At 72.9% G+C, this 55494-nt stretch carries 57 protein-coding genes and 2 pseudogenes (1 of these 59 only partly in view); 27 read left to right on the top strand and 32 right to left on the bottom strand.

Annotated features, from left to right (window positions below):
* Positions 1-234, top strand: partial view of an aminoglycoside phosphotransferase family protein gene (locus tag BN2279_RS01135; RefSeq protein ID WP_059005796.1) — the 3' end only. 897 nt of this gene lie to the left of the window's left edge; the window shows 234 of its 1131 coding nt (coding positions 898-1131); its start codon lies off the left edge, out of view; the stop codon is at positions 232-234.
* Between the two features lie 168 nt (positions 235-402).
* Complete coding sequence (locus BN2279_RS01130; protein WP_059005795.1) at positions 403-819, top strand: ankyrin repeat domain-containing protein; 417 nt, start codon at positions 403-405, stop codon at positions 817-819.
* On the opposite strand, the gene BN2279_RS01125 is transcribed toward BN2279_RS01130, so the two are convergent.
* From BN2279_RS01125 to BN2279_RS01115, 3 genes are all read right to left on the bottom strand, one after another.
* Entirely contained in the window at positions 816-1661 is an 846-nt protein-coding gene (locus tag BN2279_RS01125; RefSeq protein WP_059005794.1) for a MerR family transcriptional regulator, read from the bottom strand. The two genes, BN2279_RS01130 and BN2279_RS01125, sit on opposite strands and share 4 nt — an antisense overlap.
* Before the next feature lie 63 nt (positions 1662-1724).
* Complete coding sequence (locus tag BN2279_RS01120) at positions 1725-2369, bottom strand: response regulator transcription factor (protein ID WP_059005793.1); 645 nt, start codon at positions 2367-2369, stop codon at positions 1725-1727.
* Entirely contained in the window at positions 2360-3502 is a 1143-nt protein-coding gene (locus tag BN2279_RS01115) for an ATP-binding protein (protein ID WP_059005792.1), read from the bottom strand. Before BN2279_RS01115 ends, BN2279_RS01120 begins: the two co-directional genes overlap by 10 nt.
* Before the next feature lie 190 nt (positions 3503-3692).
* On the opposite strand from BN2279_RS01115, the gene BN2279_RS01110 reads away from it, so the two are divergent.
* Positions 3693-4289, top strand: coding sequence for a DedA family protein (locus tag BN2279_RS01110; protein ID WP_234347269.1), 597 nt, complete (start codon positions 3693-3695; stop codon positions 4287-4289).
* A gap of 55 nt (positions 4290-4344) precedes the next feature.
* On the opposite strand, the gene BN2279_RS01105 is transcribed toward BN2279_RS01110, so the two are convergent.
* The gene (locus BN2279_RS01105) at positions 4345-5859 is read right to left on the bottom strand and encodes an MDR family MFS transporter (protein ID WP_079031717.1); all 1515 of its coding nucleotides are present in this window, start codon (positions 5857-5859) and stop codon (positions 4345-4347) included.
* A 248-nt stretch (positions 5860-6107) separates the two neighbouring features.
* On the opposite strand from BN2279_RS01105, the gene BN2279_RS01100 reads away from it, so the two are divergent.
* Together BN2279_RS01100 and BN2279_RS31305 are read left to right on the top strand one after the other, a co-directional pair.
* Positions 6108-6692 (top strand): TetR/AcrR family transcriptional regulator, encoded by a 585-nt coding sequence (locus BN2279_RS01100; protein ID WP_059005791.1) that lies wholly within the window; start codon positions 6108-6110, stop codon positions 6690-6692.
* A gap of 183 nt (positions 6693-6875) precedes the next feature.
* Positions 6876-8708: an FAD-dependent monooxygenase gene (locus BN2279_RS31305; protein ID WP_059005790.1), complete on the top strand. Its 1833-nt coding sequence runs from the start codon at positions 6876-6878 to the stop codon at positions 8706-8708.
* 34 nt (positions 8709-8742) lie between these two features.
* Here the strand turns inward: BN2279_RS31305 and BN2279_RS01090 are convergent, their stop codons facing one another.
* Together BN2279_RS01090 and BN2279_RS29675 are read right to left on the bottom strand one after the other, a co-directional pair.
* Entirely contained in the window at positions 8743-9009 is a 267-nt protein-coding gene (locus BN2279_RS01090; RefSeq protein ID WP_159037015.1) for a DUF4190 domain-containing protein, read from the bottom strand.
* Positions 9006-9161, bottom strand: a complete 156-nt coding sequence (locus tag BN2279_RS29675) for a hypothetical protein (protein WP_199827594.1) — start codon at positions 9159-9161, stop codon at positions 9006-9008. The genes BN2279_RS01090 and BN2279_RS29675 overlap by 4 nt, the downstream gene beginning before the upstream one ends.
* Before the next feature lie 77 nt (positions 9162-9238).
* Here BN2279_RS29675 and BN2279_RS01085 point away from each other — a divergent pair, with 77 nt between their 5' ends.
* Positions 9239-9829, top strand: a complete 591-nt coding sequence (locus tag BN2279_RS01085) for a TetR/AcrR family transcriptional regulator (RefSeq protein ID WP_159037014.1) — start codon at positions 9239-9241, stop codon at positions 9827-9829.
* 63 nt (positions 9830-9892) lie between these two features.
* Here the strand turns inward: BN2279_RS01085 and BN2279_RS26940 are convergent.
* Positions 9893-10213, bottom strand: a pseudogene (locus tag BN2279_RS26940) (vitamin K epoxide reductase family protein); the annotation flags it as partial.
* Here BN2279_RS26940 and BN2279_RS01080 point away from each other — a divergent pair.
* From BN2279_RS01080 to BN2279_RS01050, 8 genes are all read left to right on the top strand, one after another.
* Complete coding sequence (locus tag BN2279_RS01080; RefSeq protein ID WP_059005787.1) at positions 10204-10845, top strand: helix-turn-helix domain-containing protein; 642 nt, start codon at positions 10204-10206, stop codon at positions 10843-10845. The pseudogene BN2279_RS26940 and the gene BN2279_RS01080 overlap by 10 nt on opposite strands.
* Before the next feature lie 17 nt (positions 10846-10862).
* On the top strand, positions 10863-10988 hold the full coding sequence (locus tag BN2279_RS30080) for a DUF6126 family protein (RefSeq protein ID WP_234347257.1): 126 nt from the start codon (positions 10863-10865) through the stop codon (positions 10986-10988).
* Between the two features lie 67 nt (positions 10989-11055).
* Positions 11056-11436 carry a helix-turn-helix domain-containing protein gene (locus BN2279_RS01075; RefSeq protein ID WP_059005786.1) on the top strand — a complete coding sequence of 127 codons (381 nt, stop codon included), beginning with the start codon at positions 11056-11058 and terminating at the stop codon, positions 11434-11436.
* Positions 11437-11438: 2 nt separating this feature from the next.
* Positions 11439-11975 carry a hypothetical protein gene (locus BN2279_RS01070; protein ID WP_059005785.1) on the top strand — a complete coding sequence of 179 codons (537 nt, stop codon included), beginning with the start codon at positions 11439-11441 and terminating at the stop codon, positions 11973-11975.
* Between the two features lie 103 nt (positions 11976-12078).
* On the top strand, positions 12079-12417 hold the full coding sequence (locus BN2279_RS01065; RefSeq protein WP_059005836.1) for a DUF2516 family protein: 339 nt from the start codon (positions 12079-12081) through the stop codon (positions 12415-12417).
* 97 nt (positions 12418-12514) lie between these two features.
* Positions 12515-13135: a DUF47 domain-containing protein gene (locus tag BN2279_RS01060; RefSeq protein WP_059005784.1), complete on the top strand. Its 621-nt coding sequence runs from the start codon at positions 12515-12517 to the stop codon at positions 13133-13135.
* An 8-nt stretch (positions 13136-13143) separates the two neighbouring features.
* Positions 13144-14142 (top strand): inorganic phosphate transporter, encoded by a 999-nt coding sequence (locus BN2279_RS01055; protein ID WP_059005783.1) that lies wholly within the window; start codon positions 13144-13146, stop codon positions 14140-14142.
* 121 nt (positions 14143-14263) lie between these two features.
* On the top strand, positions 14264-17620 hold the full coding sequence (locus BN2279_RS01050) for a S8 family serine peptidase (protein ID WP_234347248.1): 3357 nt from the start codon (positions 14264-14266) through the stop codon (positions 17618-17620).
* Between the two features lie 55 nt (positions 17621-17675).
* On the opposite strand, the gene pstB is transcribed toward BN2279_RS01050, so the two are convergent.
* From pstB to pstS, 4 genes are read right to left on the bottom strand one after another with little or no spacing between them, the layout of a single operon-like run.
* Entirely contained in the window at positions 17676-18455 is a 780-nt protein-coding gene (gene pstB / locus BN2279_RS01045) for a phosphate ABC transporter ATP-binding protein PstB (protein WP_059005781.1), read from the bottom strand.
* Positions 18456-18500: 45 nt separating this feature from the next.
* On the bottom strand, positions 18501-19562 hold the full coding sequence (pstA, locus tag BN2279_RS01040; protein WP_234347265.1) for a phosphate ABC transporter permease PstA: 1062 nt from the start codon (positions 19560-19562) through the stop codon (positions 18501-18503).
* A gap of 11 nt (positions 19563-19573) precedes the next feature.
* The gene (gene pstC, locus BN2279_RS01035; protein ID WP_059005779.1) at positions 19574-20521 is read right to left on the bottom strand and encodes a phosphate ABC transporter permease subunit PstC; all 948 of its coding nucleotides are present in this window, start codon (positions 20519-20521) and stop codon (positions 19574-19576) included.
* A gap of 14 nt (positions 20522-20535) precedes the next feature.
* Entirely contained in the window at positions 20536-21636 is a 1101-nt protein-coding gene (pstS, locus tag BN2279_RS01030) for a phosphate ABC transporter substrate-binding protein PstS (protein ID WP_234347246.1), read from the bottom strand.
* 193 nt (positions 21637-21829) lie between these two features.
* On the opposite strand from pstS, the gene BN2279_RS01025 reads away from it, so the two are divergent.
* The gene (locus BN2279_RS01025) at positions 21830-22174 is read left to right on the top strand and encodes a metal-sensitive transcriptional regulator (RefSeq protein ID WP_059005778.1); all 345 of its coding nucleotides are present in this window, start codon (positions 21830-21832) and stop codon (positions 22172-22174) included.
* 23 nt (positions 22175-22197) lie between these two features.
* On the opposite strand, the gene BN2279_RS01020 is transcribed toward BN2279_RS01025, so the two are convergent.
* Positions 22198-23034 carry an SCO4651 family lipoprotein gene (locus BN2279_RS01020; protein WP_059005777.1) on the bottom strand — a complete coding sequence of 279 codons (837 nt, stop codon included), beginning with the start codon at positions 23032-23034 and terminating at the stop codon, positions 22198-22200.
* Between the two features lie 81 nt (positions 23035-23115).
* Here BN2279_RS01020 and BN2279_RS28995 point away from each other — a divergent pair, with 81 nt between their 5' ends.
* On the top strand, positions 23116-23307 hold the full coding sequence (locus tag BN2279_RS28995; protein ID WP_079031710.1) for a hypothetical protein: 192 nt from the start codon (positions 23116-23118) through the stop codon (positions 23305-23307).
* A gap of 33 nt (positions 23308-23340) precedes the next feature.
* Here the strand turns inward: BN2279_RS28995 and BN2279_RS01015 are convergent, their stop codons facing one another.
* The 3 genes from BN2279_RS01015 to BN2279_RS01005 form a co-directional block, all read right to left on the bottom strand.
* Positions 23341-24021, bottom strand: a complete 681-nt coding sequence (locus BN2279_RS01015) for a phosphatase PAP2 family protein (RefSeq protein WP_059005776.1) — start codon at positions 24019-24021, stop codon at positions 23341-23343.
* Positions 24022-24242: 221 nt separating this feature from the next.
* On the bottom strand, positions 24243-25220 hold the full coding sequence (locus tag BN2279_RS01010; RefSeq protein WP_059005775.1) for a C40 family peptidase: 978 nt from the start codon (positions 25218-25220) through the stop codon (positions 24243-24245).
* A 4-nt stretch (positions 25221-25224) separates the two neighbouring features.
* Positions 25225-26814, bottom strand: a complete 1590-nt coding sequence (locus tag BN2279_RS01005; RefSeq protein WP_059005774.1) for a serine/threonine-protein kinase — start codon at positions 26812-26814, stop codon at positions 25225-25227.
* Between the two features lie 103 nt (positions 26815-26917).
* Between BN2279_RS01005 and BN2279_RS01000 the strand changes: the two genes are divergently transcribed.
* The 4 genes from BN2279_RS01000 (at position 26918) to BN2279_RS00985 (ending at position 30418) form a co-directional block, all read left to right on the top strand.
* Complete coding sequence (locus BN2279_RS01000; protein ID WP_059005773.1) at positions 26918-27208, top strand: type VII secretion target; 291 nt, start codon at positions 26918-26920, stop codon at positions 27206-27208.
* Positions 27205-28845, top strand: coding sequence for an alpha/beta hydrolase (locus tag BN2279_RS00995; RefSeq protein ID WP_059005772.1), 1641 nt, complete (start codon positions 27205-27207; stop codon positions 28843-28845). Before BN2279_RS01000 ends, BN2279_RS00995 begins: the two co-directional genes overlap by 4 nt.
* Before the next feature lie 94 nt (positions 28846-28939).
* On the top strand, positions 28940-29281 hold the full coding sequence (locus BN2279_RS00990; protein WP_059005771.1) for a hypothetical protein: 342 nt from the start codon (positions 28940-28942) through the stop codon (positions 29279-29281).
* Positions 29282-29296: 15 nt separating this feature from the next.
* Complete coding sequence (locus BN2279_RS00985; protein WP_104530888.1) at positions 29297-30418, top strand: PQQ-dependent sugar dehydrogenase; 1122 nt, start codon at positions 29297-29299, stop codon at positions 30416-30418.
* Positions 30419-30451: 33 nt separating this feature from the next.
* Here the strand turns inward: BN2279_RS00985 and mqnP are convergent, their stop codons facing one another.
* Both mqnP and BN2279_RS00975 read right to left on the bottom strand, forming a co-directional pair.
* On the bottom strand, positions 30452-31369 hold the full coding sequence (gene mqnP, locus BN2279_RS00980; protein ID WP_059005769.1) for a menaquinone biosynthesis prenyltransferase MqnP: 918 nt from the start codon (positions 31367-31369) through the stop codon (positions 30452-30454).
* A complete protein-coding gene (locus tag BN2279_RS00975; protein ID WP_059005768.1) occupies positions 31366-32817 on the bottom strand; it encodes a menaquinone biosynthesis decarboxylase in 1452 nt (483 codons plus the stop codon). The genes mqnP and BN2279_RS00975 overlap by 4 nt, the downstream gene beginning before the upstream one ends.
* Positions 32818-32901: 84 nt before the next feature.
* Here BN2279_RS00975 and BN2279_RS00970 point away from each other — a divergent pair, with 84 nt between their 5' ends.
* Positions 32902-33252, top strand: a complete 351-nt coding sequence (locus BN2279_RS00970; RefSeq protein ID WP_059005767.1) for a PLD nuclease N-terminal domain-containing protein — start codon at positions 32902-32904, stop codon at positions 33250-33252.
* A 19-nt stretch (positions 33253-33271) separates the two neighbouring features.
* Here the strand turns inward: BN2279_RS00970 and ccsB are convergent, their stop codons facing one another.
* The 6 genes from ccsB to hemL all read right to left on the bottom strand — a co-directional run bounded on the left by ccsB (position 33272) and on the right by hemL (position 39840).
* Positions 33272-34369, bottom strand: a complete 1098-nt coding sequence (gene ccsB, locus BN2279_RS00965; RefSeq protein ID WP_059005766.1) for a c-type cytochrome biogenesis protein CcsB — start codon at positions 34367-34369, stop codon at positions 33272-33274.
* Between the two features lie 171 nt (positions 34370-34540).
* Positions 34541-36346: a cytochrome c biogenesis protein ResB gene (gene resB / locus BN2279_RS00960; protein ID WP_059005765.1), complete on the bottom strand. Its 1806-nt coding sequence runs from the start codon at positions 36344-36346 to the stop codon at positions 34541-34543.
* Positions 36347-36349: 3 nt separating this feature from the next.
* On the bottom strand, positions 36350-37093 hold the full coding sequence (locus BN2279_RS00955; RefSeq protein WP_059005764.1) for a cytochrome c biogenesis CcdA family protein: 744 nt from the start codon (positions 37091-37093) through the stop codon (positions 36350-36352).
* Positions 37094-37100: 7 nt separating this feature from the next.
* On the bottom strand, positions 37101-37691 hold the full coding sequence (locus tag BN2279_RS00950) for a TlpA family protein disulfide reductase (protein ID WP_059005763.1): 591 nt from the start codon (positions 37689-37691) through the stop codon (positions 37101-37103).
* A gap of 66 nt (positions 37692-37757) precedes the next feature.
* A complete protein-coding gene (locus tag BN2279_RS00945) occupies positions 37758-38444 on the bottom strand; it encodes a histidine phosphatase family protein (protein ID WP_104530889.1) in 687 nt (228 codons plus the stop codon).
* A 73-nt stretch (positions 38445-38517) separates the two neighbouring features.
* Positions 38518-39840 (bottom strand): glutamate-1-semialdehyde 2,1-aminomutase, encoded by a 1323-nt coding sequence (hemL, locus tag BN2279_RS00940; RefSeq protein ID WP_079031709.1) that lies wholly within the window; start codon positions 39838-39840, stop codon positions 38518-38520.
* Between the two features lie 116 nt (positions 39841-39956).
* Between hemL and BN2279_RS00935 the strand changes: the two genes are divergently transcribed.
* From BN2279_RS00935 to BN2279_RS00925, 3 genes are all read left to right on the top strand, one after another.
* Positions 39957-40529, top strand: coding sequence for a hypothetical protein (locus tag BN2279_RS00935; protein WP_079031708.1), 573 nt, complete (start codon positions 39957-39959; stop codon positions 40527-40529).
* A 106-nt stretch (positions 40530-40635) separates the two neighbouring features.
* Positions 40636-41331 carry a hypothetical protein gene (locus BN2279_RS00930; RefSeq protein ID WP_059005760.1) on the top strand — a complete coding sequence of 232 codons (696 nt, stop codon included), beginning with the start codon at positions 40636-40638 and terminating at the stop codon, positions 41329-41331.
* An 81-nt stretch (positions 41332-41412) separates the two neighbouring features.
* Entirely contained in the window at positions 41413-42189 is a 777-nt protein-coding gene (locus BN2279_RS00925) for a hypothetical protein (protein WP_059005759.1), read from the top strand.
* Positions 42190-42202: 13 nt separating this feature from the next.
* On the opposite strand, the gene lysS is transcribed toward BN2279_RS00925, so the two are convergent.
* Positions 42203-43909 (bottom strand): lysine--tRNA ligase, encoded by a 1707-nt coding sequence (gene lysS / locus BN2279_RS00920; protein WP_059005758.1) that lies wholly within the window; start codon positions 43907-43909, stop codon positions 42203-42205.
* Positions 43910-44073: 164 nt separating this feature from the next.
* Here lysS and argS point away from each other — a divergent pair, with 164 nt between their 5' ends.
* Complete coding sequence (gene argS, locus BN2279_RS00915) at positions 44074-45858, top strand: arginine--tRNA ligase (RefSeq protein ID WP_059005757.1); 1785 nt, start codon at positions 44074-44076, stop codon at positions 45856-45858.
* Here the strand turns inward: argS and BN2279_RS00910 are convergent.
* The 8 genes from BN2279_RS00910 to BN2279_RS00875 form a co-directional block, all read right to left on the bottom strand.
* Positions 45855-46880, bottom strand: a complete 1026-nt coding sequence (locus tag BN2279_RS00910) for a serine hydrolase domain-containing protein (RefSeq protein WP_059005756.1) — start codon at positions 46878-46880, stop codon at positions 45855-45857. The two genes, argS and BN2279_RS00910, sit on opposite strands and share 4 nt — an antisense overlap.
* Complete coding sequence (locus BN2279_RS00905; protein ID WP_059005755.1) at positions 46877-47632, bottom strand: SDR family NAD(P)-dependent oxidoreductase; 756 nt, start codon at positions 47630-47632, stop codon at positions 46877-46879. Before BN2279_RS00905 ends, BN2279_RS00910 begins: the two co-directional genes overlap by 4 nt.
* A gap of 82 nt (positions 47633-47714) precedes the next feature.
* Entirely contained in the window at positions 47715-48698 is a 984-nt protein-coding gene (gene hemB, locus BN2279_RS00900) for a porphobilinogen synthase (protein WP_059005754.1), read from the bottom strand.
* A complete protein-coding gene (locus BN2279_RS00895; RefSeq protein ID WP_234347242.1) occupies positions 48695-50455 on the bottom strand; it encodes a bifunctional uroporphyrinogen-III C-methyltransferase/uroporphyrinogen-III synthase in 1761 nt (586 codons plus the stop codon). The genes hemB and BN2279_RS00895 overlap by 4 nt, the downstream gene beginning before the upstream one ends.
* A complete protein-coding gene (hemC, locus tag BN2279_RS00890; protein ID WP_059005753.1) occupies positions 50452-51423 on the bottom strand; it encodes a hydroxymethylbilane synthase in 972 nt (323 codons plus the stop codon). The genes BN2279_RS00895 and hemC overlap by 4 nt, the downstream gene beginning before the upstream one ends.
* Positions 51420-52781, bottom strand: coding sequence for a glutamyl-tRNA reductase (locus tag BN2279_RS00885; protein WP_059005752.1), 1362 nt, complete (start codon positions 52779-52781; stop codon positions 51420-51422). Before BN2279_RS00885 ends, hemC begins: the two co-directional genes overlap by 4 nt.
* Positions 52778-53545 carry a redox-sensing transcriptional repressor Rex gene (locus BN2279_RS00880; protein ID WP_059005751.1) on the bottom strand — a complete coding sequence of 256 codons (768 nt, stop codon included), beginning with the start codon at positions 53543-53545 and terminating at the stop codon, positions 52778-52780. Before BN2279_RS00880 ends, BN2279_RS00885 begins: the two co-directional genes overlap by 4 nt.
* A 229-nt stretch (positions 53546-53774) precedes the next feature.
* Positions 53775-54083, bottom strand: coding sequence for a glutaredoxin family protein (locus tag BN2279_RS00875; RefSeq protein WP_059005750.1), 309 nt, complete (start codon positions 54081-54083; stop codon positions 53775-53777).
* 83 nt (positions 54084-54166) lie between these two features.
* Between BN2279_RS00875 and BN2279_RS00870 the strand changes: the two genes are divergently transcribed.
* Positions 54167-55105, top strand: a complete 939-nt coding sequence (locus BN2279_RS00870; protein WP_059005749.1) for an HAD family hydrolase — start codon at positions 54167-54169, stop codon at positions 55103-55105.
* 247 nt (positions 55106-55352) lie between these two features.
* A pseudogene (locus BN2279_RS30075) lies at positions 55353-55494 on the top strand (ECF subfamily RNA polymerase sigma factor, BldN family); the annotation flags it as partial.

The following is a 55494-nucleotide window of genomic DNA, read 5'->3' as shown; positions in this document are numbered from 1 at the left end:
CCCGCCCAGCTCGCGCGCACCGGCGAGGCGGTGAGCGCCGTGATCAGACGCGCCGCGCGCACACTGGGGCTGGGCCGGGTGCCCGGCCCTCGTGCTGTCGAGGCCGCCTACGCGGCGTTCGGCGCGACGCGGGCGCCCCGGGTGCGGAGCGCCGCTCCGGCGACCCCCTCGCCGGCGGCTCCGGCGGCCACCGGGACCGCCGCGTGGCGGCCGGGCCGGCCGGACGGCGGATGACGGCCGCGCCCCGCCGGACGGCCCTCGCCGGGCCGGCGGCGTCACGCGATCCACCCGGAATGCCCGCCGGTTCGAGGGAACCAGCGGGGCGGGAGTACGTAGGCTGGGGTCCACCCGATTCACCTGTTCCACCCGCTCCGTACTCCCTCTCCCCAGGAGGATGTCCCCATGACCGGCCCGGCCCCGGAGACCAACGAGCCCGCCCACGACCCGGAGGTGCTCCAGCTCGCGGCGAAGATCTTCGATCTGGCGCGGGAGGGGGACGCCGCGACCGTCGCCGCCTACGTGGACGCGGGCGTGCCGCCGAACCTGAGCAACGACAAGGGCGACACGCTGCTGATGCTCGCGGCCTACCACGGCCACGCGGACACCGTCCGCGTCCTGCTCGACCGCGGCGCCGACGCCCGCCAGGGCAACGACAAGGGGCAGACGCCGATCGCCGGCGCCGTGTTCAAGGGCGCTGTCGAGGTGGTCCGCACCCTCCTGGAGGCGGGCGCGGACCCGTCGGCCGGCCATCCGTCGGCCATCGACACGGCCCGCATGTTCGGCAGGACCGAGCTGCTCGACCTCTTCGGCGCGCGCTAGCGGGCGGCGGGGCGGGGGCCGGTCGGCGCGACCGGCTCCTGCAACTCCGTCACCCAGTCGGTCTGGTCCTCGCCCGGGCACTCCAGGTAGACCTCGCGCGCCATCCCCAGCGAGCGGTAGCCGTTCGTCTCGGTCCACCGGGCGATGGCCTGGAGGCTGGACACGATGTGGTCCATGGGTCCGTGGTGGACGACGGTCGCCGCGCTCTCCAGCGCGGGCAGGTCCACCACGGCGAACCCGTACGTCTCGTCCGGCTCCACGGCGACCGGCAGCGCGGCGTGCACGACGACGCCCTCACCGTCCGGCACCGGCTCGTAGTACGCGAGGGCCGGCCCGGTGGGGGCCACCCCCGCCGCCGCCAGGCGGCGTTCCAGCTCGTCGTAGAGCGGCTCGATGACCGGGCCGATGTCCTCGTTGGTGTCCTTGGCGGCGATCCCGGTCAGCTCCGCGACGCGGACGGCCGGGACGTTCTTCAGCACGACTTCCTCGGTGGGCATGCGGCCCTCCCTCTCGATCATCCGGAGCCTCGCCGCGACACCGGCCAGCCGCCGCGTGTCCGCGGCGACCCGGTCGGCCAGCTCGGCGCGCCGCAGCCGCAGCATGCCGTTCAGCTCCTCGGCGCTGACCTGCTCGTCGAGCAGGACGGCCACCTGCTGAAGCGTGAACCCGAGGTCCCTGAGCGCGACGACGCGGTTCAGCCGGGTCAACTGCGCGGCCTCGTACCAGCGGTAACCGGTGCGGGGGTCGGTGCGGGCGGGGCGGAGCAGGCCGATCGCGTCGTAGTGCCGCAGCATGCGGACCGACACGCGGCCGTGCCAGGCGAAATCTCCGATGGTGAACATGACGCGTCCTACTCCACCGCCTCACACGGTGTCAGGGTCAAGGCCGTTCCGCCAGCGGCCGGTTCAGCCGTCGAGGTACCGCAGCACGGCCAGTACCCGGCGGCTCTGGCCGCCGGCCGCCGGCAGGTCCAGCTTGTCGAAGATGGCGTTGATGTGTTTCTCGACCGCGCTGCGCGACACCCACAGCCGGTCCGCGATGGCGGCGTTGGTGTGGCCCTGCGCCATCTCGCGCAGCACCTCCCGCTCGCGCGGCGTGAGCCGCGCCAGCCCTTCGGCGTGCGAGCTGCGCGCGAGGAGCCGCCGCACCACCTCCGGGTCGAACGCGGTACGGCCCGCCGCCACCCGGTGCAGCGCGTCGAGGAACTCCTCGACCTCGGTCACCCGGTCCTTCAGCAGGTAGCCGACGCCCGCCGGGTCGCCGGTCAACAGCTCGGTCGCGTACCGGCGTTCCACGTACTGGGACAGCACGAGGACCCCGGTGCCGGGGTGGCGGCGCCGGATCTCCAGGGCGGCCCGCAGGTTCTCGTCGGTGTGCGTCGGCGGCATCCGGACGTCGACCACCGCCACATCGGGCGGCTCCCGGTCCACCGCGGCGAGCAGCGCGTCTGCGTCACCGACCGCGGCCGGCACCTGATGGCCCTCCTCGGTGAGCAGCCGGACCAACCCCTCGCGCAGCAGCGTGGAGTCGTCCGCCAGGATCACGCGCACGGCAGCCCCGCCACGACCGCGGTCGGCCCGCCCGCCGGGCTCTCCACCCGCAGCGTCCCGTCGAGCGCCGACGCCCGCCGGGCCAGGCCGAGCAGACCGCTGCCCGCCGGATCGGCGCCGCCCACGCCGTCGTCCACCACCCGCACGTCGATGACGCCGGGCCGGGCGGCGGAGTCGGCCAGCCGGATGTCGATCAGCCGGGCTCCGGAGTGCTTGACGGCGTTGGTGACCGCCTCGGAGACCACGAAGTAGGCGACCGTCTCCGCCGCGCGGCCCGGCCGGGCGGTCAGCCGGTAGTCCAGCCGCACCGGCAGCGGCGACCGTTCGGCGACCGCCTCCAGCGCCGCGTGCAGCCCGGCTTCGTCGAGCACGGTCGGGTAGACCCGCCAGGCCACCTCGCGCAGGTCGCTCATCGCCTGCCGGGCCTCCCGGTGGGCCTGCGCCAGCAGCTCCCGCACCTCGGCGTCGTCCCGGCCCGAGCGCCGCGCCCGGCCCAGCAGCATCCCGACGGCCACCAGCCGCTGCTGCACCCCGTCGTGCAGGTCGCGCTCGATCCGCCGCCGCTCCTCGTGCACGGCCTCCACCACCCCGGCCCGGCTGGCCGCCAGCTCCTCGATCCGCCGCTCCAGCGCCTCGGGGCCGCCGGGGCCGAACGTCCGCCGCACGAGCCGCTCCTCCAGGTCCGCGACGGCCGACACCCCGTGCGCGCCGAGGAAGAACAGGAACCACCCGCCGACCGCGGACCCGAAGATCTCCCCGGCGTTCCGCAGATCGTCGGCGAAGGCCCAGCCCCACACCAGCGCCGACCCGTAGGCCGCGCCCACGGCCACCGACAGCAGCACCAGCGCGCCGAGCGCGCCCAGCGCCCAGCGCGCGGTCAGATCCCGCAGCGCCGCGCGGGACGCCTCAGGCCCCGCCGCGCGGGACGCCTCCGGGAGGGGCACGGCCCGGCCGGCCAGGAACCGCGCCACCCGGGCACGTTCCAGGGCGGCCACGCGGACCAGCGCCCCGGACGTCCGGCGGCCCGGCAGGGCGTACGCGACGAGCGCGACGAGGACACCGGGAAACGCCGTGGCCGCGCCCACCGCCAGACCGGCCGCCATCCGCAGCCGGTCGCGCACCACCTTCCGCATGGACTCCACGCTAGCCGAGCCGGACCGCCGCGCGGACTGCGGTTTTCCACAGGTCCGGGACGGGGGCGGGCACCCTCGCCCCCGGGGGACGGAGGTCCGTAGCGTCGCCACCGTGATCTTCTCCCCCACCGAAGGAACGGCCGAACCGGCCGCGGATCCCGGCGGTATCACCGGCTGGGCCACCGACCTGATGGACTCGCTCGGCGCCACCGGCGCGGGCGCGGCCATCGCCCTGGAGAACCTCTTCCCGCCCCTGCCCAGCGAAGTGATCCTGCCCCTGGCCGGGTTCACGGCCAGCCAGGGCGGGATGAGCCTGGGGGCCGCGCTGTTCATGACGACGCTCGGCTCGGTCGTCGGGGCGCTGGCGCTCTACGGGGTGGGCGCCCTGTTCGGCCGCGAACGGCTGCTCGCCGTGGCGGCCAGGATGCCGCTGGTGAAGGTCGCCGACATCGAGCGGACGGAGGCGTGGTTCGCGCGGCACGGCACCAAGGCGGTCTTCTTCGGCCGGATGATCCCTCTCTTCCGCAGCCTGATCTCCGTGCCGGCCGGTGTCGAACGGATGCCGCTGATGACGTTCACCCTGCTCACCACGGTCGGCAGCGCCATCTGGAACACCGTCTTCGTGCTGGCGGGCTACCGCCTCGGCGAGGACTGGGAGCGGGTGACCGATCTGGTGGGCGTCTACTCCAAGGCCGTCCTCGGCGCCGCGGCACTCGCGGTGGCGGTGTTCGTCGCCCTCCGGCTCACCCGCCCCGGCCGCGGAAGGCGCCGGGCCTCCGGGCCGTGACCGGGCCCGCGCGGCCCGGGCCGTGACGGCGAGGGCGCGCGCGGGGCCGGTGCCTTCAGGCCGTGCCGGCGGCGACCGGCCGGTCCTCGGACGCGGACGGCGGACGGGGACCGCCCGGCTTCTGCTCCGCGGGGCCGCCGCGCAGCGGGACCTCGCGGACGAACCAGCTCGCGACGAACGCCAGGATCGCGATGAGGCCGCCGACCAGGAACGCCGCCTGGGTGCCGGAGGCGACCGCCTGCTGGTACATCTCGCGGGCCGCCGTGGGCAGCGCGGCCAGGCTGTCGGCGTCGAGCTGGGCGGATTCGGCGGTGACGGCCGAGCCACCGCGTGCCTCCATCTCGTCCTGGACGCGGCTGGTGAAGAGCGCGCCCATGATGGCGACGCCGAACGAGCTGCCCAGCGTGCGGGAGAGGGTGGCGGTGGAGGAGGCGACGCCCATGTCCTTCAGCTCCACGCTGTTCTGCGCGACCAGCATGGTGATCTGGAGCAGGAAGCCGAGGCCCGCGCCGAGCACCGCCATGTACAGGCCCGAGGTGAGCCGCGAGGTGCCGGTGTCCATCCGGGCGAGCAGCAGCAGGCCGACCGCCATGAGCGCGCTGCCCACGATCGGGTAGATCCGGTAGCGGCCGGTGCGGGTGGTGGCCCGGCCGATGACGAGGGAGACGCCCATCATGGCGAGCAGCATCGGCAGCAGCAACAGACCCGAGTTGGTGGCGGAGGCGCCCTGCACGGCCTGCTGGAACAGCGGCAGGTAGAGGATCGCGCCGAACATGGTGAAGCCGCTGAGGAAGCCGATGGCCGTCACGAGGGTGAAGTTGCGGTTGCGGAAGATGTGCGGCGGCATGACCGGCTCGGCGGCCCGCGTCTCGACGCGCAGGAACGCGGCGAGGGCGACGACGCCCACGACGATCAGGCCGATGATCCGCGCCGAGCCCCAGGCGTACTCGGTGCCGCCCCAGGTGGTGACGAGGACGAACGAGGTGATGCCGAGGGTGAGGAGCACGGCGCCGAGGTAGTCGATACGGGCGGTCGCGCGCCGCTTCGGCAGGTGCAGCACCGCCGTGACCATGGCGAGGGCGACGGCGCCGAGCGGCAGGTTGATGTAGAAGGTCCAGCGCCAGCCGAGGAGGTCGGTGATGACGCCGCCGACGGCCGGGCCGCCGATCATGGCCAGGGCCATCACGCCCGCGATCATGCCCTGGTACTTGCCGCGCTCGCGCGGCGGGATGAGGTCGCCGATGATCGCCATGGTGCCGACCATCAGGCCGCCGGCGCCCAGCCCCTGGATGACGCGGAAGCCGATGAGCTGGCCCATGTCCTGGGCCAGGCCGGAGAGCGCGGAGCCGGCGAGGAAGATCACGATCGCGGTGAGGAAGGCGCCCTTCCTGCCGTACATGTCGCCGATCTTGCCCCAGATGGGGGTGGAGGCGGCGGTGGCGAGGGTGTAGGCGGTGACCACCCAGGAGAGGTGCTCCACCCCGCCGAGTTCACCGACGATGGTGGGCATCGCCGTGCCGATGATCATGTTGTCCAGCATGGCGAGCATGATCGAGATCAGCAGCGCCATCAGGACGACGCGGACGCTGCGCGGAGCGGGCCCGGCGGATTCCGCGGACCCACCGGCCTCGGCGGGCGGGCCGGAAGCCGCCCCGCCTATGGGACCGGTGCTGCTGTCGGCCGGACTCTCGGACACGTTTCTTCCCCGTTCCCCTGACTTCTGGCTTACTTGCCGCCCGGCTAGTAGGCGTACCCTGAAGACGCTAGAACTCTTACTAGCCGGTCGTCAAGCAAGTATGTGGGGAGCCCGGGAGCACGATGAACAGCACGCGGCAGACACGGCGGTCCGACACCCGCCAGCGCATCCAGGACGTCGCTCTGGAGCTGTTCGCCGAGCAGGGGTACGACAAGACGTCCCTCCGCGAGATCGCCGAACGGCTCGATGTGACCAAGGCGGCGCTGTACTACCACTTCCGGACCAAGGAGGACATCCTCAACGGCCTGGTCGAGGACCTGACCCGCCCCATGGACGAGCTGATGGCGTGGGCGCGCGAGCAGCCGCCCACCCTGGAGGTACGGCGCGAGGTGCTGCGCCGGTACAGCGAGGCCCTCAGCGGCGCCGAGCCGCTCTTCCGTTTCCTGCACGAGAACCAGGCGTCGCTGCGGGAGCTGAGCATCGGCGCGGACCTCAAGGAACGCGTGCTGCTCATGAGCGACCTGATGCTGCCGGAGCGCGCGACGCTGACCGACCGGATGCGCTGCATGAGCGCGCTGTTCACGATGCACGTGGGCATGCACGGGCTGCGGCACGTCGACGCCCCGCCGGAGGAGAAGCGGCTGGCCGCGCTGCGGGTCGCGATCGAGCTGGTGGAACGCGCGCACGCGGAGGACGACGCGGGCTGATCGCCGGCCGGAGGGGGGCAAACCTCCGCTGACCCGGATTCATCTGCACAGGTGATTTATGTGCTTGTCTCGCGTTCGGAGTCGGCTTCCCGCCACGCGCTGGGAAGACATGGGACGCCACGGCAACGGCCCCTGCCCTTGTCTCCCCTCGCCTCCTCGACCGAAGACCGTCAAGGGAGTCCCATGCCCGACACCGGCGCCGACGATCTCCACGTGCCCGTCCTCGTCGTCGGCGGCGGCGCGGCCGGGTTGACCGCCTCGATGCTGCTCAGCCGCATGGGCGTCGGGTCGCTGCTGGTCAGCGCCTCCCCCACGACCTCGGACCTGCCCAAGGCCCACGTCCTGAACCAGCGGGCCATGGAGATCATGCGCGATGTCGGGCTCGCCGAGGCGATCTACGCCGCCTCGACACCGGCCCGGCAGATGGCCTACTCCGGCTGGTACGTCGGCCTGGCGGGCGAGGGCGCCGACTACGGGCGCCGGGTCGCCGTCATGGAGGCGTGGGGCGCGGGCGGCCGTTCCCCGGAGTGGGCGGCGGCCAGCGCGGAGCGGCAGGCCAACCTGCCGCAGATGCGTCTGGAGCCCCGGCTGCGGGCGCGCGCGGAGGAGCTGGCGCCGGGCAGGGTCCGTTTCCACCAGGAGCTGACGGCGTTCGCGCAGGACGCGGACGGGGTCACCGCCACCGTCACCGACCTGGGCTCCGGCGCCTCGTACCGGGTCAGGGCGCGGTATCTGCTGGGCTGCGACGGCGGCCGGACGGTCGGGCCCGCGCTCGGGGTCCGCCTGGAGGGGCTGCGCGACGTCACGCGCATGGTCTCGTTCCACCTCTCCGCCGACCTGTCGCGGTGGGCGCGGGACCCGGAGGTGCTGATCCGCTGGCTCGGACTGCCCGACCTCGGCGCGGGCGGCGTGCTGGTGCCGATGGGACCAGACCGGTGGGGTCCCGAGTCGGAGGAGTGGGCGTTCCACCTCCACTACGGCCTGGAGGACGTCCGTGCCCTGGACGACGAGGCCGTGCTCGCCGACCTGCGCACCGCGCTCGGGCTCGGCGCCGCCGATCTGTCGGTCCACCGCATATCGCGCTGGGCGGTGGAGGGCGTCACCGCGGACCGGTTCCGCGTCGGCCGCGTCTTCCTGGCGGGCGACGCCGCGCACCGCCAGCCGCCGACCGGCGGCCTCGGCCTGACGTCGGCGATGCACGACGTGCAGAACCTCGCCTGGAAGCTCGCCGCCGTGCTCGGCGGCCACGCCGGGGAGGAACTGCTCGACACCTACGAGCCGGAGCGACGGCCGACAGCCGCCGCGAACGTCCGGCGTTCGCTGGAGAACGCCTTCAACCAGCTCGCGATCTCCGCCCTGCTCGGCGCGCGGCCGGGCGACCCGCCCGAGGAGAACTGGCGCCGCGTCCGCCGGCTGTGGAGCGACGACCCGGCCGACGCCGAGTTCCGGCGCGCGTTCCGGCGGACCGTCGCCGCGCAGTCCATGGAATTCGACGGGCTGGGCGTCGAGTTCGGCTACACCTACAACGCGAGCGGCGCCGTCGTCCCCGACGGCACGCCCCCGCCGGAGAACCCGGACCCGATCCGCCTCTACCAGCCCGCCGCCCGCCCCGGCCATCCGCTGCCGCACGCGTGGCTGGAGAACCCGGAGACTCCGGAGAACCTGGAGGACGGAGACGGTCGGCGGCTGCCCCTGGCCCAACTCGTCCGGCCCGGCCGTTTCCTGCTCGTCGCCGGGGAGGACGGGCACGCGTGGTGCGAGGCGGCGGCGAAGATCGCCGCGCGGGCGGACCTGCCGCTGGACGCCGTACGGATCGGCCATCTGGACGGGGACTACCGCGACGTCCGCTCCACCTGGACCCGCTGGCGCGGCCACTCCCCGGCCGGGGCGGTGCTGGTGCGCCCGGACCGTTTCGTGGCCTGGCGCTCCCCCGGCGGCACGGACACCCCCGGCGCGACACTGGCACGCGCCCTGGAAACGCTCCTCCACCGGACCCCGGACCACCCGGGCCGATGACCGCGGCAACGCCCTCGGCCGCGCCGGGCGGGTCCTAGAACTGCCAGGTCACGGTGCTGTCCGCCGTCGCGAGGAAGGCCAGGAGGATCAGGTCGGTGGCGCCCAGGGCCATGCCGGCGATGGCGCGTGGGCGTCGGCTCGTGTGGGCGAACAGGGCGCGGGCGCCCAGGATCAGGGCGATCGGGCCCAGCACGATGTTGAACACGAGCAGGCCCACGAGGCCGGTGACGAACGACCAGAGGGCCATCACGTCGGCCGTGCGGGCGGCGCTCCGCCGCGGGCGGGTCTCCGTGTGCGTCACCACCACATCCCCCTCCGCCGCTCGCGGTAGGCGAGAACGGCGAGCCAGCAGGCGATGACTCCTCCCGCCACGAGGGAGACGGCGGGCGGCACATGCGCCGCCGTGCCGGTGAAGAGCCCCAGCAGGGCGAACGCCGCGATGAGGGCGATCATGAGTCGGACCTCCTACTCCCAGTAGGCTACTCCGAGTAGGATACCGCAAGTAGCCTACTGGCGGTAAGTTCACCTCCGTGTCAAGGCAGCGCATGACCCGCGCCGAGCGGGAGCAGCAGATCCTCACCGTCGCCGAGGGCCTGTTCTCCGAGCGTGGGTTCCTCAAGGCGACGATGGACGAACTGGCCGAACGCGTCGGCGTGTCCAAGCCGGTGATCTACGACTACTTCGGCTCCAAACAGGGCCTTCTCGTGGCGATCCTCACCCGCGCCCGCACCGACCTGCACCAGATGTCGGTGGCCGCCGTGAAGGAGACGGACGACGCCCGCGAGGGCCTGCGCGGCGCGCTGGTGGCGTTCTTCCGTTTCATCGAGGACCACCGCCAGGCGTGGTCCGTCCTCAACCGCGAGGCGTCCCTGCTCGCCGGCGGCGCGGGCGAGGAGCTGGAGTCGCTCCGCAACCAGCAGGCGGACTTCATCGCCGGCTTCCTCTCCGGCCACGGCCTGACCCGCGACGCGCGGGCGGCCGACATGTACGCCCAGATCGTCGTCGGCGCGGGCGAGCGCCTCGCGCTGTGGCTGGAGGACAAGCCGGGCGTCACCGCCGAGGAGGCGGCCGACATGATGATGACGGCCCTGTGGACCGGCCTGGGCGACCCGGCCGCCTGAGTTTGCCTCAGAGGCAAGAAATTTGCCCGGAAGGAAACCCTCTGGCTCAATCGGAGCCATGCGCAGCCCCATGCCGATGGCGACGACCATGCCGTAGGTGACGAGCCCGAGCATCGGGTTGGGGAAGCCGAACACCTCGGCCTGGTCGCTCTCCATGATGCTGCCGCAGGAGACGACGGGGTTGAGGCTGCAGGCCGGGCTGAAGTCCGGGTCCTCCAGCAGGTGGAACTTGTCCAGGACGATGACCCACGAGGCCACCACCCCGGCCAGGCCCGTGATGACCAGCATCAGCGCGAACGCCCGCCCCGCGCCGGTGCCCGGCCGCCCGTCCCCGCCGCGCACCGGTCCCTCGGTGCGCTCCACGTCCATCGCCGATGTCACCATCTCGCNCCACACCGTCCGCCCGACCCGGCGCCGCCCCCCTGCCGTTGCCTTTCCCGCTCGGCCCCCCACGGATCCCCTCGCGACCCCCTCCGTCGGCGCCGACGCTGGAGGGCGCCGCCGGACGGGCCGGGCTGTCACCGGCGCACCTGTCGCGGCTGGAGACGGGACAGCGCCAGCCCTCGCTGCCGATGCTGCTCGGCCTCGCCCGGATCTACGGTACGACCGTCTCCGAACTGCTCGGCGAGACGGCCCCCGGACGCGACCCGGTCGTCCGGGCGGGGAGCGCGGTCGCGCGCGAGGCCGGCGGCTGGACGTACTGGCAGGCCGGCGGGCCGAACCGGGGCATGCAGGCCCTGCGCGTCCACGTCCCGCACGGCGGCGACGGCCGGCCCGACCCGGTCCGCGTCCACCCCGGCGAGGAGTGGCTGTACGTCCTGCGCGGCCGGCTGCGGCTGTTCCTCGGCGAGACCGAGCACCTGTTGCACGAGGGGGACAGCGCGCACTTCGACTCGCTCACCCCCCACCGCATCGGCGCCGCCACCCCCGGCGGGACCGAACTGCTCTTCGTCCACACCCTGCTGCGGAGCGCCACCGCCGACCTGTGCCTCGGCGACCGGCCCACCCGGCACTGAACCCCCGGGAGACCGACATGCCCCCGTCCCAGCGCGAACGCATCCCGCGCGGCCTGTGGATCCGCATCCTCGTCTACGGCCTGCTGGGCCACCTCTTCGCGGCGTTCCTGATCTTCCTCTTCGAGATGGGCGGCGGCGCCTGACGGGGTGGTGGGCGCTCCTGCAAGCGTTCGCTTGCAATAGTTAGCGGAGTGCGGCACCCTGGGGCGCATGGCTTCACTCGGCGTCGGGAACCTCGGGGAGTTCCTCCGGGAGCAGCGTCGGCAGGCGCGCTTGTCGTTGCGGCAGCTCGCGGAGGCGGCCGGGGTGTCGAATCCGTATCTCAGCCAGATCGAGCGCGGGCTGCGCAAGCCCAGCGCGGAGATCCTCCAGCAGATCGCCAAGGGTCTGCGGATCTCCGCCGAGACGCTCTACGTGCAGGCCGGGATTCTCGACGAGCGCTCGCAGGAGAGTGCGGGCGACCGGGCGACCGGGGCCGGGGTGCGGGAGGCGGTGCTCGCCGATCCGCACCTCACCGAGGAGCAGAAGCAGGCACTGCTCCAGATCTACAGCTCATTCCGCGACCAGAACAGCCCACCGGGAGGGGACTGACCATGGCCTTCACCGAGGACCTCCGCAAGACACTGACCAACGCGACCCCGCTCTACGTCGCCGCCGGCACCGTCGACCTGGCGGCCGAGAAGCTCCGCGAGCTGCCCGCGACCATCGACCGGCTGCGGGCCGAGGCGCCCGAGCGGCTGCCGAAGCTGCGCGAGCAGGCGCAGAACGTGGCGCTCCAGGGCGTCGGCATGGCCCTGGAGTACGCGGTGAAGGCCCGCGAGGCGTACGACGGGCTCGCCGAGCGCGGCAAGACCATCGTCGAGCGGCGGCGCGGCGACGACGGGGACGCGGCCGGGGCGGCGGAGACCGAGGTCACCGTCGAGCGGGTGCCGTTCACCGAGCCGGAGGCCAAGCCGTTCACCGAGCCCGTCACCGAGCCGGTGGCCGAGCCCGTCACCGAGCCGTTCACGGAGCCGGTCGCCGAGCCGGTCGCGGAAGCCGCCGAGTCCGCCGCCGCGTCGGAGGCCAAGCCGCGCGCCCGCAAGACCACGGGCGCCCGCAAGACCGCGCCGAAGAAGACCGCGCCGTAGGACGTGACGCCCGCCGCCCCGGGGGCCCGGGCATTACGCGCCCGGGCCCCCGGCCGGTAGCGTGGAAGGAGACGGCCGGCGAATCGACATGGTGGTGGAGAGCATGCTGCTGCAAGGCTTCAGCTCCGTTGTGAGCTTCATCTTTCTCGGGCTGCTCCTCCTCAGCCTCTACGCCCTCGTGCACGCGGCTCTCCAGCGCGAGGACGCCTTCCGCGCCGTCGACAAGCAGACGAAGCCGTTCTGGCTGCTCATCCTGGGCATCACGGTGGTCGTCCAGCTCCTGATCCCGTGGCTGCTGCTGGTGCTCGCCGGCACGATCGCCACGATCGTCTACCTGGTGGACGTCCGTCCGGCCGTCCGGTCGGTCTCGGGCGGGGGCCGGGGCGGCGGCGGCTGGAGCAGCAGTGACGGACCGTACGGGCCGTACAACGGCAACAGGTAACGAGCGGGTGTTCCCTCGCGCAGAGGGTTAGCCGTGGCCGGTTTCTGCGCTTAGCATCAACGGGGACACCCGCTGATGAACGCCAGAGGAACTGCCAGTGCGCTTTCGCCTGACGCCACAGGAGACAAGCTTCTACGAACTGTTCGCCACGGCAGCCGACAACGTTCTCAGTGGCTCGAAACTGTTGATGGAGCTCCTCGGGGCCGACCCCGCTACGCGCGTCGAGATCGCCGACCGGATGCGCGCCGCGGAGCACGCCGGGGACGACGCGACGCACGCGATCTTCCACCAGCTCAACTCCACCTTCGTCACCCCCTTCGACCGCGAGGACATCTACCGTCTCGCCTCACGCCTCGACGACATCATGGACGCGATGGAGGAGGCGGTCGATCTCGTCGTGCTGTACGAGATCGACGAGCTGCCCAAGGGTGTCGAGCAGCAGATCGAAGTGCTGGCGCGGGCCGCCGAGTTGACCGCCGAGGCCATGCCGCACCTGCGGACGATGCGCAATCTCGACGAGTACTGGATCGAGGTCAACCGCCTGGAGAACCAGGCGGACCAGATCCACCGCAAGCTCCTGGCGCACCTGTTCAGCGGCAGTTACGAGGCCATCGAGGTCATGAAGCTCAAACAGATCGTGGACGTGCTGGAAGAGGCCGCCGACGCGTTCGAGTCGGTGGCCAACACGGTCGAGACCATCGTGGTCAAGGAGTCCTGAGACCCACAGTGGAAACGTTTTCACTGCTCGTCGTGCTCGGCGCCGCGTTCCTCTTCACCTACACCAACGGCTTCCACGACTCCGCCAACGCCATCGCGACGTCCATCTCCACCCGCGCCCTGACGCCGCGCATCGCGCTGGCCATGGCCGCGTTCATGAACCTGGCCGGGGCCTTCCTCGGCAGCGGCGTCGCCAAGACCGTCAGCGAGGGGCTGATCGAGACCCCCACCGGCAACGAGGGCATGACCATCCTCTTCGCCGCGCTGGTCGGCGCGATCGCGTGGAACCTCGTCGCCTGGTACCTCGGGCTGCCCTCGTCCTCCTCGCACGCGCTCTTCGGCGGTCTGGTCGGCGCCGCCCTCGCCGGCAGCTCCACCGTCCACTGGGACGGGGTCCTGACGAAGATCGTGCTGCCGATGGTGCTCTCCCCGCTCCTCGGCCTGGCCGCCGGCTATCTGCTGATGGTGGCGCTGCTGTGGACGTTCCGCCGGGCCGACCCGCACCACGCCCAGCGCCGCTTCCGCATGGCGCAGACCGTGTCCGCGGCGGGCATGGCCCTGGGGCACGGCCTCCAGGACGCCCAGAAGACGATGGGCGTGGTCGTGATGGCCCTGGTCATCGCCGACGTCCAGGACGACGCGAGCACGATCCCGCTCTGGGTCAAGGTCTCCTGCGCGCTGATGCTCTCGCTGGGCACCTACGCGGGCGGCTGGCGCATCATGCGGACGCTGGGCCGCCGCATCATCGAGCTGGACCCGCCGCGCGGCTTCGCCGCCGAGACGTCGGCGGCGTCCGTGCTCTACGTGGCCTCGTACATCTTCCACGCGCCCGTCTCGACCACCCATGTGATCACCGCCGCGATCATGGGCTCGGGCGCCACCCGCAGCGTGCGCGCGGTGCGCTGGGGCGTGGCGAAGAACATCGTGACGGGCTGGGTGATCACCATGCCGGCCGCCGCGGCCGTGGCGGCCCTGGGCTACGGGGCGGTCCGCCTCGCCTTCGGCTGAGAACTCATACCCTTTTCAACTTCTCCACCCTTCTCACAGCCACCTCATCCGCGGTTCAGACGTCTTCTGTCATGGGGTCGCACACGAGTGCGGCGTTCAACTGAAGGATGAGGGGGAGAAGTTGAGGCGCATACCGAAGAGTTCACGGAGAGGGGCGACGGCCGTCGCGTGCGCGGCCGTGGTCGCGGCGCTGACCGCCGGATTCGTCGCACCGTCCGCCGCGGAGGAACCCGCGGCACCGGGCGGGTCCGGTGCGGCGGCCGAGGGGAGCCGGCTCGTCACGCTCATCACGGGCGACCAGGTGCTGGTGGGCCCGGACGGCGACGTCTCGGGCATCGTCCGGGCCGAGGGGCGCGAGTCGGTCGCGCTGGGGACCATGACGATCGACGGCGCCACCCACGTCTTCCCGCAGGACGTGATGCCGCTGATCGCGGCCGGCACGCTGGACCAGCGGCTGTTCAACGTCACGGAGCTGAGCCGTGACGAGTACGCATCCCGGGACGGGCTGCCGCTCATCGTCACCTACGCCGAGGACCGCGCCGCGCGGGCGGACGACGCCCGGGCCGAGCTGTACGGCGCGGCCGGTGACGAGGACACCACGCCGCTGGAGGCCATCAACGGCGAGGCCCTGACCGTCCAGGGCGACGAGATCACCGCCGTCTGGGAGGCGCTCACCGGCGCGGGCCCCGACGAGCGGACCCTGGCCGCCACGCCGGGCATCGCCACCATCGCGCTGGACGGCATCGCCGCCATGGCGCTGGACGAGAGCGTCGCGCAGATCGGGGCGCCCGAGGCGTGGGAGGCCGGTTACGACGGCGAGGGCACCACCATCGCGGTTCTCGACACCGGCATCGACGCGTCCCACCCGGATCTCGCGGGCGGCAAGGTCGTCGCCGAGCGGAACTTCTCGGGGTCCGCCGACGCCGGGGACCGCAACGGCCACGGCACCCATGTGGCCTCGACGGCGGCCGGTACCGGAGCCCATTCCGACGGGCGGTACACCGGTGTCGCGCCCGGCGCGGACCTCCTCAACGGCAAGGTCCTCGACGACGAGGGGTGGGGCTGGGAGTCGGGCATCATCGAGGGCATGCAGTGGGCCGTCGACCAGGGCGCCGACATCGTCAGCATGAGCCTGGGCGGCACCGCCGGACCCGAGATCGACCCGATGGAGGAGGCCGTCGACGCGCTGTCGGCCGAGTCCGACGCGCTGTTCGTCGTCGCGGCCGGGAACGAGGGCCCCGAGCCCGGCACGATCGGCACCCCCGGCACCGCCGACGCCGCCCTGACCCTGGGCGCCGTCGACAAGTCCGACGGCCTCGCCGGCTTCTCGTCCACCGGCCCCCGGACCCGCGACGGCGCGGTCAAGCCGGATGTGACCGCCCCCGGCGTGGACATCGCGGCGGCGGGCGCGGAGGGCGCCGCGATCTGGGACTACGGCACGCCCGCCGCCGAGGACGGCTACGTGTCGATCTCGGGCACCTCGATGGCGACCCCGCACGCGGCCGGTGCCGCGGCGCTGCTGGCCCAGGCGCACCCGGACTGGACGGGCGAGGAGATCAAGTCCGCGCTGACCGGCTCCGCCGTCACCGGCCAGGGCTACGGCGCGTACCAGCAGGGCGCGGGCCGGATCGACGTGCCCGCCGCCCTCGCGCGGACCGTGATCGCGGAGCAGCCCTCCCTCAGCTTCGGCACCGTGCCGTGGCCGCACGAGGACGCCGACCCCGTCACCAGGGAACTGACCTACCGCAACCTGGGCGACACGGACGTCACCCTCCGGCTCGACACCCGCGCCCTGGACCCGCGCGGCGAGGCGGCCCCCGAGGGCACGTTCACCCTGGGCGCCGACGAGCTGACCGTCCCGGCGGGTGGCACGGCCACCGTCGAGGTCACGGCCGACACCGGCTTCGGCGGCGAGGTCTACGGCGCGTACAGCCTGTACGTGACCGCCACCGGCGACAACGGCCAGACCGTCACCACGGCGGGCGCGGTCCAGCGCGAGGAGCCGACGGCGGAGCTGACCATCGACGTCACCGGGCGCTCCGGCGCTCCGGCCACCGACTGGTGGGCGACGGTGGTCGATCCGGTGACTTTCGACGTGCACCGGATCTCCGGTGAGGAGGGCGCCGGTTCCGGCTCGATCCGCCTGCCGCAGGGCGTGTACCAGGTGGACGTCAACGTCTTCCACACCCCCGAGGGCGCGGAGGAATCGACGGGCCATGACTGGCTGGTGGCACCGAACGTGACGCTCACCGAGGACACCGTCATCGACGCCGACGCCCGCGAGGCGGAGCCCGTCGAGATGACCATGGCCGACACTCGCGCCGAGCGCACCGATCTGACGGTCGGGTACCGGATCGTCAGCGACGACGCGCACTACGCCTTCTCGTGGGGCCCGGGCGACCTGCCCGACGGGTTCCACACCGCCCAGATCGGCGGCGACGACGGTCCGTACGCCGTCTCCGGCTACGCCGGGGCCACCTTCGAGCGCGACAACCGCGAGTACTACGTCGTCGACGAGCGGACGGACTCGTTCTACACGGGTCTGACCGACCACACCGGACTCGCCGAGTTCGCCCGGATCACCACGCGCGAGGGGGCGTCCCTCCCCGGCCGGCAGGGCTACCTGTTCACCCGGTCCTCCGTCTTCGGGTCGGTGCAAGGCTCGCAGTACGCCCTGCCGCGCACCGTCGAGGTGTACGTGGAGGCCGACACCGGGGAGTGGCAGCAGGAGTTCCTCCAGACGGACGACGAGTTCGGGGAAACGGCCGGCGCCGCGACCGGGTACGAGACGTACCGGCCCGGGGCCCGGTACGAGACGACGTTCAACACCGGTGTCTTCGCGCCGGTCGTCGACGCCGAGCACGGCCTGTTCCGCACCGGCGACACCCTCCACGGCCGGCTGGCGCCCTTCAGCGACGGCGACGGCAACATCGGTCGCGGCCTGTACGACAGCGCCTCCACCACCCTCTACCGCGACGGTGAGGTGTACGCCACGGTGGACGACTTCATCGACTACGCGGAGTTCGAGGTGCCGTCCGACGAGGCCGACTACGAGCTGGTGACCACGGTCACCCGCGACCCGGCGCAGCCGTACGCGGCGGCCGGCGTCTCCACGGAGTTCTCGGCGTCGTACAGCTTCACCTCCGCCGGGACCGGCGAGGAGGAGACGGTCGCGCTGCCGGCGACCGCCGTCCGCTTCACCCCGAAGCTGGCGCTGGACAGCACCTCGCCGGCCGGCCGGACCGTCGACATCCCGGTCACCGTCCAGGGCTCGGCCGCCGGCCGGAACCTGGACTCGCTGACCGTGTCGGTGTCCTTCGACGGCGGCGACACCTGGACCGAGGCCCGGGTCAAGCACGGCAAGATCCGGGTCACCAACCCGGCCGCGGGCGGCACGGTCTCCCTGTGCGCCGAGGTCACGGACAAGCGGGGCAACACCGTGACCCAGACCATCGTCGACGCCTACCGCACCGCCTGACGCCGGTCGGGCCCGGCAGTGACGACGTCTCGGGCCGCTTTCTGTGCCGCAGGGCTCAGCCGAAGCGGCCCGAGATGTAGTCCTCGGTCGCCTGCACCGACGGGTTGGAGAAGATCCGGTCCGTCGAATCCACCTCGATCAGCTTGCCCGGCTGGCCGATCGCCGCCAGGTTGAAGAAGGCGGTGCGGTCCGATACCCGGGCCGCCTGCTGCATGTTGTGGGTGACGATGACGATCGTGTACTGCGACTTCAGCTTGTCGATCAGGTCCTCGATGGCGAGGGTCGAGATCGGGTCCAGCGCGGAGCACGGCTCGTCCATCAGCAGCACCTCCGGCTCCACCGCGGTGGCGCGGGCGATGCACAGCCGCTGCTGCTGGCCGCCGGAGAGCCCCGAACCGGGCTTGCCCAGGCGGTCCTTCACCTCGTTCCACAGGTTCGCGGCGCGCAGGTTCTTCTCCACGATGTCGTCCAGCTCGGACTTGCGGTAGGAGACGCCGTTGAGCTTCAGCCCGGCCGCCACGTTGTCGTAGATCGACATGGTCGGGAACGGGTTGGGCCGCTGGAAGACCATCCCGACCGTGCGGCGCACGGAGACGGGATCGACGCCGGGGCCGTAGAGGTCCTCGTCGTCCAGCATCACCTTGCCCTCGACGCGTCCGCCGGGCGTGACCTCGTGCATGCGGTTGAGCGTGCGCAGGAAGGTCGACTTGCCGCAGCCGGACGGGCCGATGAACGCGGTCACGGAGCGGGGCTCCACGTGCAGCGTGATGTCCTCGATCGCCTTGTGCGTGCCGTAGTACGCGGTCAGTCCGCTGACCTCGATGCGCTTGGCCATGGTGGAGGCTTCTCTTTCTCTGTCTCGTCGCTCTCGTGACCCGCGTCAGCGGCCGGTCTTGGGGGCCTTCCAGCGGGCGATGCCGCGGGCGACCAGGTTGAGGATCATGACGAACGCGATGAGCACGAGGGCGGCGGCCCAGGCGCGGTCGTACGCCTGCTCGGTCCCGTACCCCCACTGCTCGTACACGAACAGCGGCAGCGAGGACTGCGCTCCTTCGAACACATTGCCATTGATCATCTGATTACCGAAGACGAGCAGCAGGATCGGGGCGGTCTCGCCCGCGATCCGGGCCAGGGCGAGCATCACCCCGGTGGTGATGCCGCCGATCGAGGTGGGCAGCACCACCTTGAGGATCGTCCGCCACTTCGGCACGCCCAGGGCGAGCGACGACTCGCGCAGCTCGTTGGGGACGAGCTTGAGCATCTCCTCGGTGGACCGCACGACGATCGGCATCATCAGGATCGCCAGCGCCATGGCCCCGGCGAAGCCCGAGTACCCGAAGTCGAGCATCATGATCCACAGGCTGAGGATGAACAGGCCGGCCACGATCGACGGGACGCCGGTCATCACGTCCACGAAGAAGGTGATGGTCTTCGCCAGCTTCCCGCGCCCGTACTCGACCAGGTAGACGGCGGTGAGCAGGCCGATCGGGATGGCGATGACGGAGGCGATGAGCACCTGCTGCACGGTGCCCAGCAGCGCGTGGTAGATCCCGCCGCCGTTCTGCCAGCTCAGCACGCCGTTCATGGAGTGGGTCAGGAAGTACCAGTCCACGCCGGGCACGCCCCGGGCGACCGTCTCCCAGACCAGGGAGGCCAGCGGCAGCACGGCGATGACGAAGCAGGCCCAGACGAGGATGGCGGCCAGCCGGTCCTTGGCGTACCGGCGGCCCTCTATCGCGGCGGACAGGCCGTAGGTGGCGGCGACGAAGACCAGCGCCGCGATCAGGCCCCACTGGACGCGGCTGTCCAGCCGGCCGACGAGCCCCACGGTGGCACCGGCGGCGAGCGAGCCGACGACGAGCGCGGCGGTGGCCCAGCGAGGCAGCTTCGGCGGGCGGAGGGTGGTCCGGCCCGGGTCGATGGGGGTGCGGCGGACGGTCATGTTGGGGTAGGTCATGCGTTGGCCCCCGAGTACTCCCGGCGGCGGGCGATGATCAGCCGCGCCGCGCCGTTGACCAGCAGGGTGAGGACGAACAGGACGAGGCCGGAGGCGATCAGCGCGTCACGGCCGGTGCCGCCGGCCTCCTTGAACTGGCTGGCGATGTTCTGCGCGAAGGTGCCGCCGCCGGACTCCAGCAGGCTGGGGTCGATCAGGAAGCTCGGGGAGAGCACGGTGGCCACGGCCATCGTCTCGCCCAGGGCCCGGCCGAGGCCCAGCATCGAGGCGCTGATCACCCCGGAGCGGCCGAACGGCAGGACCGTCATGCGGATGACCTCCCAGCGGGTGGCGCCGAGCGCGAGGGCGGCCTCCTGGTTGGCCTTCGGGGTCTGGAGGAACACCTCGCGGGTGACGCTGGTGATGATGGGCAGGACCATGATCGCCAGCAGGATGCCGACGGTCATCAGGGAACGGGCGGGCGTGCCGTCGTAGGCGAGGACCTTGGTCCAGCCGAAGAACTGGTCGAGCCAGAGGAACAGGCCCGTCATGTGCGGCACCAGGTAGAGCGCGCCCCACAGGCCGTAGATGATGCTCGGCACGGCGGCCAGCAGGTCCACGACGTAGCCGATGGTGGTGGCCAGGCGGCGCGGCGCGAAGTGGGAGATGAACAGGGCGATCCCGACCGCGACCGGCACGGCGAGCGCCATGGCGATGACCGAGCTGACGACGGTGCCGAAGAGCAGGACGGCGATGCCGAAGACGGGCGGGTCGGCGTTGGCGTCCCACTGGAAGGTGGTGAGGAAGTTCCCCTCGTCCTCGCGGATCGCGACGACGGCGCGGATGGCGAGGAACAGGGCGATCGCGGCCATGATCACCAGGAGCGCGATCCCGGACCCCTTGGACAGCGTGCTGAACACCCGGTCGCCGAGGCGCGTCGTGGTGTTCTTGTTCGTGGCGGGCATACCGGTTCCCGGTCTCAGGCCATCGCGTCGATGCGCTGGCGCACCTGCTGGATGATGTCGTCGGAGATCGGCGCGTAGTCGATCTCGGCCAGGGCTCGCTGTCCTTCCTCGCCGGCGGCGTACGTCAGGAAGGCCCGGGTGAGGTCGCGCGTGGCGGGGGCGTTCCCCCGGTCGCAGACCACCTCGTACGTCACCAGGACGATCGGGTAGACGCTCTCCTCGCGGGAGGCGTAGTCGAGTTCCAGGGCGAGGTCGCCGTCGGTGCCGACTTGCTCGGCCTGGGCGATGGCGTTGGAGGCGTTCTCGACGGTGGCCTCGACGGGCTCGCCGGCGCCGGTGTCGACGCGGACGGTGTCGATGTCGTTCTGGTGGGCGTAGGACAGCTCGAAGTAGGAGATGGCGCCCGCGTTCTGCTGGACCATGCCGACCAGCCCGGAGGAGCCGCTGGCGGACTGGCCGCCGGCGCCCTGCCACGCCTTGTCCGGTGTGTGCGGCCAGGCGTCGGGGGCCGCCGCGTGGAGGTAGGCGGTGAAGTTCTCGGTGGTGCCCGAGCCGTCGGAGCGGTGGAACGGGGTGATCGGTGTGTCCGGCAGGTCGGTGCCGGGGTTCAGCTCGGCGATGGCCGGGTCGTTCCACCGGCGGATCTTGGAGTCGAAGATGCGCGCCAGGGTGGTGGCGTCGAGCGTGAGGTCGTCCACACCGGGGAGGTTGTACGCGACGGCGACGGGCCCGGCGACCATCGGGAGGTGGATGGCGCGGCCACCGTCGCGGCAGACGGAGCGCGACTGGTCCACCTCGCCCTCGGACAGCAGCGAGTCGGTGCCGGCGAAGGCGGTGGTGCCCTGGAGGAACTCCTGCACGCCGGCCCCGGAGCCGGTGGCCTTGTAGTTGATCTGGCTGCCGTCACAATTGGCCTGGTAGGTGTTCACCCAGACCTCCATCGCGTTGGACTGGGCGCTCGATCCCGAGGCGAGCAGCGTGCCGCCGGGGGCGCAGTCGAGGTTCTCGACCGAGAAGTCCACGGCTCCCGGAAGGCCGGAGTTGTCGTCCGTTCCACAGGCAGTGAGGGCGACCAGAGCGGCGGAGACCAGCACCGCGCCGAGGCGTAGCGTCACTGTCGCGCATCCTTCCCGTAGCCCTATCACCCGAAAGTAGGCAGATCAGGTGAAGTGACCCACGGTTGTAGGTGAATAAAAAATGAACAGAGCAGGCAGACGGGACCGCCCGGGGCTGCACGATACTGCCTGCCCCGCCGTCCATTCGTTACGCTATACCCAGCAGGGGTATATGAGTCCCAGGAGGACCGATATGACCACGTTCGACACGGTCGCGGCGGCGGGAGAGACACCGGCGGCCGGAAGTCCGCCCGGCCCTCACGGCTACAGCAAGGAGAAGGACTCCCACCTCAAGCGGCTCCGCCGCATCGAGGGGCAGATCCGCGGGCTCCAGCGCATGGTCGAGGAGGACGTCTACTGCATCGACATCCTGACGCAGGTCTCCGCCTCCACCAAGGCCCTCCAGTCCTTCGCCCTCCAGTTGCTGGAGGAGCACCTGCGGCACTGCGTGGCGCACGCCGCGCGGGAGGGCGGCCCGGGCATCGACGAGAAGGTCCAGGAGGCCACGGCGGCCATCGCCCGCATGCTGAGAACGTGAGGCCCCGGCCCGGGCGGCGGCGCTCAGGCCACGGCCCCGGCGTACACGTCCCCGGCCGCCGGCAGCGCGACCGCCACCGGCGTCCCGAAGTCGAACAGCGTCACCGTCGAGGCGACGTCCACCCCCGAGGCGTCGCCCGCGTAACTGAACTGGTGCCTGACCTTCCGCGGCAGCCCCCGCTCGTCGAGGAAGACGTCGAACGGCACCTCGGTCTCCGTGAACCCCTCCACCGCGGCGGTGAGCTGCTCCCTGGCCTGCTCCGAGGACGCGGCCCGCGCCGCCGCCGCGATGTCGGTGACCCCCCGGAAGTGCCGCAGCGTCTCGCCATGGACCGTGGCCTCCCCGAGGTCCGCGACGGTCAGCACCCCGCGCAGCAGCTCGGCCGCGGTGATCGGATCGGTGGCGCCGCCCGTCACCAGATTCCCGTCGGGCAGTGAGGTGACGTCGACGCGCACCCACTTGTCGGACGGGACGCCCGCGCCCCGGTTCTTCATGTAGAGCAGGCCCGGCACGAAGATCTCGGTGACCGGCTCGCCCTCCGGCAGCGTCACGCGCAGCTCGCCGACGCGTTCCCCGTAGTCGAAGCCGCCCTCGCCGTGCAGGGTCACCCGGGTCCCGCCGGAGGCCATCTCCATCGCCGTGTGCGCCTGCGAGGTGCCGGAGGCGGCCAGCAGGTCGGCGGCCCGGCGGACGACCTCGGCGGCGCGGGCGCCCCGGCCCGCCGCGGCCCGCTCGTCCTCGGCGGCGGCTCCGGTGCCCGAGCAGCCGGCCAGGGCCAGCAGGGCGGCGACCAGTCCGGCGCAGCCCGCGCCGCGCGGGGCGGCCGGGCTCCCTCGCGTGCGACGCCGCCACACCGACATGGGCCGCGACACCCCCAGACAACCGTCGTTCCGGACTTGTCCCCCCTAACGACTTCCCCCGGCGGCCGTTACGGTGGTGGCGTGCATGAGCAGGGTGAAGCCGAGCCGCCTCCGCCCGCCACCACCATGGCGGAGCACCATGTCACTCTCACCGAACGCGGGCCGTTCATCGCGCCCCGATGCATCTGCGGCTGGTACGGGCCGGCCCGCCGTTCCCGGCCGCTGGCGCGGCATGAGGCGGCGGCGCACATGGCCGAGTCCTCAGCGGTGTAGCGGCGGTCCCCGGCCGCCCGGCCGGGCCCGGCTTCAGGCGGCGAGGCCGCGTTCGGGCGCCGTCTGTCCGTGCCGCGCCGCGGGGCGCGCGGGTGTCTCGGGGCGGGCGATCCAGCCCAGGCCCCGGGTCCTGGCGCACAGCGCGACGAGCGGCGTCAGCGCCGCCATGGCGAGCGGCGCGAGCAGCAGGGCGACGGCGGCGCCGAGGGCGAAGCCGCCGATGACGTCGGTCGGGTAGTGGACGCCGAGCATGACGCGGGCGCAGCCCTGGACCAGGGCCAGCGCGAAGACGGCGGCGCCCAGGGCGCGGTGCACGAGGAAGAGCGCCACCGCGACGGCCATCGCGGCCCCCGCGTGGTCGCTGACGAACGAGTACCCGTCGTCGCCGGCCAGCGGACGCAGGTCGGGGTGGGTGTCGGCCGGCCGGGGGCGGGCCACGAAGCCGCGCAGGGGCGCGTTGACGAGGCAGGCGATCCCGGCGGCGAGCCCCGCCCACAGCACACCGGCCACCGCCACCGGGGCGTCCGGCCGGCGGCGCAGGAGGGCCCAGCCGGCGAGCACGACCAGCACCAGCACGGCGGGGATGCCGCGCTGCCCGGCGAAGACCAGGAAGCTCTCGGCCCAGCCGGGGAGCCGCTCGGCGAGACCGTTGAGGTCGTACAGGACGTCGAGTTCGACGTCCGGATTGTCGAGTTGATCGAGAAGACCAGCCATGTGCCGTCGCGGGCCCTTCAGGCGTGGGGCCCCTGCCGGGGTCAGGCAGGGAGGAGGAGACCCTGTTCCGGTACAGGTAACGTCAGGTACTTCCCCGTGTGCGCCTGTGTCCATCGAAAGGCGGCGTGCCTGTTATCGAACAGCAACGCCGCGCGCAGGGAAACGCGAAAGCGTTGACGAAACCTTTACGCACCGCACATAGGGCGCGCGGCGCCCGTCCGTCACGCGGTGGGCCGGGTCGCCCCGAAGTAGTCCGGCGAGTCGATCGGGTCGAACCGGATGACGGCGCCGGTGTAGGGGGCGTTGATCATGTACCCGCCGCCGACGTAGATGCCCACGTGGTGGATGCTGCGCGGATCGGCGAGGTCGTAGGCGAAGAAGACCAGATCCCCGGGCAGCAGCTCGTCCCGGTCGGGGTGCGGTCCGGCGGTCCACTGGTCGTTGGCGACGCGCGGGATCGTGATGCCGACGGAGTCGTAGGCCGCCTTGGTCAGCCCCGAGCAGTCGAACCGCCCGCCCTCCTCGGGCGTGCCGTCACCGCCCCACAGGTACGGCGTGCCGAGCTGGTCCTGCGCGAAGTGCACGGCCCCGGCGGCCTGTTCCAGCGGCGGCAGCGGCTGGTCGGCGGGCGCGGCGGCGAAGCTGACCTCCGCCTCGCGGATGACGCGGACGTAGTTCTGCGTCTCGGTGTAGGGCGGGACGCCGTTGTACTGGATCACCGCGTAGGGGCCGGCGTTGTAGGCCGCGAGCATGTTGTCGACCGGGTCGCCCGGGACGTCCTTGACGTATTCGGCCAGCGAGCAGTCGTAGACGGCGGCGGAGGGTATGGCGTCGGCCGGGTCCCAGACGTCCGCCACGCCGTCGCCGCTGGCGTCGATGCCGTGGGCCGCCCATGTGCTGGGGATGAACTGGGCTATGCCCTGGGCACTGGCCGAGCTGGTCTGGTCCGTCTGGAACCCGCTCTCCTGGTTGAGCTGCGCGGCCAGCAGCGCCGGGGACAGCGTGTCGCAGTAGTTGCCCCACTCCTGCACCAGCAGTACGTACTCCTCCGGCACGGTGTTGGCCGCGAGCTGCCCGTCGCCGCGCCCCGCGCCGCCGAGCAGGCTGACGCCCGCGCTGTAGACGCCGACGACCAGCAGTGCCATGAAACACGCCAGGCCGCCGATGCCGAGACCGGCGACCAGAAGGACCTTCTTCACTCGCTCACGCTCCCCCTGGCACGGTGAACCCGTCGCATCCGATGGCCGCCGCCTCGTCCGGCCCGTAGACGTGGTAGAAGATCACGGTCCAGTCGCCCGGGACGTCCTGGAACGGGACGGCGCCCGGGAAGTCGTCCGGGTACGTGACGTACCGCCACTCCACGGGGTCCTCCTCGAACAAGTCGTAGCTCCGGCTGGTGTGGACGACGTCCCGGCCCGAGGAGCCCGTCTCCCCGGGCGCCTCGGGACCGCGCAGCGCCGCCGCGATGTAGTACGGCCCCTCCACCTGTCCCACGTCCGTCTTCAACCGCCAGCCGATCTCCGCCGTCTCGCCCGTGACCGCTTCCCACGACATGCTCGTCTGGAACTGGTCGACCCCCTCCTCCGGAGCCTGGAGGCAGTATCCCGCGTCCGCGTCCCACCTATTCGTCGTGCTGAAGTCCGCGTTCAGCCGGGGAGGTTCGGTCGGCGCGCTCGGGTCGTCCGCCGCGTCGTCCGCCGGGGGCGCCGGATCGACGCCGAGCAGGTCCGTCGCCTCCGAGCCCTCCCCGGACCCGGCCGTGTCACCGGCGGCGCCGTCGTCCGGGCGCAGGACCACGGTGGCCGTCGTCGCGACCGCCGCCACGACCAGCGCCCCGGCCAGGGCACGGCCCAGGACCCGGCGGCGCGGGGGCGGCAGGGGCGCCGTGCCCTGCTCCGGCGGGACCGGGCCCGCGGCCGTGGCCGCCGCGAGGTCCGGCGGGGCGGGGTCGGCCAGGCCGGTCGGCGCCCGGTACGCCGCGACCTGCGGCAGCGCGCTGGTGACGCCGCAGCGCGCGACCACCTCCCGGGGCGGCGGCCGGCGCGCGGGATCGCGGGCCACGCAGTCGCGGATCAGCGCCGCCAGGCCCGGATGCACGCCGTCCACGTCGATCTCGCCGTGCACCACGCGGTAGCTGACGACGGCCCACTCGCCGCCGCCGTACGGCTGGCGGCCCGTGGCCGCCGCCGCCAGGGTCGCGCCCAGCGCGAACACGTCGGCCGCCGGGCCCGCCGCCGTACCCGTCAGCGCCTCCGGCGCGGTGTAGCCGGGGGTGCCGGGCGTCTGGCCGGTCCTGGTGAGTCGCGTGTCGTCGGCCGCGCGGGCTATGCCGAAGTCGATCAGCCGGGGGCCGGACGGCGCCAGGATCACGTTGTTCGGCTTCACGTCGCGGTGCACGACGCCCTGTTCGTGGATCACGGCCAGCGCCTCCGCCAGCGCGGCGAGGAGCCCGGTGCACAGTTCGGGCGGCAGTGGGCCGTTCCGCGTGGCCTGCGGCAGCGTCGGGCCCGGCACGAACTCGGTGGCCAGCCAGTACGGCGGCGCGTCCAGCCCGGCGCCGACCAGATCCGCCTTGTAAGGGCTGCGCACCGCCCGCACGGTGGCCACCTCGCGGCGGAACCGGGCCAGCACGTCGGGGTCTTCGGCGATGTCCTCCCGGATCACCTTGACCGCCACGAGCGTTCCGCCCGGCGACCGCCCCAGGTACACCCGTCCCATGCCTCCGGCGCCGAGCCGGGCCAACAGCGTGAACTCCCCGATGAGCGCGGGGTCCTGGCTACGCAACGGCTCCACGCGCCCTACTCTGCCGCATCGTCGCCGGATTGTCGGAGTGCGCCCTCCCTCTCCCTTCGGTATCGTGGGCCCCCATCGCAGCCCTGAGTGAAGGGACGACTCCATGGCGTCACCATCCGAGGTCGACACCGACGCGTTGCGCCGCCTCGCCCGCCACGCCGACACGCTCCACGCCCAACTGGACGCCGTACTCCCCCGGTTGCGTGCCGACGAAGGCGACGGCGGCGCGGGGCGGCACGGCACCGCCCAGCTCGCGTCGGCGCGCGCGCTGCGGCGGACGCGGGCCACCTGGGAGGAGCGGCTGACCGAGGTGCGGGCCGAATGCGGGCGCCTGCGGGACGGATTCACGTTCGCCGCCTCGGCCTTCGACCCCGCGGAGGACTGCGTCCGGTGATCACCGTTCCCCAACTGCGCGACATGCTGCCCCAGTCGTTCGCCGCCGAGGCAGCCCGCTGGGGCGCGACCGCCCAGTGGGCGGAGGAGGCGTGGCAGCTCGTGGAGGACCGGATGCTCACCGCCGAACCGCCCCCGGACGGCGGGACGGCCGGCTCCGCCCAGGACAGACTGCGGCTGCTCGCCGACAACTTCCGCTACACCCGCGCCCGGTGCGGCATGATCGAGTCGGCCCTCACCGGCCTCGCCGGGGAACTGGCCGACGCGCGGGCGAGCCTGCGCACGGCGCTGGACGAGGCGGTGGCGCTCGGCTACGAGGTCGCGGACGACGGCCGCCTCAGCCACCCGGCCCCGGCCGCCGCCGTCGCCTCCTCCGGCATCGGGCACCGCGCGACGGCGACGCGCCTGGCGGAACGTATCGCCGCCGCGCTGCGCCGCGCGGAGGAGTCCGACGCCCGGTACGCCCGTACGCTCACCGGGCTGGCGTCCGTTCCCGGCGCCCCCGGCTCCCCCGTCCTCCCGGACGGCCGGTCGGCGCGCGCCAACCGCGCCTGGTGGAACGGGCTTTCCGCGCCCGAACGCGACGCCCTGCCGCTCGTCCGCCCGGCCGGGGCCGGCGCCCTCGACGGCCTCCCGGCGGCGGCGCGGGACACGGCCAACCGCCTGCTGCTGGAGGCCGCCGAGGCGGAGCACGAGGCGGGCGGCGGCCCCTGGTCCGCCGGGATCGCGGCCCTGCGGGCGCGGTGGGCCGGGACCGGCGCGGAGGGGCTGCCCGACGCGTTCCTGCTGGCGTTCGGGACGGACGGGCCCGGCCGGGCGGTCGTGGCCCAGGGCGACCCGGACACGGCGGCCCACACGGCGATCCTCGTGCCGGGCCCGGGAAGCGATCCGGCCCGGCTGGACGAGGAGTTGGCGCGCGGGGCCGACCTCTGGCGGGAGGCGGCCCGGGTGGCGCCGGACGCCGGGGTCTGCGTGATCACCTGGCTCGCGGACGAGGCGCCGGGCGAGGCATTCGTCGACGGCCTGCGCGTGGCCCGCGAGGGCGCGGGCGATGTCACGGTCATCGGCCACGGGGGCGCCGCCCCCGGCCCGTTGCGGGACCAGGCCCGGCTGATGACCGGCCGGACCGGCGAGATCGACGGCGCGGCGCTCACCGTTCCCGGCGTGCCGGGAACGGCGGCGACCGCGCTGTCCGTCGACGAGGCACGCGCGCGGGCCCGCGCGCACTCCAGCGCCGTTCTGGACCTGTTGGCGGTCCGCGCCCGGGTGAGCGGTGGCGGCCCCGGCGTCACCCGCTGCCCGTCCGACCCCGGCGCGGAGCGGCTGTTCGCGGTGCGCCACCCGTGGTCCGTCTCGGGCGTCCCCCGCGAGGAACTGCGGCGGGCCATGGCGCGGCTGCGGCGCGGACTGCCCTCGCGGGGCTGGCGGATCACGGCCGATGGCGTGCGGGACAACCGGAACCGGTCCCCGCGCCTGACGTTCACGACCACGCGGGACAACGCCGGGAACGGAGCGGGCGGATGCGTCCTGGACGTGACCCTCGAAGGCGGGCCGGACGACGAACCGCTGCTCGCCGTGACGCTGCTCGCCGGCCCCTTCCGCTCCCCCCAAGGCCGAAGCCCGCGCGGTCAGTTCTGAGGCCCCGCGCGCACCACCCACACCATCGACCCCACCCGCCCGGAAACCTCCGCGCATGCGTTCACACCCTGTCAGGGTGGCGTGGCACAATCCGATGGGGACCGGTTACGAAGCCAGTGAGGCGGTGAGTTCGGTGGATGAGGAAGAGAACGACATCAACAACATCATCGGTGGCATTGCCCCTGACTGGGGGCCATTTGCCGCCGTAGGGGACCAGGCACGGACGATGATCCAGGTCATCATGGCTACGGCCATCCTGATTTGCCTCGGCCTCGCCATCTGGGGGGCCGCCAAGCAGCGGATCGGGTCGACCGCGATGCGGGACTCGTTCAGCGCCGAGCAGGGCAAGGGCCTGATCGTGGCGGGCCTGACGGGCGTGTTCATCATCGGCTCGCTCGGCACGCTGTTCACCATCATCTACGGCATGTCCATCTAGGGAAGACGGCTGCGCATGCGGGGACGGGGCGTCGCGCGTCGCGTGGCGGCGACAGTGGCGCTGGCCGCCCTCGCCGCCGGCTGCGCGGTCGGGCCCGCCGCCCACCGCGCGGACCAGGAGGCGTCCGAGGCGCCCGTTCCGCCGGCCGGCGGGCCGACGGAGGACCCGGGGCCCGGGCTCGGCCCGGAGCCCGACGGAACGGACGAGCCGACCGACGACCCGGAGCCACCCGCGCCCGGCTCGGATCCGGCTCCCGCCGAGGGCACGGCCGACATCGCCGAAACCGTGGCTGAGGGCCTGCCCGGCGGCCTCTGCTGCGTCGCCGAGCTGCCCGACGGCGATCTCCTCGTCGGCTCCCGGACCACGGGCACCGTCTCCCTGGTCAGCCGGGAGGACGGGACGACGACGGAACTTGGCGCTGTGCAGGGCGAGTTGCTCGCTCTCGCGATCCAGCCCGCTTCCGCCGACGCCACCCTCGTCAACGTGGTCGTCTATATCGCGCAGTCCCCGAGCAGCCGGGTCGGCGTGCACCGTTACTACCCCGACCGTGCGCCGGGTCAGCAGTGGGGCGACACGGCCGCCTGGCTGTTCCGGAACCTGCCGCTCGCCGACGCGCACAACGGCGGCGCGCTCGCGTTCGGCCCGGACGGCATGCTGTACGTCGGGACCGGCGACGCCGGGCAGCCCCAACTCGCCACGGACGGCGAGTCGCTGGCCGGCAAGGTGCTGCGGATGGAGCCCGACGGCGGCATCCCCGACGACAACCCGGCCGCCGGTTCCTACGTGTACTCGTCGGGCCACACCGACGTGCGCGGCCTCGCCTGGGACGGCGACCGCCTGTGGGCCCTCGACGCCGGAACGGTCCAGTCCGTGGTGCCCGGCGGCGAGCCCGTCACCGTCTGGGAGCCGGACGGCGGGACCCCGGCCGGGATCGCCGCGTCGGCCGGCTCGCTGTGGGTGCCGTCCGGCGCGGACGGCCTGTGGCGGCTCCCGCTCGACGGCACGTCCCTCGTCGCGCCCCCGCAGCCGCTGCTCGCGGACGACCTGGCCGGAACGGACGCGATCGCCCCGGCCGCCGACGACGGCACCCTGTGGACGCTCACCTCCGGCGGCCTCCTCCGCCTCGACGTGACCTGATCCCTGCCGCGAAGGAGTCAGCGGCGGGGAAGCCTAGACCCCCAGCCCCCGCGTGATCAGGTCCGCCAGGGCGAAGACGAACAGGCTTATCCCGACGAAGCCGTTCACCGTGAAGAACGCGCGGTTGACGCGGCTGAGGTCGTCCGGGCCGACGATCGCGTGCTCGTACACGAACGCCGCCGCGACCACCGCGAGGCCCGTCCACAGCAGCGGCCCGCCGTCCGTGGCCACCGCGTACCAGACGAGCAGCGCCGTCGTCACCGCGTGGCAGGCCCGCGCCCCGTACAGCGCGCCCGCGACGCCGAAGCGCGCCGGAACGGAACGGACGCCCTGCACACGGTCGGCGGCCACGTCCTGGCAGGCGTAGATGAGGTCGAACCCGCCGATCCACAGCCCGACCGCCGCGCCGAGGATGGCGGCGTCCCACGACCAGGCGCCGGTCACCGCGAGCCAGCCGCCGACCGGGCCCATCGCCTGGGCCAGGCCGAGTATGGCGTGCGGGAAGTCCGTGAACCGCTTGCCGTACGGATAGACCACCATCGGGACCACCGCGACCGGCGCCAGCGCCAGGCAGAGCGGGTTCAGCAGGGCGGTCGCGGTGACGAAGACGACGAGCGCGACCAGCGCGCCGGTCCACGCGGTGCGCACCGACACCGCGCCGGTGACGAGTTCCCGCCCGGCGGTGCGCGGATTGCGGGCGTCGATCTCCCGGTCGATGATCCGGTTGGCCGCCATGGCGAACGTGCGCAGCCCGACCATCGCGACGGTGACCAGCGCGAGTTCGGCCCAGTGCACCGACTCGTCGTCCAGGTGCATCGCGGTCAGCGCGGCGATGTACGCGAACGGCAGGGCGAAGACGGAGTGCTCGATCATCACCAGGCGCAGGAACGCCCGGACGCGTCCGGGACCCGGCGTGTCCTGGTCGCCGTCGGTGACCGCCTGCGCGGTCACAGCCCGTACTCCTTCCAGCGGCGGCTCACTCGTTCGGCCGTCGCCGGGTCGGAGACGATCATCCGCGGCCAGCCGCCGTCGCGCGTGTAGCCCTCCTCGGGCCATTTCGCGGTGGCGTCCACGCCGGCCTTGCCGCCCCAGAACTGCTGGTAGGAGGCGTGGTCCAGATGGTCGACCGGGCCGGAGGTGAGGAGCAGGTCATGGGCGTAGTCCACGTTGCCGAACGCCCGCCAGGCGACTTCGTGCAGGTCGTGGACGTCGCAGTCGGCGTCCACCACGATGATCAGCTTGGTCAGCGACATCATGTGCGCGCCCCAGACGGCCGACATCACCTTCTGCGCGTGCTTCGGGTACTTCTTGTCGATCGAGACGATCGCGCAGTTGTGGAAGCCGCCCGCCTCGGGGAGGTGGTAGTCCACGATGTCCGGGATGATGATCTTCAGCAGCGGCAGGAAGAAACGCTCGGTGGCCCGGCCGAGCGGCCCGTCCTCGGTCGGCGGGCGGCCCACCACGATCGACTGGAACAGCGGCTTCTTCCGCATGGTGACGCAGTCGATCGTCAGCGCGGGGAACGGCTCCCGCGGCGTGTAGAAGCCGGTGTGGTCGCCGAACGGCCCCTCCGGCAGCGTGGTGCCCGGCTCCAGCCAGCCCTCCAGCACCACCTCGGCGTGGGCCGGGACCTGGAGCGGCACGGTCAGGCAGTCCACCAGTTCCACGCGCTTGCCCTGCACGAATCCCGCGAAGAGGTACTCGTCGATCTCGCCGGGCAGCGGAGCCGTCGAGGCATAGGTGACGGCGGGCGGGCAGCCGAACGCGATGGCCACGGGCAGCCGCTCGCCGCGCCGGGCGGCGACCTGGTAGTGGTTCCGGCTGTCCTTGTGGATCTGCCAGTGCATCCCGATCGTGCGCCGGTCGTGGCGCTGGAGCCGGTAGAGGCCGAGGTTGCGGATCCCGGTCTCCGGGTCCTTGGTGTGGGTCAGGCCCAGGTTGAAGAACGAGCCGCCGTCCTCGGGCCAGGTGAAGAGCGCGGGGAGCGCCGTCAGGTCCACCTCGTCGCCCTTGAGGACGATCTCCTGCACGGGCGCGTGCTTCACCTTCTTCGGGGGCACGTGCGATATGGCGCCGAGTTTGCCGAAAGCCTCCCGCATTCCGACGAACCCCTGGGGCAGCTCCGGTTTCAGCAGCCCGGCGATCTTCTCGCCGATCTCCTCGTACGCGCCGAGGCCGAGGGCTTTGAGCATGCGACGGTCGGTGCCGAAGACATTCATGGCCAGGGGCAGGTCCGAGCCCTTGACGTTCTCGAAGAGAAGCGCCGGGCCGCCCGCCTTGTTCACCCGGTCGGTGATCTCCCCCACCTCCAGGTGGGGATCGACCTCGGCCTTGACCCGCTTGAGGTCGCCGTCCCGTTCCAGGGCCTTGAGCAGGGAACGGAGATCGTCGTATGCCATGCCGTTCAGTATTCCGGACGCATTACCCTGGGGCTGGTCAGGGGGCCTCGCTCGGGCCCGGTCCGTCTCTCCCAGGGGGCTACCATGCTGAGGGTGCTGCTGTTTCTGGTCCCGCTGGCGCTGGCCATCTACGCCCTGGTGGACTGCATCAGTTCCCGGGACGAGGAGATCAGGCATCTCCCGAAGCTGATCTGGATCTTCCTCATCGTCCTGGCCTGGGTCGTCGGCCCGCTGGCCTGGATCTTCGTGGGCCGCAAGCGCGCGGTCCCCGGCCGTGGCGCGCTCGGCCACCGGCGCTCCGGCGGCTGGGTCGCCCCGGACGACAACCCCGACTTCCTCCGCTCCCTGAAGGAGACCCGGGAGGAAGAGCGCCGCCGCGAGGAGGAGTCACGCCGCAACGACGGCGACGAGGAGAACCCGCCCGGCACCACGTGACGCCGGGCGGGCGGTCCGCTCAGACGCCGCCGTAGGAGTGCAGGCTGTCGAAGAAGATGTTGACGCCGTAGTAGTTGATGATGAAGCACACGAATCCGGCGATGCCCAGGTAGGCCGCCTTCCGGCCCTTCCAGCCGACCGTGGCGCGGGCGTGCAGGTAGCAGGCGTAGGCGACCCAGGTGATGAACGCCCAGACCTCCTTCGGGTCCCAGCCCCAGTACCGGCCCCAGGCGTACTCGGCCCAGATCGCGCCCGCGATGATCGTGAACGTCCACACCGGGAAGACCGCCGCGTTGATGCGGTAGGCGAACTTGTCGAGGTTCACCGACGACGGCAGGCGTTCCATCACCGAGGCCGTGACGGCGCGCGGCCGGCCCCCGGCGGCGAGCTTCGCCTCGTACCGGTCGCGGAACAGGAACAGCGCGCTGGTCACCGCGCCCAGGTAGAACAGGCCGCCGCAGATGATCGCCAGCGGGACGTGGATCCACATCCAGATCGAGTCGAGGGCCGGCTCCAGCCGCGTGCTCTCCGTGTACAGCACCGTGACGGCCAGGCCGAGGTCGAGCAGCACGGTCGTGACCAGCGGCAGGCCGAGCCAGCGGACGTTCCGCTTGGCGAGGAGGAAGCAGAGGAACGCGCCGACGACGACGGCCGAGAAGGCGGTGGAGAACTCGTACATGTTGCCCCACGGCCCGCGCGAGACCGACAGGGCCCGGCACAGCACGCCGCCGAAGTGCAGCAGGAACGCCAGGGTGGTCAGCGACACGGCGATCCGGCCGTACGGGTCGCCCTGCTCGTCGCCGCCCGCCGCGCCCGGGCCGTCGGGGACCGCGTCGCGGGCGGGGCTGGCGGAGCGGGGGACGACCTCGGGGCGGTCGAGGACGCTGGTCGTGCCGTTCTTCCGGACGGTCACCACCGGCCGCCGCGCCGCCGCGCCCTCGGCCCCGGCCTCCGCCGGCGCGGCCGTCAGCGCGGCGGCGGGGCGGGCGACCTTGCTGCGGCTGCCGAAGATCCACTCGGCGGTGTAGGCGAGGAACGCCAGGGTGTAGACGGCCATCGACGCGTAGATCAGCATGTCGCTGAAGTCGGCGAGGCCCTCGTTGGCGGCGAGGATCATGGACGTGCTCCTTCCGCGGCTGCGGATTCGGCGGGGTCTGCGGGATCGGCGGGGTCTCCGGGGGCGCGGGGGGGTGACGTGTGGGGGGGCCCCTGTGGGTGGGGCGCGGGGGCGGCGGGCCCCACACGGACGCCGGCGGGCGGGCGCGGGGATGTGTATAAGAGACATGGATCAGGGACGTGCTCCTTGCGCGGCTGCGGATTCGGCGGGGTCTGCGGGATCGGCGGGGTCTGCGGGGTCCGGGTCGGGGATCAGCGGGGCGTCCGGCTGGAGACGGGCCGCGAGGTCGGCCAGCTCCTCGGGAATCCTGGCGGATTCGGTGCGGCCGAGCGAGGCCATCTCCACCACGGTGCGGCCGTCGTCGTCCGCGTACGCCCGCACCCACACGCGGCGGCGCTGGAGCAGCAGGGAGAGGGCGAGACCGGCGACCGCGGCGAGCGCGCCGCCCAGCGCCCAGTCATTGCCGGCCTTGGTGGTGATCTGGAACGTCGCCCAGTTCTCGAAGCCCTCGTAGGTGAGGGTGCCCATGCCGTCGGGCAGTTCGAAGGACTCGCCGGGCAGCAGGTTGAAGCGGACGGGCTCGCCCGACGCGTCCCGGAACTGCTCCATGTTGGTGGTGTCGAGCTGGTACACGTTCTGCGGCAGGCCCGAGTTGATGCCGAGGTCACCGTGGTAGGCGTTGAGCGTCAGCACCGGCAGGTCGGGCTCGGGGAACGTGGAGTGCGGGCCGCGCACGTCGTCGAGGGCGAAGCTGGGGTTGAAGAAGCCCTGGAAGCCGAGCTGGTCGGGCTCGCCGTCCGGACCGACGTAGTCGCTGACCTTGATCACACCGGTCGAGCTGAGGGCCTGGTCCTGCGGGAGGAACGGCACCGGCCCGCTGAACGCCGTCTGGCCCTGCCCGTCGGTGACGGTGACGACGGGCGCGTAGCCGTGGCCGAGGAGCCGGATGCGGGCGTCACCGACGTGCACCGGGTGGTTGACCTCGATGGAGGCGTCCTGCTCCTCGCCGCCCGCCGTCCAGTAGGTGATGTCGGCGCGGAACTGGGTCGCGGTGCCCAGATCGACGCTGTCGCGCGAGTAGTCGGCGTGGAACTCGTCGAGCCGGAACCCGAACGGCTCCAGGTCGTCCACGTCGAAGAGGCTGCCGGACTCGAAGTCGTCGTACTGGATGAGGTTGTTGGTGAAGCCCTCCCCGGTCACCATCAGCTTGCCGCCCTCGGCGTAATAGAGCCGGCCGGCGGCGAACGCGACGAGCATCACGATCAGCGCGAGGTGGAAGACCAGATTCCCGGCCTCCCGCAGGTATCCCTTCTCGGCGGCGACATGGGCGCCGCCGGGCCCCTCCGCGCGGTGCGCGCGGAACCGCTTGCGCCGCAGCAGCCCGTGCGCGGCGTCCAGGACCCGCTCCGGCTCGGCGTCGGTGCGCCACGTCGTGTACGCGGGCATCCGCGTCAGGCGGCGCGGGGCGCGCGGCGGGCGGGCGCGGAGCTGGCCGACGAACTGCCAGGTCCGCGGCACGATGCAGCCGATCAGGGAGACGAACAGCAGGGTGTAGATCGCCGAGAACCACACCGAGGAGTAGACGTCGAACAACTGGAGCTTGTCGTAGAGGCCGGACAGGCTCTCGTTGTTGGCGCGGAACTCCTGGGCGAGGGTGGCGTCCACCTCGTCCTGCGGGATCAGCGAGCCGGGGATCGAGGCGAGGGCGAGGAGGAAGAGCAGGATCAGCGCGACGCGCATGGAGGTGAGCTGCCGCCAGGTCCAGCGCGCCCAGCCGGTGGTCTCGCGCAGCAGCCAGCGGGCCCAGCCGCCCGCGCCGGGGCCGCGGACGCCGCCGAACGAGCCGGGCACCGCCGCGCCGGCCTCGTCCGCCGCCTCCTCGTCCTGGGCCGGGGCGGTGGACAGCCCGGCCGCGGCCGTCGCCTCGTCGGCCAGGGGCTCGGTGCGCGTGGTGCCGTCGTCGGCCTTGCTCGCCATCTGTCAGATCCAAACGCCGAAGTCGGATGACCAGACCTGCATCTCGTACACCATGTCGGCCCACAGGCCGCTGACGAGGAGGAGTCCGGTGACGATCAGCATGCCGCCCCCCAGCCGCATGACCCACACATAGTGCCGCTTGATCCAGCCGAACGCGCCCAGGGTCCGGCGGAAGGCGAGCGCCGCCACGATGAACGGCAGGCCCAGGCCCAGGCAGTAGACGAACGTGAGCAGCGCGCCGCGCGCCGCCGTCGCCTCGCTGAACGCCAGGAGCTGCACCGCGCCCAGCGTCGGCCCGATGCACGGGGTCCAGCCGATGCCGAACACGACGCCGAGCATCGGCGCCCCGGCCAGCCCGACGCCCGGCTTGACGTGGAAACGGAACTCCCGGCCGCCGAGCCGGGGCAGCAGCCCGGCGAACATCACCCCGAGCACGATGGTCAGCGCCCCGAAGACCCGGGTCAGGGTCTTCTGGTGCTCCAGCAGCTCGGCGCCGATCCCGCCGAAGAAGGCGCCGGTGGAGACGAAGACGGCGGAGAACCCGAGCACGAACAGCGAGGCGCCCAGGAACATCCGGCCGCGCCTGGCCTCCTTGAGGTCCGCGCCGCCCACGCCGGTCACGTAGGAGAGGTAGCCGGGGACGAGCGGCAGCACGCACGGCGAGAAGAACGACACCAGCCCGCCGAGCAGCGCCACCGGCAGCGCCAGGAGCAGCGCCCCGCTCAGAACCGTCTGGTTGTAGTCCACGGCCGCGTCATCCCTCGGCGATCACGGGTTCGAGGGCGGCGCGCAGCTCCTCCTCGGTGAGGGGCTTGAGCGCGCGCGCCGCGATGCGGCCCTCGCGGTCGATGATCAGCGTCGTGGGGATCGCCTGCGGGTTGAGACTGCCGCGGGGGAACTCCAGCAGCAGCCGCCCGTCGGGGTCGTACAGGCTCGGGTAGGGCACGTTGTGGGTGCGCTCGAAACCGGCCGCGTTCTCGCGGGAGCGGTCGCGGGTGTTGATGCCGACGAACTGCACGTCCTGGTCGGCGGTGTCCTCGGCGACGCGCACGAAGTTGTCGGCCTCGGCGATGCAGGGCGCGCACCAGGAGCCCCAGATGTTGACGACGACGACCTGGCCCCGGTAGTCGGACAGGCTCAGCGAGTCGCCGTCGACCGTCTCGCCGGACAGGTCGGGCGCCGCGTCGCGCTCGTCCGCCGCGACCTGGGTGATCTCACCCGTGCCCTGCACGATGTTGCTGTTTCCACCGGAGGGACCGGCCTGGTCGCCGGAGCACGCGGTGAGCGCGAGCGCCGCGGTCACGGCCCCGGCCAGGGCCACACTGACAGCCCGGAACTGGATCATGTGAAAAGTTTCCCATGCGCTCCGCGGCGATCTCGGGCGCCCCCCTTGTCCCGATTGCCTCCCTGGTCAGGCACCGTATCCCTTGCTCATGCCGGCCCCCTTGACGGGCTTGGCACCGGCCCGCAGATGGACGGGGACGAGGTCGAGCGCGGGCTCGGTGTAGGTGATGGAGACGATGTCGTCACCGGCGAAGGTGAAGCTGGTGAGCGACGCCAGCGTGCACTGGCGGGTGCGCGGGTCGTGCCACAGCCGGCGCCGTTCGACGAAGCTGCGCAGGATCCAGATCGGGAGCTGGTGGCTCACGCACACCGCCTCGTGGCCGCGCGCCGCGTCCCTGGCCGCGTCGAGGGCGCCCTTCATCCGGACGACCTGCTCGACGTACGGCTCGCCCCAGGACGGGCGGAACGGGTTCCGCAGGTGGCGCCAGTTCTCCGGCCTGCGCAGCGCGCCGTCGCCGACGCCGAAGGTCTTGCCCTGGAAGACGTTGCCCGCCTCGATCAGCCGCCGGTCGGTCGCCACGGGCAGCCCGTGCGCCTTGGCGATGGGCTCGGCGGTCTCCCGCGCCCGCTCCAGCGGAGAGGCCACGACGTGAGTGATGTCACGTCCGGAGAGGTGTTCGGCGACCCGCTCGGCCATGCGCCGGCCGAGTCCGGAGAGATGGAATCCCGGCAGCCGGCCGTAGAGCACCCCGGTCGGGTTCTCCACCTCGCCGTGCCGCACCACATGGACGACCGTCCGCTCGTCGCTGCTCATGTCCGCGCTGTCCCCGCTGTCCGTGGCCGGTATGTCTGACTGGCTCATGGCGTCGCTCACTCTCCCGCGTTCCCTACCCGCCTGCCCCGGCCTCGGCCGCGGCACGGGCCGCCGCCGGGAGCGCGGCGGCGATCCGTTCCAGCGCCTGCTCGTCGTGGGCCGTGGACACGAACCACGCCTCGAAGGCGGACGGCGGCAGATACACGCCGCGTTCCAGCATGGCGTGGAAGAAGGCGGTGTAGCGGAACGCCTCCTGCGCCTTCGCGGAGGCGAAGTCCGTGACCGGCCCCTCGGTGAAGAAGACGGAGAACATGTTGCCCGCCGCGCCGACCGTGTGCGCCACGCCCTCCTTCGTCAGCGCCGCCGTGACCAGGCCGCGCAGTTCCGCCGAGACGGCGTCGAGACGGGCGTAGGCCGCGTCGTCCAGCAGCCGGAGCTGGGCCAGCCCGGCCGCCGTGGCCCCCGGGTTCCCCGACAGGGTGCCCGCCTGGTAGCCGGGCCCGGCGGGCGCCAGCCGCTCCATGACGTCGGCGCGCCCGCCGAACGCCGCCGCCGGGAAGCCGCCGCCCATCACCTTGCCGAACGTCATCAGGTCGGGCACCACGCCCTCGACGCCGAACCAGCCCTGGCGGCTGATCCGGAACCCGGTCATGACCTCGTCGGAGATCAGCAGCGCGCCGTGCGCGGCGCACAGGTCGGCCAGGCCCTGGTTGAAGCCGGGCGCGGGCGGCACCACGCCCATGTTGCCCGGCACCGCCTCGGTGATGACGCAGGCGATCTCGCCGGGGTGCGCCTCGAACGCGGCGCGCGCGGCGGCCAGGTCGTTGTACGGCAGGACGATCGTCTCCCCGGCCTGCGCGCCGGTGACGCCCGGGGTGTCGGGCAGGCCGAACGTCGCGACGCCGGAGCCGGCGGCGGCCAGCAGCGCGTCCACATGGCCGTGGTAGCAGCCCGCGAACTTCACGACCTTGGCCCGGCCGGTGAAGCCGCGCGCCAGCCGGATCGCGGACATCGTCGCCTCGGTGCCCGACGAGACCAGCCGCACCCGCTCGACCGGCGGGACCCGCGCGACCATCTCCTCCGCCAGCTCCACCTCACCGGGGGTGGGCGCGCCGAAGGAGGTGCCGCGCACGGCGGCCGTCCGGACCGCCTCCAGGACCGCCGGGTGGGCGTGACCGAGAATCATCGGTCCCCAGGAACACACCAGGTCCACATATTCCCGGCCATCGGCGTCCGTCAGGTACGGACCCGCACCGGACACCATGAACCGGGGCGTACCCCCCACCGCGCCGAAGGCGCGCACCGGAGAGTTCACGCCGCCGGGGGTCACGCGGGCAGCGCGAGCGAAGAGCGTCTGGGAGACTGGGGCTTCGTAGGATTCAGTCACGCGGTCCATGGTGACAGAGCCCCTTACAGCTCGGTGACGGCGCGTTTCGCCGCCGTGTGGAAGGGGAGGTCTCTCAAACGATGATCGGGTCGCGCGGCGGGGGTCGCGAAAAGTCAGGTGGTGACATGCAGCGCGGTGGCGAGATCGGCGAGGGAACCGAGGACGTCGGACCGGAGCCCGTGCCCCGCGCGCGTGCCCGCAGGGGGCGCCACCGCCGCAAGGCGGAGAACGGCGATTTCGAGTTCCGTGGCCGAGGCGGACGAATGGCCGTGACATACAAATACTTCGGGGCGCCCGACGGCGCCACCGCCGCCCGCGTGCCGCTGTCGATGCGGCCCGAGGAGCTGGGCGGCGACGAGCTGGGCCAGGGCATGTTCACCCGGATCAAGCCGGAGACCATGGCCGCGATGGTGCTCACCGGCATCGAGGGCATACCGCTGCACCGGGTGCCCCCGCTGGAGCTGGTCGTGCTCCACCCGGACTACGCCGTGGTGAAGCTGCCCACCACCGTGGTCGACCCGCTGCGCGGGGTCGGTGAGGAGACCGTGGGCGCCGCCGCGTTCATCTGGTCCACGGTCCCCGACCGCAGCGGCCCGAGCGACGCCTTCGGCGTCTACAAGCTCCTCAACGAGTGGCAGGACTTCTCCCGCCGCCTCCACGAGGCCGGCCACCAGCCGTACTGCCTGGTCTGGCCCTGACCCCGCTTCGTGTTCGCCGGCCCGCTGCGGTAGACATGGTTCCCCAGCGACCAGCGAGCTTGAGCGAGGGAGGCGGTCCGTGCACCGCAGGGCACGCAGAGTATCCATGGCGCGCGCCACCGCGCTGGCCGCCGCGGCGGCCGGCGCGCTGACGGCCGGCTGCTCCACGGCCCTGAGCGGCACCGACGGCACGTCGCACTCCAGCCGCCCCGGCACCGCGAACGTGGCCCAGCCCGGCCGGTACTCGGGACTGCCCGAGCCGTGCGGCGCGGTGGACGGCGACACCCTCCGCGAACTGCTCCCCGGCGGCGACACCGACGCGTACGAGGGCGAGGCCGACGCGACGTTCGACAGCGGGCGCCGCGTCGGGTGCGCCTGGCACACCGTGACCCCGACCGGCAGCCACCGCCTGTCGGTCGACTTCCAGCGGATCGTCTCCTACGACCCGGCCGTCAGCGACGACGACGAGGCCGCGGCGGAGTTCGAGGAACGGGCGGCGGAGGCCGGTATCCCGGTGACCGGCGTCGAGCAGGTCGACGGCACCACGACCCCGCCCGGCGAGGAGCCCGGCTCCCGCGTTCTCGATGGCATTGGTCACGTCGCTTTCCTCGACGACCGGCTGACCAGCCTCGACGCGGGCGAGCGGCGCGACGTCACTCTCGCGTTCCGCAACGCGAACGTTATCGTCACCGTGGACTACGTCGTCTCGACCAACGTGACCGACGCCGAGCTCGACAGCGCCCTGCTCCAGCAGCGGGCCCAGACCGTGGCACGGCAGCTCGCGGGTGGTTTCGACGGCTGACGCGCGCCACGACCGGCCCCCGCCGCGGGCGGGCGTACCGTGGCCCCGCACAGAACCCCGTCCCTGGAGCGAAGAAAGACCATGAACCGCACCGCATCGCGACTCGCCGTCCGCACGCTGGCCTGGGCCGCCGTGCCCGTACTGTTCGCGGCCGGCTGCTCGTCCTCCGACTCCGGCTCCGACGAGAAGACCTCCGACGAGGCGCCGCGGAGCGTGGCCCCGACGCCCGAGCCGGTGAGATTCGCCGCGCTGCCGGAGGCGTGTTCCGTCCTCGGCGAGGACGTCGTCGCCGACGTGGTCCCCGAGGCCGACCCGAAGGAGGGCGAGACCCTCACCTCCACCGACACCGCGACCTCCGGGGCCTGCCTGTGGAGCGGCCTGGACGAGTACCAGTTCCGTTCCCTCACCGTCGCCCTGCGGCGCTTCGAGTCGGACGTGGCCCTCGGCAGCGGCGACGAGCGCGCCGGTGAGTACCTCCAGCAGATGGTCGAGGAGGTCACCGGCGACGAGGCCAACACGGGGGTCGAGTCGGCCGAGCTGGGCGAGACCGGCGACGCCGCCACCTCGATCGCCTACACCGTGGTCAAGGAGACCGAAGAGGAGGGCGAGCAGGAGTTCCGCCAGCAGCGGATCGTCGCCCGCACCGGCAACGTCGTCATCACCCTCGACTACTCGGGCGTCGGCTTCGAGGGCGACGACATGCCGAGCGCCGACAGCATCCGGGAGGCGGCGGAGACCGCCGCCCGCGAGGTCGTCGCCACCCTGGACGCCTCGGCGGAGGAGGCCCCCGCCGAGGGCCAGGAGGAGCAGCCGGAAACGGACGAGGACAAGCCCGAGGGCGAGCAGCAGGACTCCTGACCGCCTCCGCCGTTCAGCCGCCCAGCAGGGCGCGCCCCCGGTCCGCGCCCACCGCCAGCAGCAGGGTCGGCAGCCTCGGGCCCGTGTCGCGGCCGATCAGGAGCCGGTACAGCAGCGCGAAGAAGCCGCGCTGCGCCACCTTCAGCTCCGGCGTCGGCTTCGCGTCGGGCGCCAGCCCGGCCTGGATCTTCGGCACGCCGTAGACCAGGGTGGTCAGCCCGTCCAGCGACCAGTGCCCCGACAGCTCCGCCAGCAGCAGCCGCAGCGACTCCCGCTGCCGCTCGTCCAGCGACGCCAGCAGCTCGGCGTCCGGCACCTCGCGGACCCGGGTACGGGCCTCCGCCGGCATCTGGGTCTCCACCCAGCGCGCCGCGCGGTCCAGCCGCGGCCGGGTCTCGTCCAGCGAACGGACCGGGTGCTCCGGGTCCAGCTCGCCGAGGATCCGCAGCGTCTGCTCCTCGTCGCCGGTGGTGATGTCCACCACGGAGGCCAGCATCCGGTACGGCAGGGGGCGCGGCGTCGCGGGCAGCGCGCCCGCGGCCGTGCCCACCGCCCGCGCGTGGGCGGCGGCGTCCGCCGGCTGGGCCGTGCCGTCGGCGACCTTGCGGCCCAGCGCGTCCCACTCGTCGTAGACGCGCTGGATCTCGCCGTCGAAGGCGATCTTGAACGACTGGTTCGGCCGGCGCCGCGCGTACAGCCAGCGCAGCACCGGGGCCTCCATGATCTCCAGGGCGTCCGCGGCGACCGGCACACCGCCCTTGGAGCTGGACATCTTCGCCATCCCGCTGATGCCGACGAAGGCGTACATCGGGCCGATGGGCTGCTTCCCGCCGAAGATCTCCGTCACGAGCTGCCCGCCGACGACCCACGAGGAGCCGGGCGAGTGGTGGTCGACGCCGGACGGCTCGAAGATCACGCCCTCGTACGCCCACCGCATCGGCCAGTCCACCTTCCAGACCAGCTTGCCGCGGCGGTGCTCCGACAGCTTCACCGTCTCGTCGTGGCCGCACGCGCACACGTACCGCAGCTCGGTGGTGTCGTCGTCGTACGACGTGACGGTGGTGAGGTCCTTGTCGCAGACCGAGCAGTACGGCTTGTACGGGTAGTACCCGGCGTCGCCCGCGCTGCCGTCGTCCTCGCTCGCCGCGCCCGAGCCCTCGACGGCCGCCTGCTCCGTCTCGTCGGCCGGCTCCGGCGCCTGCTCGGCCTGCTTGGTGCGGTACCGCGCCAGCACGGCGTCGATCCGGCGGCGCTCGCGCATCGCGAAGAGGATCTGGTCGCGGTAGACGCCCGACGTGTACTGCTCGGTCTGGCTGATCGCCCGGACCTCGATGCCCAGCTCGGCCAGCGCGGCGATCATCGGCGCCTTGAAGTGCTCCGCCCACGACGCGTACGGGCTGCCGGGCGGCGCCGGGACCGACGTCAGGGGCTTGCCGATGTGCTCGCTCCACGACGGGTCGATCCCGGCCGGGACCTTGCGGAAACGGTCGTAGTCGTCCCACGAGAGCAGGTGCACGCAGGGGACGCCGCGCCGCTTGATCTCGTCCGCGACCAGATGCGGGACCATGATCTCGCGCAGGTTGCCCAGGTGGATCGGGCCCGAGGGGCTCAGCCCCGAGGCGCAGACGACCGGCTTGTTCGGGGCCCGGCGCTCCGCCTCGGCGATGACCTCGTCTGCGAGTCGGGAGACCCAGTCGGTCTCGGGGGTCGTCTGGCCCATCGGTTCGGCACTTCCTTCGCTTCCGGCCTGTCGGGGGCCATTCTTCCACCCCCTCCGGGCCCGCTCTCCCGCCGCGTTCACCGGGCGGAGCCGCCCGGAGCCGAGCGGAAAGCCGGGGAAAAGCCGAGGAAAGGCCGTGGCGGCACCGTGGGATACTGCTGGGCATGACCCCGGTGCCCTCTCTCACCACCGCCGTCCACCAGCGTCTCAGCGACGCGCTGGCCGCCGCGCTCCCCGAGTCCGCCGCCGACGCGGACCCGCTGCTGCGCCGCAGCGACCGCGCGGACCTCCAGGCGAACGGACTGCTGGCGCTGGCCAAGCGGCTCAGGGGGAACCCGCGGGAGCTGGCCGGCCGCGTGGTCGGCGAGGTCGACCGGGACGGGCTGATCCAGGAGATCGAGGTCTCCGGACCAGGCTTCCTCAACATCACGCTCAGCGACGAGGCGATCACCCGGACCCTCGCCGCCCGCGCCGCCGACGACCGGCTCGGCGTGCCGTACGCCGAGCGGCCCGGCACGATGATCATCGAGTACTCGCAGCCGAACGTCGCCAAGGAGATGCACGTCGGCCACCTGCGGGGGACGGTCATCGGTGACGCGCTGGTGCGGATCATGGAGTTCCGCGGCGAGAAGGTCATCCGGCGCAACCACATCGGCGACTGGGGCACCCAGTTCGGGATGCTGATCCAGTACCTGATCGAGCACCCGCACGAGCTGGACCACGACGCGGAGCGCGGTGGTCCGGAGGCCGCGGAGAGCGGCAACGCCGCGATGTCGCGGCTCAACCGGCTCTACAAGGCGTCCCGGGAGCTGTTCGACGCCGACGCCGCGTTCAAGGACCGGGCCCGCCGGCGGGTCGTCGATCTCCAGGCCGGCGACCCGGAGACCCGGGCGCTGTGGCAGAGGATCGTGGACGAGTCGAAGATCTACTTCAACGCCGTCTACCGGAAGCTCGACGTCCTCCTCACCGACGAGGACGTGGTCGGCGAGTCGGCGTACAACGACGATCTCGCCACGCTCGCGCGGGAGCTGGAGGAGTCCGGCGTCGCCGTGCGGTCGGACGGCGCGCTGTGCGTGTTCTTCGACGACGTCAAGGGCCCCGACGACCGGCCCGTCCCGCTGATCGTGCGGAAGGCGGACGGCGGCTTCGGCTACGCGGCGACCGACCTGGCCGCGATCCGGGACCGGATCGGCACGCTCCACGCCGACACCGTGCTGTACATCGTGGACGCCCGGCAGGCCCTGCACTTCAAGATGGTCTTCGAGACCGCGCGGCGCGCCGGCTGGCTGCCCGACGGGGTCGCGCACCACCTGGCGTACGGCACGGTCCTCGGCAAGGACGGCAAGCCATTCAAGACGCGGTCCGGCGAGTCCGTGCGGCTGATGGACCTGCTGGACGAGGCGGTCGAGCGGGCCGCCGGGGTCGTCACGGAGAAGGCGCGGGACCTCGGCGAGGCGGAGGTCGCGGAGCGGGCCACCGAGGTCGGCATCGGCGCCGTGAAGTACGCCGACCTGTCCACGTCCCGCACGAAGGACTACATCTTCGACCTCGACCGGATGGTGTCGCTCCAGGGCAACACCAGCGTCTACCTCCAGTACGCCCACGCCCGGATCCAGTCCATCCTGCGCCGGGCGGCCGGGCAGGAGGGCGCCACGGCGGCGGCCCACCCCGAGCTGCCGCTGGCCCCGGCCGAGCGGGCGCTCGGGCTGCACCTGGACGAGTTCGCCGCGACGCTCGCCGACGTGGCCCAGACGTACGAGCCGCACCGGCTCGCCGCCTACCTGTACGCGCTGGCGTCGCACTACACGACGTTCTACGACCAGTGCCCGGTGCTGCGCGCCGGGGACGCGGCCACCGTGGAGAACCGGCTGTTCCTGTGCGAGCTGACCGCCCGCACCCTGCGCCAGGGCATGGCCCTGCTCGGCATCCACACCCCCGAGCGGCTCTAGCCCTCCGGCCCCGCCGGGGCCAGGGCCGCCGCCAGCGCGTCGGCGACGGCGCGCCGGTAGGCGCCGTCCCGGCCGCGCGCGCGGGTGGGGTGGACGCGGTTGGTCAGCAGCACCAGCACCACGCCGGTGACCGGGTCGACCAGCAGGCTGGTGCCCGTGAACCCGGTGTGCCCGGACGCGGCCGGTGACGCCAGCGCGCCCATCCAGTCCCGCGGGCCCGGCTGCCATCCCAGGCCCTCACGGGTCATCCGCCGCGTCCACGCCTCGCCGAGAATCCGCACCGGCCCGTACCAGCCGCCGTCGAGGACCGTCCCCGCGAGGACGGCCAGGTCGCGGGCGGTGGAGAACAGCCCGGCGTGACCGGCGACACCGCCGAGGTGGTACGCGTTCTCGTCGTGGACCGTGCCGCGCACCACGCCGCGTCCCGTCCACGGCTGGTCCTCGGTGGCGGCGACGCGGTGGTGGACGGCCGGGCCGGGGCGGTAGCCGGTGTCGGTCATGCCCAGCGGCCCGGTGACCAGCTCCGCGACCAGCGCGTCCAGCGGCCGTCCGGCGACGCGCTCCAGCACCGTGCCGAGCACGATGAACCCGAGGTCGGAGTAGACCCGGCGGCCGGGGGTCAGCGGCAGCGCGTCGATGGCGGCGAGGCGGGCCGCGTCGTCCGGGTACGGGCCCAGGTCGATCACGGCCGGCAGGCCGCTGGTGTGGGTGAGCAGGGCCTTGGCCGTGACCCCGCGCCAGACGGGCTCGTCCAGCGCGAACGCGCCCCGCTCGGCCAGGCACACCGCCACCGTGGCGGTGAACAGCTTCGACAGCGAGGCGATGTCGAACACCGTGTCCCGCGCCATCGGCACCCGCGCGCCGCCGTGGCTCACGGCCCAGCCGCGCGCCTCGTGTGCGAGGACGGCACCGCGGCGGGCGGCGAGCAGCACGAACCCGGGATACGACGGCTCGGGCCCGGCCATGAACGCCTCGGCGGCGGACACCAGCCCGGCCGCGACCCCGGTGGGCGGGGCGCTCATGCCTCGCGGTGCACCTTGGTGTTGGACGCCTGCGCGCGGGGGCGGACGACGAGCAGGTCCACGTTGACGTGCGGCGGGCGGGTCACGGCCCAGGTGATGGTGTCCGCGACGTCCTCGGCGGTCAGCGGCTCGGCGACCCCCTCGTACACCTTGGCGGCGCGCGCCGCGTCGCCCCGGAACCGGGTGAGGGAGAACTCGTCGGTCCGCACCATGCCCGGCGCGATCTCCACGACCCGCACGGGCCGCCCGACGATCTCCAGCCGCAGCGTCTCGGCGAGCACCCGCGCGCCGTGCTTGGCTGCGGCGTACCCGGCGCCGCCCTCGTACGTGCCGTGCCCGGCGGTGGACGTCACCACCAGCACGGTCCCGGCGCCGGACGCGGTCAGCGCGGGCAGCAGCGCCTGCGTCATGTGGAGCACGCCCAGCACGTTGACCTCGTACATGGCCTGCCAGTCGGCGGGGTCGCCCGTGGCCACGGGGTCGAGTCCGAGCGCGCCGCCCGCGTTGTTCACCAGCACGTCGCAGCGGTCCAGCGCGGCGGCGAAGGCGTCCACGGCGGCCCGGTCGGTGACGTCGAGCACGCGCGCCTCGGCCGCGTGCCCGGCCCGCGTCAGCTCCCCGGCCAGCGCCTCGATCCGGTCCCCGCGCCGCGCGGTGAGCACCACCCGGAACCCGGCCCCGGCCAGTCCCCGCGCGGTCGCGGCCCCGATCCCGCTGCTGGCTCCGGTGATGACGGCGGTGGGCGTGCTCACGGTGTGCCTCCTGTCGTTCCCCGCCCCGGCCGGCGGGGACGGCGGACACCCCCATGATGCCGCCCGCCGGGCGGGCGGCCCGTCAGGGGGCCAGGCGCCGGGCGAACTCCGTGGCCCAGTACGTCAGGATCAGGTTCGCCCCGGCGCGCTTGAACGCCGTCAGCGTCTCCTCGATCGCCCGGTCCCGGTCCAGCCAGCCGCGTTCCGCCGCCGCCTCGACCATCGCGTACTCGCCGGAGATCTGGTACGCCGCCACCGGCACCGGGGAGGCGTCCGCGACCGCGCGCAGGATGTCCAGGTACGGCAGGCCCGGCTTCACCATCACCATGTCCGCGCCCTCGGCGAGGTCCAGCTCCAGCTCGCGCAGCGCCTCCCGCGCGTTCGGCGCGTCCTGCTGGTACGCCTTGCGATCGCCCTTCAGCGACGAGTTCACCGCCTCGCGGAACGGGCCGTAGAACGCCGACGCGTACTTCGCCGTGTACGCCAGCAGCGCCACGTCCTGGTGGCCCGCCGCGTCCAGCGCGCGCCGCACGTGGCCGATCTGGCCGTCCATCATGCCGCTGGGGCCCAGCACGTGCGCCCCGGCCTCGGCCTGGACGACGGCCATCTCCGCGTACCGCTCCAGCGTCGCGTCGTTGTCCACCCGGCCCCGGTCGTCCAGCACGCCGCAGTGCCCGTGGTCGGTGACCTCGTCCAGGCACAGGTCCGACATCACGACCAGCGCGTCGCCGACCTCCGCCCGGACGTCCCGCAGCGCGACCTGGAGGATGCCGTCCGGGTCCGTGCCGGGCGACCCGATCGCGTCCTTCTTCGCGTCCTCCGGCACGCCGAACAGCATGATCCCGCTGACCCCCGCCGAGGCCGCCTCGACGGCGGCCTTCCGCAGCGAGTCCCGCGAGTGCTGCACCACGCCCGGCATCGACGCCACCGGCACCGGGCCGGTGACGCCCTCCCGGACGAACGCGGGCAGGATCAGGTCCGCCGGGTGCAGCCGGTGCTCGGCGACCATCCGCCGCATCGCCGGGGTGGTGCGCAGCCGCCGGGGCCGCACATCGGGGAACGTCACGGCGTCCTGGTCCTCCTCCGCTGCGGTCGCTTCTCGCTGGGCCGCTTCAGCACCTCACCGGCCTCCAGGGCCGCCGCCCGCCGCTCCGCGCCGAACGCGGCCAGCGCCTCGGCCAGCGCGTGCACCGACGGCTCGGGCGCCATCACGTCCACCCGCAGGCCGTGCTCCTCGGCGGTCCGCGCGGTGGCCGGGCCGATGCACGCGATCACCGTCACGTTGTGCGGCTTGCCCGCGATCCCGACCAGATTCCGCACGGTCGAGGACGACGTGAACAGCACCGCGTCGAAACCGCCGCCCTTGATGGCCTCCCGGGTCGCCGCCGGCGGCGGCGACGCCCGCACGGTCCGGTAGGCCGTCACGTCGTCCACCTCCCAGCCCAGCTCGACCAGACCGGCCACCAGGGTCTCGGTGGCGATGTCGGCGCGCGGCAGGAACACCCGGTCGATCGGGTCGAAGACCGGGTCGTACGGCGGCCAGTCCTCCAGCAGGCCGGCGGCCGACTGCTCACCGCTGGGCACCAGATCGGGCCGCACCCCGAACCGCTGGAGCGCGCGGGCGGTCTGCTCGCCGACGGCGGCGACCTTGATCCCGGCGAACGCCCGCGCGTCCAGGCCGTACTCCTCGAACTTCTCGCGGATCGCCCGCACCGCGTTGACCGAGGTGAACGCGATCCACTCGTACCGCCCGGTGACCAGGCCCTTGACCGCCCGGTCCATCTGCTGCGGCGTGCGCGGCGGCTCCACGGCGATCGTCGGCCCCTCGCTGGGCACCGCGCCGTAGGAGCGCAACTGCTCCGACAGCGACGCCGCCTGCTCCTTGGTGCGCGGCACCAGGACCTTCCAGCCGAACAGCGGCTTGGACTCGAACCACGCCAGCCGCTCCCGCTGCGCGGGCGCGCTGCGCTCGCCGACGACCGCTATCGCCGGGCGGTCCGCGTCGGCGGCGGGCAGGACCTTCGCGGCCTTCAGGGTCCGCTCGACCGTGCCCAGCGTCGCCGTCCACGTGCGCTGCCTGGTGGTGGTGCCGGCGACCGTGACCGACAGCGGCGTGTCGGGCTTGCGGCCCGCCGAGACCAGCCGGGAGGCCGTCACGGCGACCGCGTCCAAGGTGGTGCTGACGACGACGGTCGCGTCGCTGGCGCCGACCTCGTTCCAGCAGCGGTCGTCGGCCGAGGCGGCGTTGACGAACCGCACGTCGCCGCCCTCGGAGTCGCGCAGCGGCACGCCCGCGTAGGCGGCGACGCCGACCGCGTTGGCGATGCCGGGGACCACCTCGAAGGTGATGCCCTCGGCGACCAGCGCGAGCATGTCGGCGGTGGCGTCGGTGTCCATGCCGGGGTCGCCGGCGACCGCACGCACCACCCGCTTGCCGCCGCGCGCGGCCCGCATGACAAGATCGGCGATGTGGTCGGCCCCGGCCCGGACCGTGGAGACGGTGGACCCGTCCTCGCCGATGCCCTGCAACGGGGTTTCCGTGCCCGGCGCGAGATGCGCGCGCACGACCTCGTACGCCTCGGCGTCGGCGATCAGCACATCGGCCTGCGCCAGGACGTCGACCGCGCGCAACGTGAGCAGACCCGGATCTCCGGGTCCCGCACCGAGGAAGGTGACGTGTCCGAGAGGAGTGCCGCACGGCTCTGCGCGCGCGGCCCGCGGGATGTCCACCGTGCTGGTGGGGACACCCGCGGTGCTCGTGGCGCCTACGGCGCCGGCGGTGCCCATGGGGCCTGCGGTGGTGGGGCTCGTGGTGGGGCTCAATGTGCTCGCTCCCCCATCAGACCGGCCGCGCCCTTGGCGAGCATCTCGACGGCGAGCCCGCGGCCGATGGCCGCCGCCTCCTCGTCGGACGCCGGTACGGGACCGGTGGTGGACAGCTGCACCTGGGTGGCTCCGTCGGGGGTGCCGACGACGCCGCGCAGGCGCATTTCGGTGACGGTCTGCCCGTCGGCCAGGAGGTCGGCGAAAGCGCCCACGGGGGCGCTGCAGCCGGCCTCCAAGGCGGCGAGCAGAGTGCGCTCGGCGGTCACGGCGACCCGGGTGCGCGGGTCGTCGAGCTCGCCGAGCAGGGCGGTGAGTGCCGTGTTCGTGGCGGCGCACTCGACCGCCAGCGCCCCCTGGCCGGGGGCGGGCAGAACGATGTCCGGGGAGATGAGTTCGGTGATCTCGTCACCCCGGTTGATGCGGTGCAGTCCGGCGGCGGCGAGCACGACCGCGTCGAGCTCGCCGGTGCGGACGTACCCGATTCGCGTATCGACATTCCCTCTGATCGCGACCGTTTCGATCTCGCAACCCAAGGCTCTCGCCCAGGCGTTGAGCTGCGCCATGCGGCGCGGTGAGCCGGTGCCGACGCGCGGGCGGCCGGGCGCCACGGCCAGCCGTTCGAACGTCAGCCCGTCGCGGGCGACGAGCGCGTCCCTGGCGTCGGCGCGCGGCGGCACCGCGGCCAGGGCCAGGTCGGGCGGCTGCACGGCCGGGAGGTCCTTCAGGGAGTGCACCGCGAAGTCGATCTCCCCGGCGAGCAGCGCGTCGCGCAGCGCCGAGACGAAGACCCCGGTGCCGCCGATCTGCGCCAGGCTGCGGCGGGAGACGTCGCCGTAGGTGGTGATCTCGACCAGTTCGACGGGCCGCCCGGAGATCCGCCGGACCTGTTCGGCGACGGTCGAGGACTGGGACAGGGCCAGCGGACTGCGCCGGGTGCCCAGCCGCAGGGCGCGGGGGGCGTTCACGAGCGCTCCCGTTCGGGTGTGCCGGCCGCGAGGGCGGAGAGCGGGCCGAGGTCGAAGAGCTGCCGGAGCGCCGCCGCGTAGTGGTCGCCGCCGGGCTCCCCGGCCAGTTCCTTGACGCGCACGGTCGGCGCGTGGAGCAGCTTGTCGACGACGCGGCGGACGGTTCTGCCGACTTCCTCGCGCTCCTTGTCGCCGAGGTCGGGCAGCCGGCCGTGGAGCCTGGCCAGCTCGGCGGCGACGACGTCGGAGGCCATGGCGCGCAGCGCGACGACGGTGGGCGTGATGTGGGCCGCGCGGCGGGCGGCGCCGAGGGCGGAGGTCTCCTCGGTGACGATCGTGTGCACGGCGTCCACGTCGGCGGCCATCGGGGCGTCGGCGGAGGCGGAGGCGAGCGACTCGATGTCCACCAGCCGGACGCCGGGCAGCCGGTGGACGGCGGCGTCCACGTCGCGCGGCATGGCCAGGTCGAGCACGGCGAGGGGGGTGTCGCGCTCGCGGATCGCGTTCGCCACGGCGGGGGCCGTCAGGACCAGCCCGGTGGCGCCCGTACAGGAGACGACGACGTCGGCGAGGGCCAGCTCGGCGGCGACGGAGATGGCGTTGATCGGCACCGCGCGGGCCTTGGGGCCGCCGTCCTGGTCCAGTGCGGCGGCGAGCCGCTCGGCGCGTTCCAGGGTGCGGTTGGCGATCACCAGTTCGGCGACACCGGTGCGGGCCAGGGTGGTCGCGGCGAGCGAGGACATCGATCCGGCGCCGATCACCAGCGCCCGGCCGCCCCTGACCCAGCCGGCCACGTCCCGGCCGTCGGCGAGCTGCTCCAGGCCGAACGTGACCAGGGACTGCCCGGCCCGGTCGATCCCGGTCTCGCTGTGCGCCCGCTTCCCGACCCGCAGCGCCTGCTGGAACAGCTCGTTCAGCAGGCGGCCGGCCGTCTGCTCGTCCTGGGCGAGGGCGAGGGCGCCCTTGATCTGGCCGAGGATCTGGCCCTCGCCGACCACCATCGAGTCCAGCCCGCAGGCCACCGTGAACAGGTGGCGCACGGCGCGGTCCTCGTAGTGCGTGTACAGGTACGGCTGGAGCTCGGCCAGGGCGACGCCGCTGTGCCGGGCCAGCAGCGCGGTCAGCTCGGAGACGCCGGTGTGGAAGCCGTCCACCTCGGCGTACAGCTCGATCCGGTTGCACGTGGAGAGCACGGCGGCCTCGACCACGGCGGTCGTCCCGGTGCCGGCCGGTCCGGTGCCGGTCGCGGCGACGGCGTCGCGCAGCAGCGTGCCGCGGGCGTCGGGGGCGAGCGCGGCGCGCTCCAGCAGGCTGACGGGCGCGCTGCGGTGGCTGAGCCCGATGACGAGCAGCGTCATGCCGGCATCACCGCCGGTACGTCTCCCTCCGGGCCCTGCTCGCCCCGCTGCTCCGCGGGAACCCGCATCCGATCGGGGGCGGCGGTCTCGCGGGACAGGTCCTCCGCGGCCTTGCGCTGCTCGTGGAACGCGAGGATCTGCAACTCGATGGAGAGATCCACCTTGCGCACGTCGACGCCCTCGGGCACCTGGAGGACGGTGGGGGCGAAGTTCAGGATGGAGGTGATGCCCGCGGCGACCAGCCGGTCGCACACCTGCTGGGCGGCACCCCCAGGGGTGGTGATGACGCCGATGGAGACCCCGTTCGTGTGAATGATCGTCTCCAGCTCGTCGACATGCCGCACCGGGATCCCGGCGACCTGCTTGCCGCTCATCGACGGGTCCGCGTCGATGAGCGCCGCGACGCGGAAGCCGCGGGAGGCGAAGCCGCCGTAGTTGGCGAGGGCGGCGCCGAGGTTACCGATTCCGACGATCACCACGGGCCAGTCCTGGGTGAGCCCCAGCTCGCGGGAGATCTGGTAGACGAGATACTCCACGTCGTACCCGACGCCGCGGGTGCCGTAGCTGCCCAGGTAGGAGAAGTCCTTGCGGAGCTTCGCGGAGTTGACCCCGGCGGCGCTCGCCAGCTCCTCGGAGGAGACCGTGGGCACCGAGCGCTCCGACAGCGCGGTCAGCGCCCGCAGATACAGCGGAAGCCGGGCGACGGTCGCCTCGGGGATTCCTCGGCTACGGGTCGCCGGTCGGTGATTTCGGCCAGTTGCCACGGTGCTCCTGCCGGTCGGGCCAAGCGGAGGGCGGTCCAGGGCGTGGCACGCGCCGGAACCGCTCCGTCCGGCCCAGGCTATGTCCTTGTGAACGCGTGCACAAAGACTCTGTCCGTTTTGTCCGGCCAAAGTGACCGGTGCCACAGGAGCCAACAGGGACACCGGGTCACACTCCTCGCGTATGGCACCACATGGCGGAAAACGGTCCCGATCCATCCTCCCGGGCCGGTCAAGCGCCCAGGGCGCGCCGCAATCGCCCCCGGTCGACGCGCCAGAAGTCATGCTGGTCGCCGTCCACCAGCACCACCGGGATCTGCTCCCAGTACCTCCGGTGCAGCTCGGCGTCCCGCGTGATGTCCTTCTCCTCCCAGTCCGCGCCCACCTCGGCGCACACCTCGGCGACGATCTTCCGCGCGTCGTCGCACAGATGGCAGCCGGGCTTGCCGATCAGGGTCACCAGACGCCGGGGGGCGGGCGCGGCGTCCGCCTCCGGCGTCGTCTCCCGGGGCGTGCGGCGCGGGCGGAGGAGGGGAGTCATGGCCCTTATTGTGCCCCGCCCGGTCACCCCGGCGTCATTCCCGGGCCACGGGGGTTTGTGTGTGGACTGGCTATGCTCACAGCATGGCCGGGCTCAACTCCCCCACACATGATCCTTCCCTGGCCGCCGCCCGCCGGGGGTGGCTCGCCGCGCGCAGGCGCGCCGCGACCGAGCGCAGCGAGCTGGCGGGCAAGGCGGCGGCCGAAGCCGCGCGACAGGCCGCGCCGGAGCCGGAGTTCCCGTCCACCGGGGACCCGAAGGCGGCGGCGTTCTTCGACCTGGACAACACCGTGATGCAGGGCGCGGCGATCTTCCACCTGGGCCGCGGTCTGTACAAGCGCAAGTTCTTCCGCAAGCGGGAGCTGGCCAAGTTCGCCTGGCAGCAGGCGTACTTCCGGATGGCGGGCGCCGAGCACACCGGCCACATGCAGGACGCCAGGGACAGCGCGCTGTCGATCGTGCGCGGCCACCGCGTCTCGGAGCTGATGGCGATCGGCGAGGAGATCTACGACGAGTACATGGCGGGCCGCATCTGGCCGGGGACCCGCGCGCTGGCCCAGGCCCACCTCGACGCCGGCCAGCGGGTCTGGCTGGTCACGGCGGCGCCGGTGGAGACGGCCACCATCATCGCCAGGCGGCTGGGCCTCACCGGCGCCCTGGGCACCGTGGCGGAGTCCGTGGGCGGCGTCTACACGGGCCGGCTGGTCGGCGAGCCGCTGCACGGCCCGGCCAAGGCGGTGGCCGTGCGGGCGCTGGCCGAGGCGGAGGACCTGGACCTGGAGCGGTGCGCCGCCTACAGCGACTCGGCCAACGACATCCCGCTGCTCTCCCTGGTCGGTCACCCCTACGCGATCAACCCCGACAAGAAGCTGCGCGCCCACGCCCGCGAGCAGGGCTGGCGGTTGCGGGACTACCGCACGGGCCGGAAGGCGGCCCGGATCGGCGTTCCCGCGGCGGCCGGCGCCGGCGCGGTGGCCGGCGGCGCGGTCGCGGCCCTGGCTCTCCAGCGACGCCGCAGGTAGCCGGTCCGGCCGGGGCACCTCGGTCGAAATCTGTCACGCTTTTGACAATGCAGGTCACTTTACGATCAGCTATGCCATGGCGTTTGCGTGGCGCACCGGCCACAACCGGTAACACCTCGAACCCAATCGGCGATTTTCCCAACTAGGCGTAGTGTCGTCTGCACGAAGGGTTATCCTCCTCAGACGCAGGCGTCGGGTGACGGATCCGACACTGCACGTGTTGGAAGCTAAAGCCTCTGGGAGTCCCGTGTACCCACACGTCGGGGTTGACGCCTCGGGCCTGGCTACGCTGCGCACGTCGGTCACCGACCGGCTGCGCACCTTCGTCCCCCTCGCGTATGCCGTCCCCCCCCTCGCCACACCTGTCCCTTCCTCTTATCCACCTCTCC

The organism is Streptomyces specialis (assembly GCF_001493375.1).
Lineage (GTDB): Bacteria > Actinomycetota > Actinomycetes > Streptomycetales > Streptomycetaceae > Streptomyces > Streptomyces specialis.
The sequence above is the reverse complement of the archived record's forward strand: the minus strand, read 5'-3'. Positions and strand labels throughout refer to the sequence as shown.

Excerpts from the sequence above, each read along its gene's own strand:
- BN2279_RS01130 (WP_059005795.1), top strand. The coding sequence starts at position 403 with ATGACCGGCCCGGCCCCGGAGACCAACGAGCCCGCCCACGACCCGGAG.
- BN2279_RS01125 (WP_059005794.1), bottom strand. The coding sequence starts at position 1,661 with ATGTTCACCATCGGAGATTTCGCCTGGCACGGCCGCGTGTCGGTCCGC.
- BN2279_RS01115 (WP_059005792.1), bottom strand. The coding sequence starts at position 3,502 with ATGCGGAAGGTGGTGCGCGACCGGCTGCGGATGGCGGCCGGTCTGGCG.
- BN2279_RS01110 (WP_234347269.1), top strand. The coding sequence starts at position 3,693 with ATGGACTCGCTCGGCGCCACCGGCGCGGGCGCGGCCATCGCCCTGGAG.
- BN2279_RS01105 (WP_079031717.1), bottom strand. The coding sequence starts at position 5,859 with ATGGCGCTGCTGATCTCGATCATGCTCGCCATGCTGGACAACATGATC.
- BN2279_RS01100 (WP_059005791.1), top strand. The coding sequence starts at position 6,108 with ATGAACAGCACGCGGCAGACACGGCGGTCCGACACCCGCCAGCGCATC.
- BN2279_RS31305 (WP_059005790.1), top strand. The coding sequence starts at position 6,876 with ATGCCCGACACCGGCGCCGACGATCTCCACGTGCCCGTCCTCGTCGTC.
- BN2279_RS29675 (WP_199827594.1), bottom strand. The coding sequence starts at position 9,161 with ATGATCGCCCTCATCGCGGCGTTCGCCCTGCTGGGGCTCTTCACCGGC.
- BN2279_RS30080 (WP_234347257.1), top strand. The coding sequence starts at position 10,863 with ATGCCCCCGTCCCAGCGCGAACGCATCCCGCGCGGCCTGTGGATCCGC.
- BN2279_RS01075 (WP_059005786.1), top strand. The coding sequence starts at position 11,056 with ATGGCTTCACTCGGCGTCGGGAACCTCGGGGAGTTCCTCCGGGAGCAG.
- BN2279_RS01070 (WP_059005785.1), top strand. The coding sequence starts at position 11,439 with ATGGCCTTCACCGAGGACCTCCGCAAGACACTGACCAACGCGACCCCG.
- BN2279_RS01065 (WP_059005836.1), top strand. The coding sequence starts at position 12,079 with ATGCTGCTGCAAGGCTTCAGCTCCGTTGTGAGCTTCATCTTTCTCGGG.
- pstB (WP_059005781.1), bottom strand. The coding sequence starts at position 18,455 with ATGGCCAAGCGCATCGAGGTCAGCGGACTGACCGCGTACTACGGCACG.
- pstA (WP_234347265.1), bottom strand. The coding sequence starts at position 19,562 with ATGACCGTCCGCCGCACCCCCATCGACCCGGGCCGGACCACCCTCCGC.
- pstC (WP_059005779.1), bottom strand. The coding sequence starts at position 20,521 with ATGCCCGCCACGAACAAGAACACCACGACGCGCCTCGGCGACCGGGTG.
- BN2279_RS01025 (WP_059005778.1), top strand. The coding sequence starts at position 21,830 with ATGACCACGTTCGACACGGTCGCGGCGGCGGGAGAGACACCGGCGGCC.
- BN2279_RS01020 (WP_059005777.1), bottom strand. The coding sequence starts at position 23,034 with ATGTCGGTGTGGCGGCGTCGCACGCGAGGGAGCCCGGCCGCCCCGCGC.
- BN2279_RS01015 (WP_059005776.1), bottom strand. The coding sequence starts at position 24,021 with ATGGCTGGTCTTCTCGATCAACTCGACAATCCGGACGTCGAACTCGAC.
- BN2279_RS01000 (WP_059005773.1), top strand. The coding sequence starts at position 26,918 with ATGGCGTCACCATCCGAGGTCGACACCGACGCGTTGCGCCGCCTCGCC.
- BN2279_RS00990 (WP_059005771.1), top strand. The coding sequence starts at position 28,940 with ATGGGGACCGGTTACGAAGCCAGTGAGGCGGTGAGTTCGGTGGATGAG.
- BN2279_RS00985 (WP_104530888.1), top strand. The coding sequence starts at position 29,297 with ATGCGGGGACGGGGCGTCGCGCGTCGCGTGGCGGCGACAGTGGCGCTG.
- BN2279_RS00975 (WP_059005768.1), bottom strand. The coding sequence starts at position 32,817 with ATGGCATACGACGATCTCCGTTCCCTGCTCAAGGCCCTGGAACGGGAC.
- BN2279_RS00970 (WP_059005767.1), top strand. The coding sequence starts at position 32,902 with ATGCTGAGGGTGCTGCTGTTTCTGGTCCCGCTGGCGCTGGCCATCTAC.
- ccsB (WP_059005766.1), bottom strand. The coding sequence starts at position 34,369 with ATGATCCTCGCCGCCAACGAGGGCCTCGCCGACTTCAGCGACATGCTG.
- resB (WP_059005765.1), bottom strand. The coding sequence starts at position 36,346 with ATGGCGAGCAAGGCCGACGACGGCACCACGCGCACCGAGCCCCTGGCC.
- BN2279_RS00950 (WP_059005763.1), bottom strand. The coding sequence starts at position 37,691 with ATGATCCAGTTCCGGGCTGTCAGTGTGGCCCTGGCCGGGGCCGTGACC.
- BN2279_RS00945 (WP_104530889.1), bottom strand. The coding sequence starts at position 38,444 with ATGAGCAGCGACGAGCGGACGGTCGTCCATGTGGTGCGGCACGGCGAG.
- hemL (WP_079031709.1), bottom strand. The coding sequence starts at position 39,840 with ATGGACCGCGTGACTGAATCCTACGAAGCCCCAGTCTCCCAGACGCTC.
- BN2279_RS00935 (WP_079031708.1), top strand. The coding sequence starts at position 39,957 with ATGCAGCGCGGTGGCGAGATCGGCGAGGGAACCGAGGACGTCGGACCG.
- BN2279_RS00930 (WP_059005760.1), top strand. The coding sequence starts at position 40,636 with ATGGCGCGCGCCACCGCGCTGGCCGCCGCGGCGGCCGGCGCGCTGACG.
- BN2279_RS00925 (WP_059005759.1), top strand. The coding sequence starts at position 41,413 with ATGAACCGCACCGCATCGCGACTCGCCGTCCGCACGCTGGCCTGGGCC.
- lysS (WP_059005758.1), bottom strand. The coding sequence starts at position 43,909 with ATGGGCCAGACGACCCCCGAGACCGACTGGGTCTCCCGACTCGCAGAC.
- argS (WP_059005757.1), top strand. The coding sequence starts at position 44,074 with ATGACCCCGGTGCCCTCTCTCACCACCGCCGTCCACCAGCGTCTCAGC.
- BN2279_RS00910 (WP_059005756.1), bottom strand. The coding sequence starts at position 46,880 with ATGAGCGCCCCGCCCACCGGGGTCGCGGCCGGGCTGGTGTCCGCCGCC.
- BN2279_RS00885 (WP_059005752.1), bottom strand. The coding sequence starts at position 52,781 with ATGACGCTGCTCGTCATCGGGCTCAGCCACCGCAGCGCGCCCGTCAGC.
- BN2279_RS00875 (WP_059005750.1), bottom strand. The coding sequence starts at position 54,083 with ATGACTCCCCTCCTCCGCCCGCGCCGCACGCCCCGGGAGACGACGCCG.
- BN2279_RS00870 (WP_059005749.1), top strand. The coding sequence starts at position 54,167 with ATGGCCGGGCTCAACTCCCCCACACATGATCCTTCCCTGGCCGCCGCC.